The following is a 56084-nucleotide window of genomic DNA, read 5'->3' on the forward strand; positions in this document are numbered from 1 at the left end:
CCATCCGCGGTATCCGTCATCGGATCCACAGGCAGGCTGCGGATATAGCGTTTCTCCACCAAGCTCTGCAAGGACGCAGGGAGTTGCCCGGTATCCGCGCGGTATTTGTCGATGGCTTCTCGCAGCACATGCAAGTCGGTACGCAGCACTGCTTCCTTGGCCCGGTCCACCGATTCAAAATAACGCGGTGCCGCAATCGACAGCAGCAAGGCCAGGATGGCCATTACCACCAGCAGCTCCACCAGCGTGAACCCGTGGGCTCGCTTGTTGGCCACTCCTGTCCGACGGGCCTCGGGCAGGTTCGGGGTGCCGTCCGGGGTGGCTGGGGTAGCTGGGGCGCACATCCCAATGTAGGTACGCGGCAGCATCACCAGTCCTTGTAGGCCAGGCCATTCAAACCGAGTGCCGTGGATTTGGAGTGCACGTCGTACACGTCCTTGCCGGGCTGGGGATCGGTGGGCGGGCTGGCATAGCTGCGCAGGGCCCAGGTATCGGCCGCGGCTCCAATCTCTGCCGGTGCAAACGGATCGCGCGGCAGGCTGCGCAACAGGTACAGCTTGCTGGCGGATGGCGACTGCGCATCCTTGACTCCATCCACCAGAACCTCCAGCGATGGCGGATAACCCGAGCTATCGGCGGCGCGTTCAATACGTCCCACGTCGACCAGGCGCTTGTAGTTGTCCAGGGCCGTACGAATCTCCCGCAGCGAGCGACGCAGCTCTTCTTCCTTACCGCGCTGGCGCGCCAGCTCCGTCAAGGGCATCGCGATGCTGGCCAACAGCGCCATGATGGCCAGCACCACCAACAGCTCGACCAGACTGAAGCCACGATGAGACCGAGGGGCGCCGCGCAGAAGCACAGGAGACGAAGTCTTGCGCATGGGAGGTCGCCTGTTACTGCGCTGGCGAGGTAGGAATCAGAGGGGGCGCGGTGAACGCCGGTGGCGCCGTCGGTACAAAGTCGGATGCACCCGGTACCGCGCCATTCGTACGGGCAGGTGTACCTGGCACATAGATTCCGGGCGTCGGTGGAGCAGTCGGCTGCGTAGCGCTCTGTGGCTGGGGTGTCGGGTTGGGCGGTGCTGCATTCACCGGGGTATTCGTGGTATTGGCCCGCGCAGCACCTGCGGGTTGTCCCAACTGGATCGGAGCCCCACCCACGGCACTGTCTGTTCCAGAAAGGAATTCCTGCAGACCCACGCCCGGCAGTTCCAGATTGCGCACGATGCGCGGCGTGATCAGCAGCACGATCTCGGTGCGGGTGTCGCTGTCCTGCGAAGTGCCAAACAGCTTGCTGACCACCGGGATCTCGTTCAGGCCCGGGACACCGGTGTTGGAACGCCGTTCATCCCGCTGGATCAGGCCGGCCAGGATATTGGTCTCGCCATCCCGTACGCGCAGGTTGGTGGAGGTGTTACGCGTACCCAGGTGGTAGGCCTGGGTGCCGCTGGCCGTGGTGATGGTGCCCAGGACGTTGGAGACTTCCAGGGCGATTTTCATGGTCACGTCGTCGTCCAGCAAGACCGTGGGTTCGATCTCCAGTTTGAGACCCACGTCCAGGTAGCTCACGCTGTTGGAGGAGCCTACGTTCGCGGTGGTGGTGGTGGTGATGACGGGCAGGCGTTCACCAATCAGTATCTTGGCGGCCTGCTTGCTGCGCACCCGCACCCGCGGGTTGGCCAGCAGATTGGCGTCACCCTTGGTACTGCGCAGCTGCGCAGAGGCCAGCGGGTCGTTGAAGTTGAGCTTGACCATGCTGGAGTTGTAGTTGCGCAGCTCATTCAAGCGCAGCTGGCCGGCGACACCGTCGGTGCCCACCACACCGGCGGACACCGAACTCGGCCATTGGATGCCCAGCTCCAGCAAGCGGCTGACACTGACCTCCAGCACTTCCAGCTCCAGCATCACTTCCGGATCCGGTAGGTCCTGGGCCGCGATCAATTTCTCGCACAGACGGATCACCTCGGCGGAGTCGCGCACCACCAGCAGATTGAGTTTCTCGTCGACCACCACATCGCGGGCCTTGGCCACCGTCTTCAAGACATTGGCCATCTTGGTGGCGTCCGTGTTGGTGAGGTAGAAGGTGCGCACCACCATTTCCCGGTACTCGGTCACCTTGGCCGCCGTATTGGGGTAGATCAGCAAGGTGTCGTCGTCCAGCACCCGCTTATCCAGTTGGTTGGTCGCCAGCAGCAAACGCAGGATGTCTTCCACCGGCTTGTTGGTCACGGAGATAGTGACGCGCAGGTCCGGCTTGACGTCGCGCTCCAGCATGTAGTTCAAACCTGACGCCTGGCGCAAGGACTCCAACACCTGCAAGAGCGTGGCGTTGGTGAAGCTGAGCGACACCGGTACACGGTAGGCCGCCTTGAGCTTGGGGTAGATGCCCAGCTCCTTGCCCGAGGCATCGGCCTGTTGGCGCATCAATTGCCGCAACATGATGGTGGCACGGCGCATGGCCGGATTCTCTGACAGCACCTGCTGGACCTTGGCAATCGCGCTGTCGAGCTTGCCCTCGCGCCCCAGGGCGACCGCAGCCTCCAGCGCCTTCCAGTGCCGCTCCGCGCTGTCGGTGCGAGCCAGGCCATCCGCAACCCGCCGGTTGGCCGGGTCCAGTCGGGCGGCTTGCTCATACGCATGGCGGGCCGTGGTAAAGCCACCTTGGTCCGTGGCCTGCTCGGCTTCGCGCACCAGGGCATTCACCTGGTTCTCGCGCTGCGTGAAGTAGGTCCGTCGGTATTCAGTGTTAGCCGGATCCTGGAGCATGGCCTGGTTCAGTTTGGCCAAGCCTTCTTCGGTCTGCCCTTCGGCCAACTTGGACTGGCCTTCGCGGAAGGCTTGGTAGCCGGTACACCCCTCCAGGCTGAGCAAAGTTCCGACCAAGAGCAACAGCGTGCAGGCAAATGCAATGCCGCTGCGGCGCGTGCTGCGCTGCACGTCGCGCAGCCAGGCATCAGAGATTTCAGGACGGAGAGGAGTCATATAGAAAAGCGCATAAGACAAGCAGACACGGTCCGTAAAAATTATTTACCCGCCACGCGGGGAATGCTGAGCTGCAGCTCGCGTTTGGTCGCAGTGTGTTGAACGGTCATTTGCTGGGGCGTCAAAGCCGTCACGACGTACTCCGTGAGCAGCACGGTTCCTTTGCGTGCCAACTGGGTACCGTTGGGCGTGGACACAAACACGCCAGGCGCCACCCCGTCATCCCAGGTACCGATCACCTGTATGGGCGGAGGAGCAGGCGCTGGCGCGGGTGGTGGCGGTGTCGGTGCCACGAGCGCTACTTTGGGTGGTGGCGGTGGTGGGGGTGGCGCCGGCTGAACAACCGGCATGCGTACCGCAAAGGCGTTGCCGGGCATATCCACCGCAAGGGCTGCCGTAGCAAGTCCTGCGGTTATTTCTGATTTGGTGGATACGGATACCTCCTGGGGAGGTGTTGGCGCAGATCCAGCGAGCCCTGGAGCGGGTGCCACGGAAGCTACTGCTGGCGGCATATTGGGACGCACCACGGCCTCGGACGTGGCTACCTGGCTGGACGGATTCGGTACCCACCAGCGCACCAGGATCAAGACGCCCATCACCAGGAGCAGCAGGGTAAGACGCCGCTGCTTCATGGCGTACCCACTGCCAGCGTTTGAACAGCTGCTTTCTGTGCCGCCAGTGCAGCAGTTGCTGCAGGTGCCCTAGACGGTGCAGGCGGTGCATCTTGCAGCAGCACGGCGATGGTCAGTTTGGCATCCACTTCCGCGATGTCGCTGCTGGGACGGGACATGCTCAACTCCCGCACCGTGCTGGCGGGAACCTCCCGCAGAATCTGGGACAGCATCTTGCGCAGTCGGGGATAGGAGGCTTTGAAGGTGCTGCGTATCTCCAGGCCGGCTGGCTGTGTATCCGTCGCAGGAGTGATGCGGTAGTCTGCCGCGGTCCAACCGAGTCCATTGCCCAGCGCGATCTGCTTGATTTGCGTCAGCAACAGGGGGACATCGCCGACGACCGCCAATTCTGGCTCTGGTTCGGCTGCAAACAGTGGGCTGGCTTGCGACGCCACAGGCGCCCGGACAAGGTCCACGCCAGAATCTGCGGACGGCAGCGGTAGATCAGCACGGGACCGCTCGCTCCACGCGAGCCCCACCACAACCAGCGCCACCGCCATGAGGGCGACACCGCAGAGACCGGCTTTGCCAATCGCTTGCTCTGCCCGCGCGAAACGCACTTGCAGAGATCGGAAGACGGGCATCTTGGCGGGCATCACCGGATACTCCACTGCGTGGTGGCACTGAACTTGACCCAGGGCTTGTCACCTTGGGGGGCGGGTATTTCCGCATGCGACTGCAGGGTGGCCGGCTGCAATGCGCCCTCCAGGTCCAGCACCTGCACAAAGGCCAAGGCATGGTCGAAGCTCGATGCTTCGGCCTCCAACTTGACCTGGCCCGTGAGGGGATCCACGTTCAAGGACAACAGATAGACAGGTGCCACTGCGGCAGACTCCACGGCGCGCAATACCGGCAGCCAGGGCCGCCGCAGTTCGGCTTGGGCTTGGCGCACACGGCGTTCCGCCTGGGTCGGTGCAGCGGCCCTTACCGGCTTTGCCTTCGCCTGCTGTTCCGCCAAGGCTGCCAACGCTGTCTGGTGCACGCGCTGAACCTCCGTGCGCTCGGCCGTCCACTGCTGGTCCAGCCAGATGGCAGCGCCCAACGCTATCCCCCCGAACGCCAACAGGATCCACCCCACCCGTGGCGAGGTGACCGGATGCAGGAAGTCGATACGGTTCAGGCGCATGTCTGACCACCCACGGCGGAAGGCCCGCTCTGAGGCAACTGGGCCACGCAAGGCAATGCGGGAGCCGTGATCGAACACCACTCCAGGCGATCCGAAGCCGGAGCTGCAACCATCCCGGAAGACCAGGTCGCGGCACGGATAGGCGCATCGGCTACACCATTGCCGGTACGTGCCGCTTCGGCGGCCACCATCCGCACGATGCTTGCAGAGTTGTCTGTCAAGGCGAGGCCGGGATGCAGGGAAACCATGCGTTGGCCCTCCACCCTGGCAAGCAGCAGGCGGTCCTGCTCTGGCCAGACCCACCAGACGGATTTGTCGGTGCTATTGGTGCTGTTGCTCCTGTCGGTCCTACCGCTCCTATTTCTCCTATTGCTCCGGCTGCTCCTGTCCATTCTGTCGCGTGCGCGGTACGCCGAGCGGAGGCGCTGGAATCCCCAGCCAACCGCTGGCAAGAGCGCCGCCCAGCGCAGCCCCAAAACCTGGCCCACCGCGACCAGGGACTGCCGGAGCTGTGCGGGGATGCCGTAGCCCAGCGCAAACGGCTGTCCGGGGACGTAGTCCAGCCGCAGCTCCCAGTCCACAGGCATGCCTTGCGGTTCACCGTACAGGCTGCCCAGGCGATGCCTCAGCAAGGGCTCGACCTGGGCCGAGGTCCACAGCGTGGCGCCCACCTCCAGCAGGAGCACGGGAAGCCAAGCGGACTCCAGCAGCACCGTGATCTTCATCTGCGGAGGGTTGGGAAACAATAGAAGCAGCGCGGATTGCAACTCAGTGGAGGACAGGGTTGCACCTTCCGGCAATGCTTGCCGCGCCACCAGCGACAGCGCACTCGCCGGTCCTGACCATCGCTCCAAGGCATGGCGTCCGATCCGCAGGTACTCCTGCTCGCGCTTGCGCTCAAACGGCCACACGTTCGACCTCCTCCAGCGTGGTTATGCCACGCGCTGCAGCTTCAAAGGCCTGGCTCTGCAAACTGCACCAACCGGTCTTGGCGGCCGCGGCCTGGATATCCATCTGCGGCGCGCGGCTGGCCACCAGGGATTTGAGCGCGGGCGTCAGCGTGAGCAGTTCGCCCAGGGCGAATCGCCCGGAGTAGCCGGTGCCGCGGCAATGCTCACAGCCTCTGGCGACCTTGAAGGCCGGGGTTTCCGCATAGCTCGCCAGGAATTCCAGCAGTTCGGGACTGCGCTGTAGCGGCGTCGGATCTTCGGCTTCGGCACAGTGGGGACAGAGTCGGCGCAGCAGGCGCTGGGCCAGCACCCCGTTGATGGCCGAGGCAAAGGTGTAGGCATCGATGCCAAACTGGTCGAAACGCCCAACCACGTCAAACACCGTGTTGGCATGCACCGTGGTGAACACCAGATGCCCGGTCAGGGCGGACTGGATGGCGATCTGGGCCGTTTCCGCATCCCGGATTTCTCCGACGAGGATCTTGTCCGGGTCGTGGCGCAGGATGGAGCGCAAACCGCGGGCGAAGGTCAAGCCCTTGCGTTCATTCACCGGGATCTGCAGCACCCCGGGGAGTTGGTATTCCACCGGGTCTTCGATGGTGATGATCTTGTCGCGGGACTGGTGGGTCTCGGCGATGGCGGCATACAGGGTGGTGGTTTTACCGGAGCCCGTGGGGCCGGTCACCAGCATCATGCCGTGGGGCTTGCGGCACAGCTGGCGCAAGGCTGTTTGCTCCGCTTCACCATAGCCAAGCTTGGCCAAGGTGAGCCCGGACAGGCTCTGCGCCAGATGTTCACGGTCCAGGATACGCAACACCGCATCTTCTCCATGGATGCTGGGCATGATGGAGACGCGCACGTCGATGTTGCGGCGCTGGTAGCCGATTTGCAGACGCCCATCCTGGGGGACGCGGCGTTCGGCGATGTCCAGTTGGGCCATGACCTTGATACGGCTGATGGCCTGGGTGGCCAGCTCCGTGCTGTCCATGCGCCGTATCGCGGTCAGCACCCCGTCGATGCGGAACTTGACGTTCAAGCCGGTGGCATCGCTTTCCAGGTGGATGTCCGAAGCACCCACCTTGAGCGCATCGTAGAGGGTCGAATTAACGAAACGGATGGCCGGGCTGGCATCGGCGCCGATGTCGCGCAAGGTCAGGATGTCGGACAAAGCAGCATCGCCCCCTTGCTCCGCCAACGCGACGCCCGCCAGCTCGCCCAGAGAGCCCAATGCCGTCATCCCCGCCTCGGCCTGTGCCAGCAGGGCGTCCAAGGTTTCGGGGGCCACCAGCAGTACGCTGGAGACGCCCCAGCGGGTGAGGGCCCAGGCACATTGGTCGGTATTGAAGGGGTCCGTCACGAGAAGATGGAGTTGCTGGCATTGCTGCACGCTTGCGCTCTCTGCTGTACCTGCTGTACCTGCTGTACCTGCTGTACCTGCTGTGTCTGCCATGTCTGCCATGTCTGCCTTCCCGGCGGTATCTCTCAGCAGAACACAGCGGCGCTGCACCACTTCGGCGAATGGCAACAGATCAAACGCCAACAACCAGTCTCGGATGTCGTGCATGCGTACGACGGGCAAGCCCAACAAGGAGCCCAGTTCGTCCGTCAGCTGCGTCAGTTGCTGTGGGTCCTGCGTGGACAGCGACAGCGCGGCCAGCAAATCATCACAGCCCTGGGCCCGGAGAGTCGCAATCCGGGCCAACAGGGGATGGGTGGCCGAGAGTGGCGAGAGCGGCGAGGATGAAGAAGAGGATGCCGAGGATGCAAGGGACGAAGAGACCGCGACCTGCCCGGACTCCAAGCGGGGGATCTCCCGTTGCCAGGGCCAGAGCCAGGGCCGGTACCAAGTTTTTTTAGGCCGTACTGCCTGCGTCGACTTCATTGGATGGCCGCCGCCAGTTCAAAGATGGGCATGTACATGAGTACCACCACCACGCCGACCCCCAGGCCGATCAGCACCATGACGACCGGCTCCAGGGTGCGCATGGCGCGCTCCAGATTGCGGCTGACTTCCGATTCGTGGAAATGGGCGATGCGGGACAGTACGGCACCCAGGTCGCCCGTGCGTTCGCCCGCCAGCATCAGCTGCTCCGCCACCGGTGTGACCATGCCGGCGCGCACATGGGCGCTAGAGGGGGACAGCCCCTCGCGCACGCCTTGCTCTACCGCGCGGCCGCTGTCTTGCATGGCCAAAGGCAACAGGCTATTGGCCAGATGCAGCGACTGAGGCAGCGGAATACCGCCTTGCACCAGCATGCCGGTGGCCCGGTACCAGCGGGCCAGGAAGTAGGTGTGCAGGCGCTCCTGCAAGGGACGCCAAGCCAGGGCGCGTCGGAACACGCGGGCACGGATGGCCGAGGAGGACAGCAGGCCCACAACACCCAGGAGAAGCACGGCCATGCCGGACAACCACCAGGCGCCATGCGCGTGCAAGACCTGGGCCCAGGCCAGCATGGCGCGGGCCGACCAGGGGAGCTCTCCCGCCATGCCTTCAAACACGCGGGCAAACCGTGGCATGACGTAGAACAGCAGGAACAGAAGCACCATGGTCCCCACGCCCATCAGCAACAAGGGGTAGATGGAGGTGGATACGATGCGGTGGCGCACCTCGGCGACCCGCAGCTCATGCTCCAGGAATCGGCTCAGGGTTTGCGGAAGATCGGAAGTCAGTTCGGATGCGCGGACCAGCGCCACCAGCAAGGGCGGGAACAACGGGTCCGCCGCGAAGGCATCGGAGAGCGTCCGGCCTTCCTGCAGTTGGCGCTCCAGGCGCTCGATGACTGCAACCGATGCCCCCCGCGCCCCTCGGCGCAGGGCATCCAGGGCCTCGATCAGGCTCAGGCCGGCAATCAGCAGGTCGCGCAGTTGTTCGATGAAGACGGGGATGTCCATGCGTTGTCCGCTGGAGCGGCTGCCACCTTGCTCTCCTAAACCACGCTGCCCCGAACCCAAACCCCAACCCGGCCACTGCCACCCTGCCGACGTGGCGGATAGCACCGTGAAACCCTGCACCGCTGCCTGCTTGCGCGCTGCATCGATATTGGCGGCTTCGAGCTCCAGAACCCGGGGAATGCCGCGGCCCTGGACAACACTGAGTTGCACACGCATGGGAGGGACTCGCGAACCGGCACGCAGGCGCTAGCGCCCGGAATCCCAAATACTCAGATCGGCATCGATGCCGGTGCCGCCCACGCGACCGTCCTTGCCCAAGGAGCCGAGTTCGAAGTCATGGCCCTTGTCTCCGGGATTGCGGTACACATACGGGTTGCCCCAGGGATCGGTGGGCAAGGACTTGGCGAGGTAGGGGCCGGACCATTTAGGTTCGTCGGCAGGACGCTCGACAAGGCTTTTAAGGCCTTGTTCGGTACTGGGGTAGTGGCCGGCATCCAGACGGTAGGTGCCCAGGGCCTTGTCGAATGCATCGAGCTGGGCCCGCGCGGCCTTGGCTTCGCTTTTACCGATCTGGTCGAAATAGCGTGGTGCGACGTAGCTGGCCAGCAGGCCGATGATGACCATGACTACAAGCAGCTCCAGGAGGGTAAAACCCCTGCTGCGCTGGATCGGATATCGCTTCACTTCTTTGGATCTGGCCGGTGGATGTCATTTGGGAGTGCGCCGGGTGGCGCAACGCATGCCTCTTGCTGTGCTATCGGCGGCTGCCGCCAGACGGGAGCTATCCGGGTGGATCGTCCTAATCAGCAAGGCGCCTACCAAGGCATATTACAAGAAGAAACAAATGGTAACAAAAACTGACGGCTATTGACGCCTCATCCTACTGGATAGATGCCGTGTAGGCGAAAGTTGTCACCCATATGGGGGATACCACGGACTGATCGAGTGCGATCAACCGCGCAATAGAGATCTCTATTTAACACCGCCAGACGCTGGAAGCCGCCCAGCGCCACGAGAGCAGGGGGACCGAGGAGCCAATCCGATACCTTGCAGGCCAGTACGACACTGGCCAAGGCCTCCCTGGACAGAAGCCGGGCCCAGGGAGCCTATGCCAAGGCCCAGTCGGTGCTGGTGTATGTGTTGGGGATGGGAACGGTCATTGATCTATTTCTGGCCGAGCGTGACAACGGCCAGAACGCCGATATTCTGGTGTTTTTCCATACTTACGACTACCCGACACCGCGCAATGCGCCGGCTTTCGCAAGGGCAGGGCCTTGGCTCTACAAAACACTGCACGATATCTATGCAATCCCGCCAGAAGACTGGATTGATCTGACGGATGGACTGTTCCAGCGCATGGCCACCATGATGTATACCATCGCCGCAAACAGGGCTGGCATGAATCTCCACGTGGTAGATACGGCGGGAACCATCGTACGCGCCAATATAAATATCGCGGGTGTATCCAACGATTGGGAGAACGAAAGCCTCCGCGTCATGGTCGCAAGATGCACCCATTGTGGAGCCAGGACGCAAATTTCGTTTGGTTGAATTCCTAACGTCTCCACATTGTGCCGAATCAGTCTGACAATCTGGTTCACCAGTTCGACCCTCGCGGTTGCGGTGTCGTACGAAACCAAGCTGGGATAGGCTCGGTCATCGGATGCTGCAGTTATGGTCGTGTTGAAGACGTTGAAGTTGCCGAAGTACCGAGTGATCCGTTCCGACGATCGATAGTTGAGCGACAGTTCCCGCTGCTCTATCGGGATAGCCGCCAATCTATGAAGATCGGCAGCAGCGATGGGATAGCCTCCGAGCGATCCATAGATCGCTTGATTGGGGTCAACGAAAGCCAGCGACCACGCGAAGCCTCTTCAACTTCAGAAGCCACCCGCCGATGTCGCGACAAAACCCTGGTAGGACCGCTATTGGTCCGAAACCCTGCGCCAAAGAGACCGGGAGTTGTTTGCATAGTGTGCAGTGTTCGATCCCGCAAATAAATGGTATTTATCCAACTTGCTGATGGTTCTGGTGCGACTTGTGCAAGTCGTTGGGTTGACTCCAACTTCTTCACTGAGGCCCAGGCTTTAAAACTGTTTCAACCGTAGGCCTCCATTTCTGCGCAGGCTGGCGATAGCCATGTACGGTGGGTGGATTCCCTGAAGCAACCGGCGCCACCCGCGTCTCTTTTATTAAACATAGATGTCGGGATCATCCTCGTAAGAATGAGTTGCCCCACCCAACTTACCACCTAACCTCCTGAGAAAATACACGACAGGAGTCACAGTGAAGCTTCTGCACCTTCGGAGTCAAAAATATGGATCGACATGGAACAAGGATATGAGCGAATTTGAATTCCAATCCTAGGATATGGAAAGCAATTTCCACGTGTTATCATTCCACTAAATGTCCAAAGCAAAAGCACTGCCACCAACGATTCGAGCCGCCATTGCCCGCGGGCGAGAGAAGGAAGCAGCGGAACTGGAGAAATTAAACGCTCGCTTGGCTCAGCTTGAAGTCGACTTCCGACAGGTCGAAATCGAGAAAAATAAAGCCCTCAAAGCTATCCAAGAATTTGACGCCTGGCTAAGCGATATCACTGAAGTACTTCCATTGTCGACGGCTGAACAGCAGCCGCTGAACCCCAAGCGAGCAGACCGGCTAGAAACAAAGAAAATTATCAATGCTGTGCGGGCAACAATTCAACAAAAGGGTACCCCGTTACACACCAAAGAAATTCTAGAGGCGTTAAGAGAGACGCATAATTTAAAAATAGCTACTGCACATCCCGTCACTAGGATGTCCCAGATGCTCTCTCGATCACCAGAATTCAAAAACGATCGACTTCACGGCTGGTCGTTGCTTTCTCAATCGCACAATAGCGAAAGCCCGGTTGGAGCCGGGCTTTCTATTTCTAACCAAGCCAGCGTCACTGCGGCACCGAATCAGTCGGATTGATCTGATATGGAGGGCTCGGATATGGCTAAAACCCATGTGATCGGATAAGCGACCCCTAGGTATCAACCAGGTGAGGTGATGGGAGCAAACCTCACCACCTACAGTCAGTCCTACAAAAAGACTGGCTATTATCTTAGCCTAGTCTATGGCTGTAGTAAAGATAAATTTGCCCTCTAACAGAAATTTGGAGGCAAGATGTCTAACAACGACTACAAGCCAAAGGATGTGCTCGTCCGCTCATACACACGGTTGAGGTTTGATAACCTCGAACATGTCGTGCAGCACTGGCGTGCGCACCCATATCAATTAACTTTGTCTGATTGATTAGCATTGGCACTGATCTTTTCACTAGATCAGTGCCTCTTTTCCTTGAATAATCATTATGAAGATACTTTTCTGCATGAACAGATACCAAGGAAAGTGGAATGACTTCGATCTCCGCACTCAGAAAAACTTAACGTGCTTTAACAGCGTGTAAGCGGTTTACATGTAGCGTCGATCGTGATAGGGGCCTCTTGTGAGTGGCTGTCCTAAAACGTACTTTTCTGGATTTTGAGTGCGGTTTGACATTTGGCTGTCTCACGGCTTCGACAGCGCCCGCTTGATGACATCGGTTCCAAATCCAAGCACCAACAATGCGACAGTTCCGGACACCCAATCCAGCGTTTGCAGCTTCTCCTGTGCCGCAGTCAATAGCCCGATCGTCACGATAAACACGGTGATTGTGAGGCTCGCGAGTGAGAGTGCCGTGCTGCTGCGAAAGAAGATGCGCGGCGGCAGAGTTAACTTCACTTCTTGCGGTACGACTAGGTTGACGCCAGCCGGACCCGCTAACTCCGCAGTGATCTTGAACTGCGTCGGAGAGCGTCTGTTCTTGAAGGTTCCGGGAAGCTCGAAGAACGTGAATACGGACCAATCATCTCCATCGACAGGCCTGTCGTTGACTTTCCACGAGCACCGGATCGATCGACGCGCGTCGGCCTCATCGAAACCCGCCTTGGAGATTCGAAGACGCAGCGCGACGATCTGATACTCGCTGGGACTGCGCGGATCGACTTCGATCCAAACCTTCGGTGTGTTGGCCACCTTAAGAGCGTCCAAGAGCGCAGCGTCGCTCACGTTCTGCTCGATTTGACGCATCAGCGCCCGCACGGAGATTACTGACGCATCGGGGCCCGGCGACAACGCATCAATCAGCTCGCCAGCACGGGCCATACGCTGCGCCGCCACCTTCGGGTTCTCAGCGTTGCGCACCAGCGCCGCGAAAAGCAAGACCTTTTCGGCCTTCCAAAGCCCTTCCGACGCTCGGACAAACTGGGCACGCGTCATCGCCGTGTCGCCCGCATTCGGAAGGGTTACGCTCACATCGAATGCTGCTCGCAGGTCATTCAGACGGCCCCATGTAGCCTTGTTGTCCGGTGACTGAACCGGACCCAGTAGCATGGCCGGTATCTCCCCGAGACTGACCGACGTCGAAGCTTCGCGCAGCTTCAGTGCGTCCACGGCGGCCTGCGTCGGCGGTTCATCCTCCGCATCCACCTGGGTAGACGCCAAGCTGAGGGCGGCCATGGCCCTTTGGAGATCGGCGTCCGTGGGAGCGGACAACTCGGCGACTTTAACCGCCACGTTGCAGTTGGCGGTGATTTGTTCAACCTCGTGAAGACCGAGCGTCTTGATGTCCTTCAGCGCCACTAGGCAGGTGCTAGCGAGTACCGCTAGATCCACCCGCTTGCAAAACACCTTGACCCGCACCTCCAGGAGCGGCATGGCATCCTCGGCGTCCGGGAAGAATGGATTCAGATCGCTGACATTGGCCCGCAACCGTCGCCGCTCGACGCGCAGGACAGTCAACGTGTGCGCTCCGATAACCCCGACGCGCCCGCCCAGTTGTGCTTCGGTCTGGTCCAAGACCTTCTTCAAGGCGACGCGCCGCTTTTGCATGGGCAGCGCGAAATTGATGACCAACGACGTCACGACGCCGAGCATCAGGACCATCAAAGTCCAACCCATATTGACCAGGGTCTGATACGTGGGCTCGAAAGCCCGCAAGGTCGCCGTCACGGGAAACCTTTGCGAATCGCCGGGCAGATCCCGAAACCCGGGGTCGGGTTCGTGCCGCAGCACAAGCCGTCCTTGCAGCTTGGCGGGGCGCAGAAATTCACTGTCCATCACCCCATAGGCGGAGTCATCAAGCTTCACCCGCAGTTCCGATGAGCCCGTTGGAGCCACCGTTGCCCCGTCCTTCAGCACATGCTCGCCCAACTCGAGGCGCCAGCGAAACCGATACGTCATTGAATCGTCGTTTCTTAGTCGAATCACCGTGGGACAGCCGCGCCTGAACGACAGATCGAGCGCTTCCGGATTGGGCCCGTCGATCTTGAGGGCGAACGGCACCCGCTGACGCAAGGCAACGAGCTTGACCAATTCCTCATTACCGTTAAACAGTGTGGCGGTCATCGGTCCCGCTTGCCAGAGCCTCCCAAGGTCGATCCTTGCATTCACGCATTTGTTCTGCCCCAGAGTCGCACCGTCCTCGACGACAGGCTTGTCGCCGGATGTCTCGCCGCTGATCTTGCGTGTGGTGTTCAGCGGCAACGGGTTGACCTCCAGGCCGATGGCACTGAAATCGCCAACTGACAAGGCTAGCGGCACCGGTGCATCGCCTGCGTTGCAAACGCGCAGGACCTGCGTGGCGAGTCCGTCCGCACCTACCTCGAAACGCGGGTTGTCTCGCACGCAAATCGTGCAGTTGACTGGAGAGGGGGCCGTGCAATAGCTGCACGACGGCGTGGCCTGCACAGGCTGCGCGGCGGTCGCGGGGACCGGATCCACGTCGCCGCAATCGTTGTTGGACGCCGAGTGAGCGTTTGCGTCGCGCGATCGCGCCTGTCCACACCACAGTCCAACCACGACGAGCAGACCCAGGAGAAGCAATACGGCGACGACCAGGCCGCGGCGTGAGCAAATTGGATTGTCCATTCGACCCTCCGACTTAAGTTGATGGCATCAGGCCAGTGCACCTGGCATCAGGCCGCGACTAGCGCCGCAATGAGTCTCGCGGCGTCGCGACCAACCGCGCCGAACTCACTTTATCAGTGTGGGCCCGCGATGTGTTGCGAGACATCCTCAAGGCGAGTGAGGCCAGACGCGCAAAAGGCCGTACCGCCCCCGTGAAGTCCATGTCAAACTACACGGGCGTCTAGTTTCAGACCTGCCGACGGTGTGAATCAAGACTGCGATAGCGAGCGACAGCGGTAAAGCGCAACCCAAGCTGCGGCGCGTAGTTCCGCATGCACGTCAAATCTGTAGGAATATGGCATTCAACTAAGCCAATATTTCCGCTGCCTCTCGTACAAGTCCTGCAAGTCGGGCCGCATCAGAGACACCTGGCGGGATGCCAGAGCGGCGTTCACGCGGCGCCGACTCGGATACACGCCTGCAGCACAAAGGTTCTGTACGGTAGCTTTCAGAAACGCATGGTCCTCCCGATACCGGACGTCCAGCCGACGAGACTCACACATCCGGCTCTTGCGCACGATCTCCCAAGACTGCTCCCGAAACCAGTACTTCAGCGCATGGCGAGACAGTCCGACCTGATCGGCCACCGCCGCTAGCCCGCGATGGTCGGTGGGATCCGCCAGAATCACAGCCAACTGCTTCTGAATCCGCTCGCGTTGTTGGTACCCCAGCAACGGCCGAAGCTCACGTGCACCTGACGGCGTATGTATGGGCGTTGATCGACTGGCATGCATCACCGCGTCAGGCAAAAACATATGTGACGGCATCAGACCAACGCCATGGCATAGACGGAGCAAAACAGTCAGCGATGGCCGCTCCGACTTGTTGATCCATCCATTCAAAGCGTATATCTGCAGCCCAATCCCCTCGCAAAGACGCTTACGGTTGCCTTGCGCGAACCGCGCCACGATCGCATCTACATTTGCACAGAAATGCTCCAGACTTCCACTGCAGCGCAGAGCGGGCAACTTTTCCACCAGATCGACCAGCGCGGCTGAGCACCACAGTTCGAACTCGGATATTTCTGGCCCAAGAGTGCTATGACCCAGCGGCACAGGTCCGATCAATGGCCCGCCGCAGGTATCGCAATGCAGCAGGCTCGGATAGCTTGGCAAATGTGCTTGCGCCCCCCCGCACGCAGGGCAATGCTCACTCATCGCCACCTTGTGCACATGGCAAACGCGGTAGTGCTCGAACGACCATGCCAACGGAAAGTGGGGACGGACTCCGGATCGAGCCTGCTCACACAAGCAAGCGTGGCACCATCTGGGGCTCTTGGCCAACAAGCCTTCGCCATTGCGCGGAAGCAGGTGTGCCAAGGACAACAGCGTCATTTGCCCGGGCTCAGCAGGTAAGGCCGATCCGAGCACATCCAGCATCATCTGGGCATATGACCCCAGGCCGTTTACCGTGCCACTATCGCGTTCGAAGAACGTGGAGCCACGCCAGACGGCACTGTAGGCATCTGAACAGGACAGCAAATGCCGCAACAGCAGCCGCGGCCCGACACAATGCGCCTGGGCCAGCCCAACAATCCAGGAAAGCAAGCCCTCCGGCTGTCCAGAGCGCCCCTCCATCGGCAAGCGGTACAACGAAGGCGCGTATTCAGCCGGATCCCCTTCGGCAAACGGATCATGCGCTTCCTCATGCATGGAGACCGCCTACCGGATCGCGTGTGGCCTTGCGCTCGCCAATGCGGCGGGCTCCGATGCCAGTCCGTCCCGTAGCATTCCCTTGGCGCGATTTCGCTGGAGTTGCTGTTACGATTTTCTCGGGGCCTCGCGTCAAGCCGGCTTCGAGCACACGCCGCACCTCGTCATAGTCCACATCGGTGAGTCGTGCCTCGCCAAGGCGCGCATCCTTCGCAACCTCCACCGCGACCACGTTTCTAAGCGCAAAATCAAGAATGAAGGACTCCGTCAATGCCTGCCCGGTTCGCAAGGAATGCTGAAAGGCCATCGTCAGCATTTTCTTCAGGCTTCCCACACACCCGATGGAGCTGAAATAAAACTGCTCTGCACCCGCCTGGCTGATTTCTTCCAGACGCCGATCTGTCGGCATGCTCGCCAACAGTGACATCAGCACTTGGACAAACTTTTCATACTCGTGTGGGCTGTACCGGTCATACCTTCGGAAGTGAACGATATGCTGCCGGCGCAACCAGTTGTCACGCTCGTAGGAGGCATGGACGAGCCGGTATCCACCGATCAGTACAAACCGGGCTTCGGTTCTGGCGGCCAGGTCCATCAAAATCTGCTGGCTACGGGTACAGCCCACCGGATCGCTCTCCGGAAATAACCTATCCGCTTGGTTGATCAAGACCACCTTGGTCTTGCGGTGCTTCAACATGCTTGCCGTGGCGGTGACCAGTGCATCGATTCCCATTCTTCCCGTGTCACCAAATGGGAGGGAATGGGTCAAAGAAAATTCATGGGCTGGCACAAAGGATTTTTGATCAATCAAAATATCCCCTCCGCGGCACAAGATACAAGAAAGCAGGCGATTCCAATACTTCGCATCAATGCTCCCTGCTTGACAGGGAGCATCCAATCCGATGGAGTTCGCATTTCTGACACCGGGGTCATACGACGCCCCGTCCGTGCCTTTTCTTTGGTATTCCGTCCATATTCTTCTGCCAAGCACGGTTGTGCCCACACCCGTCGGCCCAACAATGGGAACAATCTCCCCTTCGGAAGAAAAATCGATGTTGTCCAACGCCAGGTTGAAAGCCTGCGTAAGGTGTTCGTGTGCGATCACCTTACGCTGGAAATATGCCACCCGATCTTCTGTCGGGAGAGCAAGCAACGCGGTATCAAATGTGGGACGTATGTGGTTCATTGCTTCAGAAATCCTCAAGTACTTGCTGTGTGATGTTTGCGAACGAGAAAGTAGCGGTATGGACAGAGCCCTCGGGCGGAGACACGCTCTCGGTGGGAGCATCCCCATCTGAGCCGTGTAGGGCTGCTGCGATCAATCCCACGTTTTGGTCTGCATTGCGCAGCTCACGGTCACGGGCCTGCTGCACCGCAATCGCCATGACGGCTTCCTGTTCTCGCATACCGACGAGGTAGTTGCCCAGGGCGGCCGCACGGTCTTTTTCACGGATGCCCGTACGGCTGTTCATGCAGTCGATTTCCTGGGAGATCGCTGCGATCTCTTTCTCTGAACGCCCTACAAGTTCTCCCGCGTACATGCTGTACGCCTCGATCCATCCGCTGCGGCCCATGGCATATGCGCGGGACAAATCGTACGGGTCGTACCGCACCGCCAGCTCCTGGCCCGCGAACCCAATCAACTTGTCAGAAAAGTAGTCGATCCGGTTCGCCTTGAAGGAGCCGTCTGGCTGGATCTTCGAGGTGCCCTTATCCGTCGTCGGCATGGTGGCGATCAGGAACTCGCGGTTGTAGCTGATCAGCATATGGCTACGCGCACCCGCCTGCAGACGACTTATTTCTTGTGCCTGGCTCGGACTGACACCTAGCGCAGGATGCTCAACCACGTGGTAGACGGTATTCAGAAAGCTCTCGAATGCCTCACGAAACGCCCGCAGATTCCAGACCGCCAATTTGCGCGGATCATGGGTAGGAGACATACGCCGCGGCGACTGCAGCGCTTTGTTGTTGCCGCGCAGTACATGGACAAATGCGGAATTGCTCAGGCCAAAGAACCGTTCCACAATGCTTCCGAAGCGCGGATGGCTGGCTGGGCGCATACGCTTGTGGATACCCAGGTAGGCGAGCAATTGTTCAAAGTAAATGCCTTTGAACTCACTGCCTTGGTCTACCACGATGGTGCGAGGAATGCGCCCGTGGCGTCGCACGCAGTCCCGGATCACCAGCATGCAGGAGCGGTAACTGGGTGCATTGAACATGATCACCCAGGCCAGAATCAACCGGGTAACGGCATCGATCATCACGGTCAGCCAGGCCTTGCCCATGTTGGTCCCTGTCGCTTCGCTCACGAATTGCAGATCCATTTCGGTATGGTCGATGTGCACCACATCAAACTCCCGCGTACCGTGTCGAGGCGTTTCCCGCTCCAGGCTGATATAGGGCAACTCCAGGTCGTAGCCAGCTTTTTCTCCTTCGCGTGCCTTTTTGCGCGCCTCTGGCGTGCTTATCTTTTTGATCTCCGCATAAAAGGACTTCTTGCAGGGCCCCGCCACTCCCGCTTCCTTGCACCGTACAGTGACGATAGAAAAGCTGCTGAACTTTCCTGGCGCCGATTTAGCCAGCACTTCGGTCTCTATCACCTCGTGCATGATCTCAACCGCCTTGGGATCGAACCTGCGACTGCGATTGCCCCGCAACCGCACGTTGGGTAGCAAGCCGATGAATTCGTTACCGTATTTGGCGTAGCCTTCATGGGCCATGGCCTTCCATTTGCGGATGGCCCGATCCGATGCCTTGTGCGCCGGTTCGTCTGGAGGGCACAGTTCCGGGTGGAGGCAGTAGTACCGGTGCATGGCGGATCGCATGTCTTCGCTACTGGCAACCCGGAGGCACTCCGCCGCCTGTTCAGCCCGAGGATCTGCAGCCTTGGCCTGGCCGAGGATCAACCCATCGCGGACCATCTGTTCGAAGCTCTCCAGCGACAGGGTTTGCACAGTGCCCTCAGCCCTGCGCAGATATACCTCCGCCTTCCCCACGTTGATGATTTCCGCGGCGCTGCCATCCCACGTAATAGCGGATCCTGGAGCCAGAGATACCAGGCTCATACGATTCTGCGGGGATTCCAATAGCGGCGGTAGCCATAGGCCGCTTGAATCCATCAACGCCTTCGTACGAAAGACCCGTACCCGGTGCGGCTCCCGCATCAAGGAGAAGGCACTGAGATCCAGGTGCAACTGCTCGTCCACCACCATCTTGTATATGGCATCAACACCGAGCCCGACCTCGTTGGCGATCAGATCGCGCAGCCAACACCAACCGGCATCGCCCATCAACTGCTGGGCCTGCAAGATCTGCTCACCACTCGCTCGGGGGCAATCCGCGCGGTAGTAGTCGGACAGGTCTGCAATGTTCTGCGTGACGATCGGGTCGGACTCCAATGAGGATCGGACAGCAAACCCTAGTCCCACACTCTTGGCATAGGTCTCTGCCGACGGGCAACGCCAGGTGCCGTTCTGGTCCCGTACATACTGCGGGTCGGGCGCTTGGGCGTGCTCTACAAGCCAGCCTTCTGCCTTGCACTCCACCCAGCCTACAAAGTCATCCGCCAAGACAAAGAAGTCCGGGGTGTAGCTGGTTGCTCGGGTCCGGCCATCTCCCCGGTCATGGATTTTCTTGATACGCGGTGGCTGGTCATAAAACTCGTGGGTTGTGCGGTCATGGTCCCACTCATAGATGGCAGCCAACTCCGTTGCCCGGGCCTCGGCTTTGATCACGCAGCCCATCTTGCGGCTGGCGTAGTGGGTCACCACGTTGTGCGTACCACTGCGGACCACGCGGGATGGCTGGCTGCGACGGACCTCCTGCACCGTGGCTCTGGCAAACTCACCCAGTTGGTGCTTTTGGCATAGATCTACTAACTCTTGTTCGGTCAGCATTTCAAACTCCTGGAAATGCCCATCCGGTCAGCGCAAGCAACTCACAAAACGACAGACAAAGCTTCTCCCCGCCCCACTTGACGCGGGGAGTTGAAACCATATACTTTGGGTACGAAAACGCGAAGCACTGGTTGCTTTGGACTCAAGCCCGGATCCTGGCAGATCCGGGCTTTTTTATTTCTTCTGTACGTCTGGGCTCGTTTGGGCTGTCCTTCCTGGCGTTGGTTTAAGCCTGCGCTCTTGTGCGCAAACACCGCGGCACATGCCTTGGTTAGTTCAAGCTACTCCGCAAGCACCGATAGTCAAGGCGACCGAAACCCCAATTGCAGTTAAATATGATTAAATTGCAATCAGGATGAACACCCCCAAGAAGCCCACACGAGGACGCCCCCAAACGCCCCTGTTAGAACGATTGCGCGTCATGACCTGGAGCCTGTATGTCATGGAGAGGTGTGGCTCCACAAGATCGGACCTCGTAGAGGAGCGCCTCAACCAATCCGGGCTGGGATTGACCAAGGGCCAGTGGTCCAGGTATGTGCGCGGCGACGTCATACCCCAGGGGGCAAAAACTGCCGCAAGCGCATCCCTGGTTCGGCGGATCGATGCCGTTGTGCCAAATTCCGCCTATGTTTTCAACCACCCGGTCTGGCTACTGCTGGACTTTGACTACCTGCTTGGGCCGTACGAATTACGGGATATCTATAGAGGACTGGGGGACGACATATGGGCTCTGATACTGCCTGATGAGCAGAAATCCAGCATTACAAAAAGTCCTGATCAACGCAACGAATTCTGGCTCCCACAATTCGATGCCCCGGGTCGATTTGACCGATTCAAAGATATCGAATGCCTGGATGGTGTTGCCATCAGTCTGATTGAAGTTCGCCTGGCATACCTAGGACAGGCCCCTCGCGAATTCGTAGCCTGGACGATGAATGCGATACGACTACTGGGAAAAATCGCCGCTGAGGAAACGCGTATTGACCGTGCAAAAGCCAGAACCTTGACATTGCTTGCAGGGGTGATATGTATCTTGCATGCCTTGGTGATGGTCCGGTATCTGCCGGATTTTCCTGAGCCGCTCAAGAATTTGCGAGAAGGCGTATGGGCGGAGTCGGAAGAGCTGATTGAGGCATACGTAGAGCACATTCAAAAGCACCCCCCGAAAGCGCAACGCATACTTCATACGTGGATCAACGAAGTCATCGAGAACTCTGGCCTTCCCTTTTCGTTTCTGATTGACGGTTGGGAGTGAGATAGACCCTAGTGCCAACACGGATGCAGTTGCCCCCGCTTAGGTCAAACACATATTGACCGTGCACGTCAGCCGTGTCGTCGAATATGTCGAATATATATAGCGGTTCTCCTGCTAGCTCCACAAGTTCCCGCCGACGGCAGCCGCCGGTTTGTAGGCGGTGGAGCTAGTTTGGGCGGATGGTCATAGGTGGGGCTTATGTTGTGGATCGGCGGGCCCGCTGGCGGATACGTCCAGTTTTAAGCATGCTCAAGGGGCTAATGGTGGCCATGGGGGCAACATTGCGCAGCCAGTCTTCTCGCCCCAGGGCCCGCACTACGACAATGACCGTGCGCAGGGTGGAGCCAGTCCCGTACTCCAAATTCTTCAGGGCACTGACGCTGCAGCCCGCACGCATGGCTAAGGTAGCCCGATCGATGTTCTGCGTCAGACGCAGCGACTTGAGCTGCTCTCTCAGGTCCGCTTCGAATTCTTCTATGGTGTTATTTGTCATTTACAAGAGCTTCAAATAAAGCCATTACTGACGAAAGCAGCACATCATGGCTTTATTTATAGCCATTATTGGGAATGGTGCACCACTATTGTCACGACCAGCATTTAGTGTGCAACTGTGCCGGGAATCGACAACCGACATGACAGTTACGTAGAACTTCAACGTCACCCGCCGAGCACGCTGCCCAGCAGTCTGCGGCGCTCCCGTGCATCCGACCTGGGCGCATGCGACGCATGCTTGGCCGCGCCGCCGTAAATATCTCCGAGGCCAAGCTACGCGCTGCCTTCTCCACCAAGGCGGTAGAGACCAGGATAGATTTACCGAGTGAATCTTTGACGCGCTTCAAGGAGTGATGCCGCGGGCAGCAACGCTACTGTGTATTCCGACCAATAATGCCAGTTACGTCACCCCAGAGAAGCCACCGACGCGGGCGTCGGACTCGCCAGTTGTTCTGGACCTCGCCCGCTTCAAAGGATTCACTCGATCTGATTTTTAACGGATGCCATGGAAGTCCGCAATGAAAGATGGAGGTTTGATATGAATGCACCAACCCCGCCGACCAATTTCCAGTCTTGGCTTGACTACGCCGTCGCCACCATGGACGCGCGAGGCGCAAGCTTGCAGCACATCTTTGATGAGGGCGACTCGCCATCACCATCCCAAGACGATATCCGGGCTGCAGTCCAGGAAGAGCTTGACCACCTCAGGAAAAAGGCCGACATGCCATGGGTCGGTATGCTGGAGAACTGGCAGATGGCACTTTCAAAGAGACTGGGCCGCTCTGTCGAAGACATTCTTGAATACAACCTGCTGGCGGCAGATTTTTCAGATGACAGTGTCCGTGTCCAATTCAAGGATGGCTCCGATCTGACATTTCAGCGGGCGTTTTACGTGGGTGCAACACCCGCTGAGGGAGGCATTTATCGCATCGCGGTATTTACCGAGCATTGCGGGTCCCACGAGTTCTGGATCGGCCCAGGGGACCGGATTTCGGTAACCTCCACATCTGACGCTGAATACACGCCCTCGGATGAAGACGTGGCATGGGATTCCATGGTGCCAGTCGGCGGTGAATTGGGAAGCCCTGACTTCGACAGGCTGATGGACGAAGACGCGAAGAAGTTTGCGTCAGACTTGGCCCGCTGGATCCAGCTCAGCAGCGCCGCCCATGGGGCGCTGCAACTGGAGGAGGACGAGATATCAGACGCACGCAATGTTCAGCAGGCATTGCATGAACTTGGGCAAGACGTCACGGTCGACGTCGCCGCTGCGGTGTGGAAGCAATACTCACAATCCTTGATGGCAAGCTGGATGTCAGGCGCGGAAACGGTTCAGTCTGCCGCCAGAACCCTGTATCTACATTGCCCCAGAGATCCGTCGGACCATGACCCCTTGGGCGGCGGCTGACCAGCCGCGTACATCGTAAGAGCAGCCCGCCTGGACGCTGGTATGGGGAGTCGTCGTATTTCCATACCCGACACATAACGGGTATTACACGCTACAGCACCCGGTTCACCGTCAGCTGCATCAGCAGCAGAAACATCCGCAGCGGCCAGGCCACGAACATCAACACCTTCTGGGCCACCACATTCGACAAGGTGTTGTACATCGGGTGGAAGTCAGAAATACGACGCATCACCCAACTGGTCATCACGAATCCCGTGGCCATATAGCCGTAGCCAAAGGCATTGGTCCAGCCAAACTTGAAGCACACCGCCAGGAAACCCACGGCACCCAGATAGACCAGCCAGGCCACACCCAGTCCCATGGACGGCCGCTCATCGGTAAGGTCCGTGCCGTCGTGCTGCCCAGGAGCCAGCGCCATTGAACTCTGCTGGCCACCGGCCTGGGAATTCTGGGAATTCCGGGCGTTGCCGACCACGTCGTAGCCGCAGCTGCCACAGAAGCGTGCAGCCTGGGCCAGGGACGTTCCACACTGTCCGCAGTAACCAAGCCCGCCCTTAGAAACCTGTTCCATGATTCCTCCCCTTTATGGCTGTCTCAAATGTATGAATTAGTGTGTGTATGAATAAGTATACAAAGTTGACAGTGCGGGGGTGTCCAGCAAACCCATCGATCCCCGCAAAGCACTCGGATTGCGCATCAAGCAGTTGCGCGCAGAGCATCAGCTGACGCAGGAGGATCTGGCGGACCGGTGCGGTTTGTTCCGAACCTATATGAGTCGGATCGAGTCCGGCTTGGCGAATCCCACGCTGACGGTGCTGCACACCCTGGCGGCGGGACTGGAAATACCCATCGTGGAGTTACTGGCCATGCCTGCGGCCAAGCCAGTCGCCAAGGTGCGTTCGGCCCAACCTATTTCCCGGGGACGGGTGGCACGCTAGCCGTAGATGCCGAGGCTGGAAACTTCCAGCCCAGCCGGTCTGCCACTTGTTGCATGATCCACTGGCACTGGGGAACCGTACACCAGTGCTTATGGATAAGACCTTGCAGCACCCGTTGCAAAGTGTCCTCGTCTGAGGTGCCAAGTTCTTCCTTCTTGCGCTGGCAGTAGGGAAGCATCTGCAGGACCAGATCCTCACACATCTCAAACACCTCTAGGACGGCCGAAGGATTGGTGCCGGACGCGTAGTACCGGCCATCCTCTTCCACCAGATTCAGCTTGGGCTGGACGCCGGCCACAGCGGAGGTGACTTCTTCTATGGGGAAGTCTTGCGGAATGCCAGGATAGTTGCTCCGATCAAGTGGCATGGTCGAGCCTCTGGTGACGCTGTTGGTGCTTCAGGATATCTGGGGTGTTCGTTTATTTCAAGGAGCGTTAGGGAGCCATGGAGGCCCGCGGCCAGATGCTGCCGCGCACAAAACCATCACGCGTGGTCACATCGCGTGCCTGATATGCGAGGACGATATGCTTGAGTCTTCCTGTTTCACCATGCCACCCAATATGGTCCACGCCCAAACCCAGTTTTACGGCAGTTGCCTTTGCCACGGTGTGAAATACGAAGTCCGCTCCGAAATTCAGGCGGTGTCCCATTGCTACTGCGGCATGTGCCAAAAAGCCCACGGTGCCGCTTTTGGTTCTTATGGCCGTGTCCCAGTCCAGGATTTCGCGGTGGTGCAAGGTCAAGACCTTGTGCGCAGCTACAGTTCTTCACCAGGGGTCACCCGGACATTTTGTGCGTCATGCGGCTCGCCGCTGACCTGGCACAACGCACAAGGTGAACTCAGTACCTGGGTAGCGGTGGCGCTGGGTACCTTGGACACACCTTTTTCTCCTACAACGCATAGATTGCTGCACGTCGAATCCGCGGCGTTGTGGAGCACAGGCCATGACGGTTTGCCCCGCGGTGAAGATTGAACGGGCAGCGCATAGCCTTGCTATCTTTTTCCTTCCTCAAACTTGGGGGCAAAAATGAATGCTTGTGCCAGATACGACCGCAGCCGTAGGCCGGTATTCTTAGCCCGAACTTCGGCTGGTTTTCCAAGAAAAATCATCGGGTCCGGGGCGTAAAGCCTCACGTTTGGAAAGATCACTCGCTTGGACAAATGCACTTAACCACGGCATTTCCAAGCACCGTGCGCGCAACACACCACGGATTGACACCTCCCCTCGGATGAACAGAATGCTGCAGTGCAACATGTTCAACCTTTGAGGGAGATCTGCTATGTACCGTACCCGCATGCAACGATGGTCCGCCGGCTTTGCGCTGGCTCTGAGCAACTTGGCAATGCCAGCGGTTCACGCCGCAGAGGCCTTACCCGCGCTCCATGCGGACCCCACGCGAACCTCGGTGTCTGGCCTGTCTTCGGGGGCCTTCATGACGGTCCAGTACGGCGTTGCGTTCTCGTCGAGCGTGGTCGGCTTGGGCGTCATTGCCGGGGGACCCTACAACTGCGCCTACGTCAACCTCGGCGGCATCGCAAGCTGTATGTCAGGAACACCCACTGGCAGCCTGTCGTGGACGGCTGCCCAAGGGTTTGCATCGCTGGGCCAAATCGATCCGGCCGCAGGTATTGGCAAATTCAAGGTCTATGTGTTTGGTGGCACCAAGGACGAGGTGGTGTATCCGCCGGTTGTGGCGGCCACCCGGGATTTCTTCCAAGCAGCAGGCGTAACACCCAAGAACCTCGCCTATGTCAGCAAGATGCCTGCAGGCCATGCCTTTATCGCACCATCGTTTGGCAACGACTGCGGCACCAACGGCGCTCCTTACATCGATCACTGTCCCAGCAAGATCAAAGGCCAAGCCTATGACCAACCCAAAGAGATCTTGCAGCACATCTATGGCCCCTTAAAACCACCGGCAGAAACCTTGTCCTCCACCGTTCAGCCATTCGACCAGAGTGCCTTCGCAGGTAGCGGAACCAGCATGGACTCAGCGGGCTTTGTCTACATCCCCAAAACCTGTACTGCGGACGCGAGCGGATGCGCTGTGCACGTCGTGTTCCACGGGTGCAAGCAAGGGGCGCAAAGCGTAGGCAGTGATGTCTACGGATCGGTCGGCTACAACCGCTGGGCCGATACCAATCGGGTGATCGTGCTGTATCCGCAGGCGGTGACCAGCCAGGTGTCTCCCAGTAATCCTGAAGGCTGCTGGGATTGGTGGGGCTACACCGGTCTGAACTTCCAGGTGCGCAGTGGGGTGCAGTTGGCGGCGGTCAAGTCGATGGTGGATCGACTGACGGGAGTGAAATGAACCAGGACCGATACCAGCTTCGTCGCCCAAGTCGGCCGCACCATGACCGAGGTGGTTTCCTCCATCCTCCGGGGCGCGGACATCATCGGCGAAGTCAGTGCCCCAGCACTGAACAATGCCAGGGCGTGGCACAAGTGGGCACAGCCATCACCCAGATGGACCAGGTCACACAGCAAAACGCCACCCTGGTCGAAGATAGTGCCGCCGCCGGTAGCCTGGGTTTTCAGGCACAGCAATTGCTGCAGTCGGTGGCCGCTTTCAAGCTGGGTACCAGCAGCTAGCGTTAGTGTGGTCTTGCGATTTTCGTTGACCGAGACTCACAGTCCTACATCAGCAGAAATGGAATGCAATGACGCAGTTCTTGAATCGACTCTCCATCATATCCAAGCTAGGTTTACTGACCGTGATCAGTATTCTGGGGCTAGTCGCGGTATCCACCTATCTGGTGCGGGACCAGTACTACCAAAGTCGCCAGGAGCGTGAAAACCTGGTGCGCCATACCGTAGAGACCGCTTCCGGCACGTTGGCATGGGCGTATCAATTGGAGACCTCCGGAAAAATGCCGCGTGACCAGGCGCAGGCCATGGCCAAGCAGGCCATAGCGCAGATGCGTTACGGCCAAAACGCGTATTTCTTTCTCTACGACATGCAGGCCAATATGGTCATGAATCCGATCAAACCGGAACTCGACGGCAAGAGCGGCAGCGAAATCCGCGACCCCAATGGAGTTTTGATACTCGTGGAATCTGTGAAAAAAGTGCGTGAGCAAGGGGCAGGATTTTTGGAGTATCAATGGCCCAAGCCTGGCAAAGATGTGCCGGTCGGAAAGATTTCTTACGTCAAAGGCTTCGAGCCCTGGGGATGGGTGATTGGCTCAGGCTTGTACGTGGACGATCTGAGGGATGAGTTCATGGCGAGGGCCATGAATCTGGGAATCGTGGTATTGCTTGCAGGGCTCATCATTGGCTGGATCGCTTGGGTGATCTCCCGCTCCATTGACCGTGGCATTGGGAATGCGGTGAAAGTGGTGAATGCCATGTCGGGAGGCGATCTGACAGTTGCGATTCAACCCCAAGGCAAAGACGAAGTGGCGGGTCTCTTGCGCGCGATGGCCACCATGCAAACCAGCCTTGCAGCTGTCGTCACGGCTGTGCGCCAAGGTTCCGAATCTGTCTCCACCGCCAGCGCCGAAATCGCGCATGGCAATGAAGACTTGTCTGCCCGTACCGAGCAGCAGGCCAGCGCCCTGGAAGAAACCGCGGCCTCGATGGAGCAACTCAGTTCCACCGTCAAACACAACGCGGACAACGCACGGCAGGCCAATCAACTGGCGCTGAATGCCAGCACGGTGGCTGTCAAAGGTGGTGATGCTGTCGCCCAGGTGGTGCACACCATGAAAGAGATCAACGACTCTTCGCGCAAGATCTCTGACATCATCAGTGTGATCGACGGTATTGCCTTCCAGACCAATATCCTGGCGCTGAATGCTGCGGTGGAAGCAGCCCGTGCGGGCGAGCAGGGACGTGGCTTCGCGGTGGTGGCATCGGAAGTGCGCAGCTTGGCCGGCCGCTCCGCCCAAGCGGCCAAAGAAATCAAGGAACTCATAGGCGCCAGTGTGGCGCGTGTTGAGCAGGGCACGGTGCTGGTGGACCAGGCGGGTGTCACCATGGCCGAGGTGGTGGGGTCTATCAAACAAGTCACGGACCTCATGGGTGAAATCAGCGCAGCCAGTTCTGAGCAGAGTACCGGTGTGTCACAGGTTGGCGAAGCGGTGGTTCAGATGGACCAGGCCACGCAGCAGAATGCGGCGCTGGTGGAGCAAATGGCGGCGGCGGCTGGCAGCCTGAAGACCCAGGCGGAGGAGCTGGTCAGCACGGTAGCGGTGTTCAAGCTGCCCGCTGGCGTCAAGAGCGGGCACAGTACCCGGGCAGGTGCACCTACTCAAGGGATGGCGCAAACAGCATCGCCTCTCAAGCGAGCGCTACCTCGCCCCGTGCAACAGGCAGTTGCCGGTGCCCGCAGCTCGGCGACGAAGTCCACGACGGCAGCTCCACCCCATGCGCCCAAAGCTTTACCACGCACCTCCGCGGGACAAAGCGAGGGCGAGTGGGGCAGCTTCTGATGCCGGCGCAAAACCCTGAAGAAGAGAGAGCGGACAATGAAAAGGCCACGCTATTGGCTCTGGCGCAGACCTTGAACGAAATGCGCCCCTTTCGAGGGCCGCTTCAGGCTAGTTGCGGCCGTTGGCAGGTGCTTGGCGAATAGGTACTATCGGCCAATTGCGGACGGTCGCCAATGTCGATTCCCGACACGTCGCTGGGAGTGCGACAGGCTATGCTTGTACTGTTGAGCTTTGCGCTCGTTTGAACTCAAAACCTTGCTTGCACTTTCAATCGTCACGCCCAGTGGGAGAAACATCGCAGACGGTCGTAAGACGCTCGAAGTGAGGTCCTGGCGTCCCGAGGGCCTGCCGCTGACGGACTTGCTGATCGTTGAAAACGGGCGCTTTCTTTCTGAACAGGGCGATTCGGATGATGACGGACGACTGGTAGCCGTCGTCGATATCGCCGAAATTCATCCCTGGCTGCCGACCGAGGTTGAAGCTGCATGCGCCAGCGCTTGGGCCCCTGGCTACTGGGCTTGGCGCATCAGCAATGTTCGACCCATTTCACGCGCGGTGAAGGTCATTGCCGCGCGCAAGCTGTACGACGTGCCCCTTGACCGCAGCGACCTGGCCCAGCTGATCGCGCAGTAGCTGCAACCGGCCAAATGCGGCCCCTCAAGGTCGGATTTCTGCGTCCAACGGACGATAGCCTTTTGCTGGGCTTATTGATCGCCTACCCCATATTCCTGCCGCACCTGCCAAGGTCCCGTACCCTCCTGCTCAATCAAAGCGATGGATCGAAAGGTGGCCGTGAGACAGGTCAGCGCAAGGGTCATCTCTGGCAGGTTGTAGGTGACGCCGGCAGCATGGCGTGGGTGCAGCAGCGTAAGGTGTGCGCCATGAACGCTGGCCGACGCCCCCAGAACCGATTGCCGCAGCTGGTGATAGGGCGCGCCCCCATGGATTGGACGCAAGAGGACACAGCCATCGGGTAGCACCTGTGGCCCACCGAATTGCAGGGTGAGGGAAAACGCACCAAGGCTTTCAAGTCGCTGGCCTATGGCGTCCCAATACGTCAATTCGTCATCTCGGCAAAGTGTGACGTGAGCGGGAATGAGGGCATACTGCCGGGGGTCCAGCTTTTGCCTGATCGGCTCAACGATGGCGCGCTGCTCAGACGGTAGGAATAATGTGAGTTGGCGTCTCATAAGCGGCGGTATTGTTACGTAAAAATGGAGCATCTCCAGTCTTGCAATTTGCGGAAAGGGCAAGCTGTCAGCAGTTGAGAGTTTCAATAGAGGTTGTCTTACCTAGGATATTGCATGCCATCCAAAGACCGTGGTCCACGAGCTGGGCCAAAGGTCCGCGTTGGGTCGGAATCGTCAGTAGAGGTGACGGGAAAGCGGTCGCTGGAGTAGCACATGTGGAATTGCGGAAGCGCTGTGACCGCAGTACCCAAGACAGCCGTCGTTGGCGGTCCCTTGGCTGCCGAACGCAACAGCCGCTTACTGGCACACAGCGTGAGTGCGCTTGGTCGTGTCCATCGTCAGCATCCGCTGCATCGCCGACTTCGTAGAAGACCGTTTCAGGCTGTCTGCGGACGATCAGCCTCGATAGTTCAATGGCTGCACTTTCCGAGACCGGTCACCAGAAGCACAAAAGAACTGACGACCGCTACACCTTCCAGACCGGTCGTACGTACGCCACAGACAGATCTTCAGTCCTGGATGATTCCTACCACCTGCGATCACCGACAGCACGGCTTATCCTTCCTTCAGGATTACCGCGATTTGGCTCTCGATGAGCTGGCTCTTCCTCATCGGCCTCTCCTTTGGGGCTCGGGCCGCATTCTCCAGTTCCGAGTTGTCTACTGCGAGGGTGAGCTCAGGGATGCAGCAACGAATGGCGCTTGACAACCGGCGTGTAGCAAGAGTTGGAATGGGCGAAGTCAGTGCATCAGCGCTCCAGCCATCGGCCTCACTTCCCGACCGCAATAGCCTTGAATCGAGAGATCTTGCCAAAGGCCAGAACGCAGGGGTTCTGCGTTGCGACGGGATAGCGGCTCACAACGAAGTGCTTGACCGCGGTCAGGCCAACTCCCCCAACAGCATTTGCTCGCGGGCGTGCTCCTTCTCCAGAGCCTTCTTGTATGTCTGACTCCTGGCGCCGCCAGTCTGCCAGTTGAAATGGTTTTTTAGACCGTTTGACTTAGTGTTATTATTACACATATACTTAAAGTATGAAATACACATACAAGTACGCCAGACCAGCCTTAACCGTCGATTGCGTCATCTTCGGCTTTGATGGAGAGCGGATGCAGTTGCTATTCATCAAACGTGCGCTCGCTCCCTTCCAGGGGACTTGGGCGTTACCGGGTGGTTTTGTCCAAGTGGATGAGTCGGTGGATAACGCGGCGCAGCGTGAACTGCAGGAAGAGACGGGAATTGCAGACGTCTTTCTGGAGCAGCTCTACACTTTCGGGCAACTAGGGAGAGATCCTCGTGAACGGGTGGTGAGCGTCGCCTACTTTGCACTGGTCAATCGTTTTTCCCACACGCTACAGGCGGCTACGGACGCGGCTGATGCCCAGTGGTTTGCGATGCAAGATTTGCCCGTGTTGGCTTTTGACCATGCGCAAATCGTAGAAGTAGCTTTGGCGCGCTTGCGCGGCAAGTTGCGCTATGAACCGATTGGATTCGAGCTGCTGCCCAAGAAATTTCGTCTGTCGCAGCTGCAGTCACTGTATGAAGCAGTGTTAGGGCAGACATTGGACAAACGGAATTTCCGCAAAAAGGTCCTGAGCTACGACTTGCTGATTCCGCTGGAGGAAACGCAGCGCGACGGCGCCCACAGGCCTGCGCAACTTTTCCGGTTTGATACGAAACGCTACCAACAACTAAAAAAGAAAGGCTTCAGCTTCGAATTATGAATAGAGAACAAAGAGTCAAAACCGCCGAAGAAACGCTGGTCGTCCTGGAGAAAGGCAGCTATCAGAATGCCGCGGCTCAAATGGTTGAGATCGGCAGCTTGGTTGAGAAGGCGAAAAGCGCCACCAAGACCTACGCGTTGAGCGATATGCAGACCGCAAACCTGCAGCGGTTCGCCGAACCCGTCACCCTGACGGTCGCGAACGAAACCTGTGGCGCCGCGCTTCACCGTTTGACGGTTGAGGGTCATCAGCGCATCGGGCTATTGAACTTTGCGTCAGCCAAGAACCCTGGCGGTGGCTTTCTGAACGGTGCACAGGCACAGGAAGAAGCCTTGGCGCGGTCGAGTGGACTCTACCCGTGCTTGCTGACTCAAATGGCGGCGTTTTATGAACTGAATAGGACCAACAGGTCATCGCTCTATCTGGATGCGGCGATTTGCTCCCCCGACGTCCCGTTCTTCAGGAATGACGCGGGTGCCTACTTACCGCGGCCCAATCTGGCCACCGTTGTAACGGCTCCTGCTCCCAATGCGGGAGCTGTGGCCAGCAACCAGCCGGAGGATTTGTCACTGGTACTGCCAACTCTGACCAGACGCGCAGCAATGGTCCTGCACATACTCGCACTGTCAGGCGTTGAAACAGTGATCTTGGGCGCCTGGGGGTGCGGGGTATTTCGGAATGATCCGCGCCAAGTGGCGCAGACGTTTGCAGAGTTGTTGCAACCGGGCGGCCCATACAGCTTTGCCTTCAAGTCCGTGACGTTTTCCATTGCAGGCTTGAAAGATGACACGAACATCAATGCATTTAGAGAAAAATTTGAAAATGGAAACGATTAATTTTTACAGAACCAAGGACACCTACGGAGATTTTTCTAACTTTGCGTCATTCCCCATTGAGATCGACGGCGTGCGCTGGCCTACTAGCGAGCACTACTTTCAAGGACAGAAGTTCGTGGGACAACCCTTTGCGGAAGAGATCCGCAGTGAGAGTTCTCCCATGAAAGCGGCTCAAATGGCGCGCCAGCAGCCTGGGCTTCGCGCCGACTGGCTCGAGGTAAGGGATGACGTGATGCGCACCGCACTGCATGCAAAGTTCACCCAGCACCGCTCGCTTCACGCCTTGCTATTGGGAACGGGCACCGCTGTACTGGTTGAACAAACCAAGAACGACAGCTACTGGGCTGATGGTGGAGACGGAACGGGCAAAAACCGTCTTGGTGTCTTGCTGATGGAGTTGCGATCGCAGCTCGCCTCGACGGAAGAGTAGATTAAAGGATATGGGATGAAAGAAGAAGAAATAACTCAGCTCAGCAAGTTTCTGAGCTACGTACTGCGACACAAGCCGGAAAGTATTGGCATAACCCTGGACCCCGAGGGTTGGGCCAGTGTCGCTTCAATCATTGCCGGCGCGGCAAAGAGCGGGCGGGCAGTGGTACGCGACATGGTCGAACGCGTGGTTGCCACTAATGACAAGAAGCGCTTCGCCTTTTCGCCTGATGGGCAGTACATCCGTGCGGTACAAGGTCATTCAACCACTGAAGTGACCATTAGCTTTGAGGAGCAAGTGCCGCCCGCGCATTTGTATCACGGTACTGCCACACGTTTCTTGCCATCGATTCGTGAGAAGGGCCTTGTAGCCGGCAACCGGCACCATGTGCATCTGTCCGCCGATGTGCAGGTTGCCGTCAGCGTCGGCATTCGCCATGGGAAGCCCGCGGTTCTTACCGTCGATGCAGCTGCCATGCATGCGCAGGGGTACAAGTTTCATCTTTCTGAGAATGGGGTTTGGTTGACGGCAGTCGTTCCGTCTGCATTTCTCACCGAGCCGCCAAACTATGGCGAGGCAATCTAAAGTCATGGACGTAGTGAACAATTCGATCACCCCTCTGGCACCACCTCTTAGGCAGATTCGCGGTCTGTATGACGAATCCACCATCCGGGTTTATCAAGCGTACTCTGAAGGCATTGCGGACAGCGCTCTTGAGGGAGAAAGATTTGTCTCTCCACCCTTCAAGATGGAGCGTATGACATGGATAAAGCCGTCCTTCCTGTGGATGATGTACCGAGCGGGCTGGGGATTCAAGGATTCTGGTCAGAGCCGCATCCTGGCAATTGACATAAGCCGGGAAGGTTTCGAGTGGGCTTTGGCACATGCCTGCGCGAGCCATCCGCCGGAATCGATGACTCCACAAGAGTGGGCGGAACTGAAGGCGAATTCACCGGTTCGTGTTCAGTGGGATCCAGAGCGGGACCTGCACCACCATCCCTTGTCGCACCGCGCCATCCAGATCGGACTCAGCGGTGAGGCCGTTAGACGGTACGTAAGTGATTGGACCCAACGGATTACGGACGTGACACCGTTGGCACATGCGATCCATACACAAGTCCAATGCGGCAACCTTACCCAAGCGCAATCCATGCTTCCGGTTGAGCGGCCATATTCATGAAAAGGTCGCTGCACAAATACGCTCACCACCCCGGTGATAGCCATTGAAGCATTGGAACGAGCACTAGTTTGTTCGATGCTGGGTACAGCCGTATCCTCGACCGCATCAGAGAAGACTCGCTTTAGGCCCGGTTCGTAGAGCGCTACGAATACACCGAGACGGTTTCGGACCCTTACGGGAAGGAACTGATGTTCGACCGGCTTGAGTTTCGGCAGACAGCCTTCCGCGCCAGGCCTGTATTGCCCGGCCTGGAACTCCTCGACCCACCCAGGTCAACACAGAGCTTGGTCAGCGGGCTTCTGGAGGCCTCCAACTTCGAACTGGCCGTCTCGCCCATCGAGGTCAACGTCTTGGCATGGGCAGACGCATTGCAGCGGGCGCTTGGAGCGGAGGCCGTGATTGACTCACTCCAAGTAGCGGCGCTCATGGTTGCCGATGGCATCAAGGCCAAGGTCATGTTCAAAGGCGAAACGGACGTTCGGATTGCCTGCAAAGAGATGGTCCAGGGGCGCAAGCACGTCCTTGAGAAGTTCCAGCTGCGCGTAACCGTTGGAGGCACCCGACCCACCGTTGTGCTTACCAACGGAGCGCGCAAAGGTTGACGGAATTGACGTCCCTGTCCAGCTAGTTGGGCACCTTAGGGCTTCGCTTCCTATGCCGCCTCTCGCATAGCACAAACAAGGCTCCGCGGTCGGCAGTGCCTTTCAAACCACTCATTGGGAGTGCGCTATCGCCGGTGGCCGTATGACTGCTTGGTGGCAGAGAGCGTGAACTCAGGGCGCCAGGACGGACGACCGCAAACGCTGCCAATCCGACATTCCCTACCGATCGCACTCGTAAATAAGGCTACTTGGGCAAGCTAGACAAAAAAGTTTCTTCGTTGCATGCTCTCCATGCGACCAACGGGTTGCATAGAAATTGGAGGACTAGATGAACGCACCTTCCACTCTCGCTCCCGTCTTCTCTGGTGGACCCCGAGCAGGCGTGCGAGCCGAACTAGATCAGCTTGAGCGCTCTCTAGCCGACCTGTTGAGCCGGCTCAAGCCCGGACGGCGCAGTTCGGCTGCGGTTCACGAGGAGATACATCGCCTGGTACTCACAAATTCCGTGTGCATGGCGCTGCCGCCGCAAGTGTCGCAACCAGCGATAGAGGAGATGGTCCAACAGGTGGGCAGGAGTCACGTCATCGACGAGGCCCTGCAGAAGAGCACGCAGGCGTATGCCAATGCCCTGGGTAAGGTCGGTTTTGCCCCGCCCGTGCTGAAACTTCTCCAATCTTGGATGGAGATGACAGTTGACGCACGCATGCTACAGCGGCAGATTGAACTCAAGCGCGCGATCGACAACATTCAGCACAACCTCGCGCCCATCGCTCCCGCCTCTTCAACGGTCGACCCGATCGAACCCTTATCGGCGTACGAACTCGGCCGGGCATTGGGCGGCCTTAGTGACGAAACCGTGCGGCAACGCGAACGGGCCGGCGAACTCTTCTCAGTCTTGCGGCCAGGACGAAAGCGCGGGCGTGAATACCCGGCATTCCAGGCCTGGCCAGGCTTGGCAGGGGAGCCACTGACCAAGGTACTGACGGCCCTGGGTCCATCCAGCGGGACCGTTGCCTACGGCTTTTTTACCTCCCCCAGCGACCTCCTGGGGGGTCTTACACCCATCGAGGCCATTCTCGGTCGACTGACTACGCCGCGAGATGTGGACGTGGAAGCAAAGGAGTTTCTTGCAACTGCAGTGGAAGAACGGTTGCAGTCGGTCGTAAAGGTCGCTGAAGCGCGCGCTGCCGTGCAAGCCGCATGATCGGAGCCGCTGTGTCATGTAGTGGTCACGATCTAGATTGGAGCTACTAACCCTAACGCCGAGACGCTAGTGAGACGGCTCCGCCACCCGGGCTGCAACTGGGATCCACTAGTGAAGACTCGTCGGAATCTTCGCGTCGCCCCTCCGGTTGACCACAGGGGCGAGTTCGCTGTGCTCTACACCGAAAGTGTGCTGCCGACCGTTGCCGTCGAATGTGATGTGCTAAGAGCTGGCGTTTTCGGTGCGAGCACCGAGTTTGGCGATCTGTAACGTGGGCGGCCGGCAGTGCGTAAATGAACATCCAATGGCGTCGTGTGCACTTGTAGAGCGAGCGCAGATACCATGGAAGCATATCCGTGCCGTGGGTCACCATAAGTGGGCCGCCTGCTCATACCCTATGCCGTCAAATATGATGGTTTTTCTCATTCCAACGCTGCGAATAGCACGTTGAATACCTAAAAACCAGTCAATTCAACCGCGGGCCGAAGGAAGGATAAGTGTTCCGCCCCAAAAAAGAAGCATATGCGTTCCGAAGCGGAACAGATATGGTTCCAGTGACACAGAACGTCAGCGAGGGGAATATTCATTGGTGCGGCTGGCGGGGATCGAACCCACGACCCTTGGCTTCGGAGGCCAATACTCTATCCACTGAGCTACAGCCGCAACGCAGGCGATTGTAGCCGCTGCGTACGAGGCCTTGCACAGATACCCGGACGCCGCGCGAGACAAGGCCGGGTGAGGGGTGACGGGTATACTCGCGCGTTGAACAAAGCCCCCGATTTTTTTGAGGACATCATGAGCGCCAATTCCCACGATCATGCGGCCGAAGAAGCCCACACCGGCCCCATCAAAAACCCCAAGCAATTGCTGGTGGCGGTCTTCTTCTCGTTCGTTGTGCCTATTTTTGCCATCATTGGCCTGGTGTACTTCGTAGTGTCCGCCGCCAAACCTGCGGGTACCAATAACGAGGAGTCCATGACCCTGGGTGGCGTGACCGAGCAATCGCAAAACATCGCGGTCGCACAGCGCATCCAGAAGGTGGGCGCGGTCGAAATTCGCGACGCCAACCGCGAACTCAAATCGGGTGAAGAAGTGTTCAAGGCACAGTGCACCACCTGCCACAGCGCAGGCGTTGCTGGGGCCCCCAAATTCGGCGATGCCACCGCCTGGGGTCCGCGCATTGCCACCGGTTTTGAATCGTTGCTGCATTCCGCGCTGACCGGCAAGGGCGCCATGGGCGCGCAGGGCGGCGGCGACTTTGAAGATACCGAAGTGGCCCGTGCCGTGGTGTATATGGCGAATGCAGGCGGCGCCAAGTTCCCAATTCCCCAGAAACCTGCGGCTGCGGCATCCGAACCAGCAGAAGCTGCGAAGTAAGCCGGTTCTGGCACATCCGATAGGCCGGTATAGCCGGCCTTTTTATTATCAAAATAGCTGCCAGCGCAGGATTACCTGCGCTGGCAGCTATTTTTTATGTAGCGCCTGAGGACTCAGAACATACCCAAAGCGGGCCGGCAGTTCTTGCGTCTCAAACGGCTGTGGCACCCACAGCCCCTGCTCCACCGCTTCAGCAGCAAACCCCATGTCCAGGCTGTGCACCAGACCGAAACCGATATCGGTCTCCAGATAAACACGCCCCTCGCCGTCGAGCACGCAACGCTGCACACGGGCCGCCTTGCCGGTGTGGGCAAACACCGAGAAGTCTGGGTGCACCCGCCATACCAGCGGCGCCACTTCCAGCTCCACATACACACGCTGCGGGCCATTCTGGAAAAACCACTGCCCGGCCGCATCAGCCTCGTAGTTGCGTTGAATGAAGTCGATCAGCTTGGTATGTTGCAAGCGGCTGCCTTTGCTGAGCGCATTGCCACCAGCAGATGCCGCAAACGGTCCCGCCGCCTGGGCCGCGTCGTCACGCATGTACCAGCTGCCGCGGGCATCCAGGCCCAGCCAGCCGTAGCAGTCGGGCACGTTCGGCCATTTAGCGATGGCCTGTCTGACAATGTCGTCCATGGCTTCAATCGCTCCCCGGCTCAGGCCTGGCTGGCCTGCAACAACCATCCACCCACGGCATCCGGCAGGCTGCGCACATGGCCCGGAATCGGCCCTTGCGGAAAACCGACATGGCCGCCGTGCGCTGGCTGCCAAAGGGTGACGTGATCGCCCACTGCGTCCTGGTGAGGCAAGCTCCATACCGGGACAAAAGGGTCGTTCATGGCATTAACCACCAGGGCAGGAATCTGGATGCGTGCCAGGTGCGGCTTGGCCGATGCGCGGGCCCAGTAATCTTCCGTGCTGCTGAAACCATGCAACGGGGCTGTGAACACGTTGTCGAACTCATAGAGGTCACGGGCCGCCAGCATCGCTTCGCGGTCAAATAGGCCCGGGTGCTGGTCCAGCTTTTGCAGGGCCTTGGGCTTCATGCTGCGCAGAAACATGCGGGTGTATACCTGCCGATTCAGCCCCCGGCCTATGGCCCAGCCTGCAGCCGCGAGATCCAGCGGCGCGCAGACCGAAGCCACCGCACGCACGATGCGGCCGGCGCGCTCGCCCATTTCCTCGGCCCAGCGTAGCAAAGCATTACCGCCAAGCGACACGCCGACCGCAATAATCTCGCCCTGGTGGCGTGCCTTGAGGCGCTTCAAGACCCAGCCGATCTCCTCGTAGTCGCCCGAGTGGTAGGCGCGAGGCGCCAGGTTCAGCTCGCCGCTACAGCCCCGAAAGTGCGGTACTGCATAGCCCATGCCGTGGGCTCGCGCGTAGTCGCCAAAAGCCTCGGAATAGTGACTGGAGGACGAACCTTCCAGACCATGGAACAGCACCAGCAAGGGGCGCACATCCTCGCTGAGCGCGGGATCGGCCACCATGGCCGGTGGGTCACAGAAATCGACATCCATGAAGTCCAGGTCGGGAGTGATCCAGCGTTCGCGCCTGAAGCGCAAAGACGGCCCAAACACCCGACGTGAATACAGCGCCGGCCAAATGGTCTGCGCGTGTCCACTGGGCAACCACCAGGGCGCTGCATAATTCATAGCACACCTCGCAGGTGAAATGTGCGGCAGAAGCCTAAAAGCTTTACGGGACGCATCAGTGCAGTACCTGGGGTGCGCCACTGCTTTCCTGCATCTCCAATCCAGTGCCGGGGCTGGCATGGTGGGCCACCATGCGCCAGCCCTGGGCCGTCTTGTGATAAACATTGGTGGCAATGGCAAAGGCTTGGCGCGGTCCGTCGGCTGTCATGACGTCAATACTCTCGACGACGTTGTGCATGGCACTGCCCAGTGATTCAACCTTGCGCACCTGTAGAGGCGTGGCGCGAATACTGCTCTGCGCAAACATGGCCTCGAAGGTCGTACGCACAGCCGCCACACCCACCACACGCAGTCCGCCTGGATGCACGCAGATCACATCGTCCTCGTCGGCCCAGCAGGCCATGAGCTTGTCGATGTCGCCGTTTTGCAAGGCCTCGTAAAAAGCAGCTTCCGTATCGTCAGCACTGCCACCTATGGTGGCGGCGTGCAGCTTGGCTTTGGACATAAAACGCACCCGCGTGGAACAAGCTGTGATTTTGCCCTGCTTTACGCGACCTGCGCGCATCGTCGCAACCAGCGCAAAACATGGATCGGTGGCCGGAGGATATTCTGGCCGACGCGCACAAAAAAGCCGCTCGAAAGCGGCTTTGTGAAGATCGTCGTCCTTTTGAGGATCAACGCTTTTGACGAAACTTGCGCAGAGCAGAAATCTGGGCCGCCATGATGGCCAGCTCGGATTGCGCCTTGGCGATATCCAGTTCACCCTTAGCATTGCGCAGCGCGTCTTCAGCTGCGGCCTTGGCCGTGTTGGCTTTTTCTTCGTCCAGATCCTTGCCGCGAATGGCGGTGTCGGAGAGCACGGTCACACAGTTGGGTTGCACTTCCAAAATGCCACCGGCCACGAAAATGAACTCTTCTGTGCCGTCAGCCTTTTCGATGCGAACCGAACCGGGCTTGATCCGGGTGATCAGCGGAGTGTGACGTGGGTAAATGCCCAGCTCGCCAGACTCACCTGGCAAAGCCACAAACTTGGCTTCGCCGGAGAAGATGGAGGCTTCGGCACTGACAACGTCCACATGAATGGTCGACATACGTTTCCTTTGGGGTCAGCGTGTTGAAGGGAAAAGGCAAGACGCTGGCAGAGCCACAACGGCACTGCCCACGCCCAAAACATTAAACCTTCTTGGCCTTTTCAATGGCTTCATCGATTGTGCCCACCATGTAGAACGCTTGTTCTGGCATGTGGTCGCATTCGCCGCTGACAATCATCTTGAAACCACGGATGGTTTCCGACAATGGTACGTACTTGCCGGGCGAACCGGTAAACACTTCGGCCACGTGGAAAGGCTGGCTCAGGAAACGCTGGATCTTGCGGGCGCGGGCCACAGCCAGCTTGTCCTCAGGAGCCAAGTCGTCCATACCCATGATGGCGATGATGTCGCGCAGTTCGCGGTAGCGCTGCAGCGTACCTTGCACAGCACGGGCCGTGTTGTAGTGGTCTTCACCGACGACCAGCGGGTCCAGCTGGCGGCTGGTCGAGTCGAGTGGATCAACCGCAGGGTAGATACCCAGCGAAGCGATGTCACGGCTCAACACCACGGTGGAGTCCAAGTGGGCGAAAGTCGTTGCAGGCGATGGATCGGTCAAGTCATCCGCCGGCACGTATACGGCCTGGATGGAGGTGATCGAACCAACCTTGGTCGAGGTAATACGCTCTTGCAGACGGCCCATTTCCTCGGCCAGGGTAGGCTGGTAGCCCACGGCGGAAGGCATACGGCCCAGCAGTGCGGACACCTCGGTACCGGCCAAGGTGTAGCGATAGATGTTGTCCACGAAGAACAGCACGTCGCGGCCTTCATCACGGAAGGATTCCGCAATGGTCAGACCGGTCAAAGCCACGCGCAGACGGTTACCTGGGGGTTCGTTCATCTGACCGTAGACCATGGCCACTTTGGACTCAGGCAGGTTTTCCAGATTCACCACGCCGGAGTCGGCCATCTCGTGGTAGAAGTCGTTCCCTTCACGGGTACGCTCACCCACACCAGCAAACACGGACAAGCCGCTGTGTGCCTTGGCGATGTTGTTGATCAGCTCCATCATGTTCACGGTTTTGCCCACACCGGCACCACCGAACAGACCGACCTTACCGCCCTTGGCGAACGGGCAGATCAAGTCAATCACCTTGATACCGGTTTCCAGCAGTTCTTGCGAGGGGCTGAGTTCGTCGTAGGCCGGGGCCTTGCGGTGGATGGTGGCGGTCAGTTCCTGGCCGACAGGACCACGTTCGTCGATGGGCGAGCCCAGCACGTCCATGATGCGGCCCAGGGTGGCCTTGCCCACGGGAACCGTAATGCCAGCGCCGGTGTTGTAGACCATCAGACCGCGGCGCAGGCCGTCGGAAGAACCCAGCGCAATGGTACGAACGATGCCGTCACCCAATTGCTGCTGCACTTCCAGGGTCAGCGCGGAGCCTTCCATTTTCAGTGCGTCGTAAATGCGGGGCATGTGGCTGCGTGGGAATTCCACGTCCACCACGGCGCCAATACACTGGACAATTTTTCCCTGAACGCGGGCGTTCACTTCTGCATTTTCTTGAGCCATGTTTGCTCCAATAAATTGAATCTTTAAATCGACCGATGACTAACCGGGACGGTTGGCTGTTTAAACAGCCGCAGCACCTGCCACAATTTCGGACAGCTCTTTGGTGATTGCAGCCTGGCGGGTCTTGTTGTAGACCAGTTTCAGCTCGCCAATCACACTACCTGCGTTATCCGTAGCAGCCTTCATGGCGACCATGCGCGCTGCATGTTCCGAAGCCATGTTTTCAGCGACCGCCTGGTAAGCCAGCGCTTCGACATAACGCACCAACAGGTCGTCAATTACCGATTGCGCATCTGGTTCGTAGATGTAGTCCCAGGCATGCGCACCTGTAGCCTTGGTTTCTGCCAGCATCTTGGAAGCCGACAAAGGCAGCAACTGCTCAATCACCGGCTCTTGCTTCATGGTGCTGACAAACTTGTTGTAGACCAGATGCACGGCACTGATTTCGCCCTTTTCGTAGGCGTCCAGCAATACCTTCAGCGGTCCGATCAGCTTGTCCAGATGCGGCTTGTCACCCAGATGTGTGACGTGGGAAACCACCTTGGCGCCGATGCGCGTCAGGAAGCCCAAACCCTTGCCACCAATGGCCACCGCCTGCGCGCTATTGCCCGCAGCCTGCGAGTCACGCAGCTTGATGGTCAGGGCGCGAAACAGATTGGTATTCAAACCACCGCACAAACCCTTATCGGTCGTGATGACCACAAAACCTTCGGCTTTGGCGCCGTTGGTTTGCATATAGGTGTGCACGTACTCCGGATTCGCCTGACCCAGGTGTGCAGCGATGTCACGGATCTTCTCGCTGTACGGACGCGCTGCGCGCATCCGCTCCTGCGCTTTACGCATCTTGGAAACGGAGATCATCTCCATCGCCTTGGTGATCTTCTTGGTGTTTTCCACCGATTTGATCTTGCTGCGTAGTTCCTTGCCTGATGCCATGGGTGGCTCCTAGTTTGGAATTAAGCGAACGTCTTTTTGAACGCTGCCACAGCGGCGAGCAATTCAGCCTCAGCTTCCTTGTCGAGCGCCTTGGAAGCTTCAACCTTGGACAACAAGGCAGCGTGTTTGTCTTTGAGGTAGCCGTGCAGGCCATGCTCAAACGCCAACACCTTCTTGACCGCGATATCGTCCATGAAGCCCTTGTTCACAGCAAACAGCGTGGCGCCCATCAAGGAGATGGACAGCGGACTGTACTGGGCTTGCTTCAGCAGCTCGGTCACGCGGGCACCGCGGTCCAGTTGCTTGCGGGTGGACTCATCCAGGTCAGAAGCGAACTGGGCGAAAGCCGCCAATTCACGGTACTGCGCCAAGTCGGTACGGATACCGCCGGACTGGCCCTTGATGATCTTGGTCTGGGCAGCGCTACCGACGCGGGACACCGAGATACCGGCGTTGATCGCGGGGCGGATACCGGCATTGAACAGCGAAGTTTCCAGGAAGATCTGGCCATCGGTGATCGAGATCACGTTGGTTGGAACGAAAGCGGACACGTCGCCAGCTTGCGTTTCAATGATAGGCAAAGCGGTCAGCGAACCGGTCTTGCCCTTGACCTCACCCTTGGTGAAGGCTTCAACGTAGTCGGCGTTCACGCGGGCGGCACGTTCCAGCAGGCGGCTGTGCAGATAAAACACGTCGCCGGGGTAGGCTTCACGGCCTGGTGGACGGCGCAACAGCAGGGACACTTGGCGATACGCCACAGCTTGCTTGGACAGATCGTCATACACGATCAGTGCGTCTTGGCCACGGTCACGGAAGTATTCACCCATGGTGCAACCGGAGTAGGCACTGACGTACTGCATAGCAGCCGATTCAGAAGCCGAAGCCGCCACCACAATGGTGTATTCCATCGCACCAGCTTGTTCCAGAGCGCGCACCACGTTCTTGATCGACGAGGCCTTTTGACCAATCGCGACGTAAACGCAGGACATGTTCTGTCCCTTTTGGTTGATGATGGCGTCGATAGCCACGGCGGTCTTACCCGTCTGGCGGTCGCCAATGATCAGTTCGCGTTGGCCACGGCCCACAGGCACCATGGAGTCGATCGACTTCAGGCCGGTCTGCATGGGCTGGTCCACCGACTTACGGGCGATCACGCCCGGTGCGACCTTTTCGATCACGTCGGTGAGCTTGGCGTTGATCGGACCCTTGCCGTCAATAGGCTGGCCCAGTGCGTTCACCACACGACCCAGCAATTCGGGGCCGACTGGCACTTCCAGAATACGACCCGTGCACTTCACGACGTCGCCTTCGGAAATGTGTTCGTATTCACCCAAGATCACGGAACCGACCGAGTCGCGTTCCAGATTCAAGGCCAGGCCGTAGGTGGGTTGACCGTCGCTGCCGGCGGGGAATTCCAGCATTTCGCCTTGCATCACGTCGGACAGACCATGAATGCGGCAAATACCGTCAGTCACGGACACCACGGTGCCCTGGTTGCGGATGTCAGCCTGAGCCGTCAAGCCTTCAATACGGCTCTTGATCAGTTCAGAAATTTCTGCGGGATTGAGTTGCATGACTCTTTCCTTCTCTTTCTTTGGTTAGCAAACAACCGGAGCCACGGGCTCTGGCCGAAAACGCTGGCTCCGACCTTAGGCGGTCAGGGCCAATTTCATATGTTCCAGGCGGGCTTTGATCGAAGTGTCCAGCACCTCGTCACCCACCACGACGCGAATTCCGCCAATCAACTCCGGCTCTAACGCTACGGTGAGATTGAGCTTCCGTCCAAAACGCTTTTCCAAGGCTGAAGCCACGCCCGCCAAGGCCGCTGCATCCATCGCAAAGGCACTGAAGACCGTTGCATCGGAAGAGCCGCCCACCGCATTTTTCAATGCGCGGAACTGGGTAGCAATCTCGGGCAGCACGCTCAGGCGGCCGTTTTCAATGACCAGCTGCAGAAAATTCTTGGCAGCTTCTGGCAAGACCGACTTGGCCACACCAGCAATCACTTCAAACACCTGACCGGCTTCCACCTTGGGGTTATCGGCAAACTGCAGCAGCTGCGAATTACCTGCAATTGCAGCCAATTCATCAAGCCATGCAGCCGTACCGGCCAAGTCGGACGCACTTGCCTTGAACAGCGCTTCTGCGTAAGGACGGGCAATGGTTGCTATTTCAGCCATGGTCGTTCTGCCGCTCAGAGTTCAGTTTGGAGTCGGTTCAACAAGTCCGCGTGGACACCGGCATTGACTTCCTTGCGGAGAATCTGCTCGGCACCCTTAACGGCCAGTGCGGCGACCTGCTCACGCAGTGCTTCACGGGCCTTCACGGTTTGCTGCTCGGCTTCGGCACGGGCTGCGGCGACGATCTTGTTGCCTTCTTCCGTCGCACGGGCTTTGGCTTCTTCGATGATGGCCTGGGCACGGCGGTCGGCATCAGCCAGACGCGATGCGGTCTCGGTGCGCGACTTGGCTAGTTCTTCTTCCACGCGCTTGTTGGCGCTGGTGAGTTCAGACTTGGCTTTATCGGCGGCGGCAAGACCGTCAGAGATTTTCTGCGCCCGCTCGTCCAGTGCCTTGGTTATGGGAGGCCACACGAATTTCATCGTGAACCACACCAGAATCGCAAAGACAACGGCCTGCAGGAACAGGGTTGAATTAATGTTCACGGCTTAATTCCTTTCGGTCGTGAAAGGTCGGCCAAAAATTAAATCGCGAAAGGCTTGGCGAAAGCGAACAGCAGGGCAATAGCCACGCCGATCAGGAAAGCCGCGTCGATCAGACCGGCCAAAATGAACATCTTGGTTTGCAATTCGTTCATCAGCTCAGGTTGGCGAGCCGAAGACTCGAGGAACTTGCCGCCCATCAAAGCGATACCGATGGAGGCACCCAGCGCGCCCAGACCAACGATCAAACCACAAGCCAAAGCGACGAGACCCAGAATGTTTTCCATGATTGCTCCTAAAAATTACAGGTAAAAGAAAAAGAAAAGCGAAAACGAACCTTAGTGCGCCTCATGGGACTGGCCCACGTAAATCAGCGTCAGCATCATAAAGATGAAGGCTTGCAAGGTGATCACCAGAATGTGGAAGATGCTCCACGCTGCTCCAGCGATAACATGCCCAACACCCAGCCAGAACCCGCCCACCAGGGGGTTGAACTGCCAGGCCCACGTGCCGCCCATCAAGGCGATCAACATGAATACCAATTCACCAGCGAACATGTTGCCGAACAACCGCATGCCGTGCGAAACCGTTTTTGCCAAGTACTCGATCACTTGCATCAGCAAGTTGATGGGGTACAGAAACCAGTGGTCACCGAATGGCGCTGCCACCAATTCGTGCGCCCAGCCGCCCAAGCCCTTGATCTTGATGTTGTAGACCAGGCAAACAAACAAAACGCTGACTGACAGACCCAGGGTGGTCGACAAGTCGGCCGTGGGCACCACCCGCATGAACGCATGGTGTGCATCATTGCCAGCGGATACATAGGCATGCTCCCACAGCTTGGGCAACAAATCGACCGGCAGCATATCCATGCCGTTCATCATGAAGATCCAGACAAAAACGGTCAGCGCCAAAGGAGCAACCAGCTTGCGACTTTTGGCGTTGTGGATCACACCCTTGGCCTGCGTATCAACCATCTCTGACAGGATTTCAACCGCCGCCTGGAAACGACCGGGTACGCCGGACGTAGCCTTACGCGAGGCGCGCCACAAAAAGAAACAACCAACGATACCGAGAATGATCGAATACAGCACGGAGTCCAGATTGAACAAGCTGAAATCCACGATATGGCTTTGCTTGACGCTCTGGAACGAAAAGTCTCTTTGCAAATGCTGCAAATGGTGAACGATATATTCGCCGGCCTTCGGGCCTTCTGTAGCAGCGTGTTCAGTCGACATATTTAGCAGTCCATCAATTATGTTGAGCCGGATGTGGGCGTTTGGAGCGGAACATAAGCGCCAACCAAACCACCTTCATCGTCACTACAAAGCCGGCCACCAGGGCCAACCAATTTAAATCCGTGACCCATTTCGGCGCCGCAAACAACATTGCGACGGTCAAAATGATCTTCACCAATTCCCACACAAAAAACCCCAGCATCGCAGCACCTGGTACAGCCCGCGCTAAACGTCCCGTGACGCCGCGCGCAAAAACCGCAGCAGGCAACACCACCGAAAGTGCGCCATAAGCGGCTGACCACCCCATGCTGGACTTGCCCGTCAGAAGCCAAGCTGCCATTGCAACCAGACATCCCGCCAGACTTTGCCCCATCAGCACCCGCCACATCGACAGTGGCGGATTGCGCCTGCGCCACTCTTGCGCCTCGGCTGTCGTCAGGGGCTTGAAACCCTCATCTTGCTCCCCATCTTCTTGGTCAAAGGTCATTGTTCACCTGTTTTATGACACCCAGGTTTACCCTGAACAATTTAGCAAAGCCTACTATTATATGTAGAAACTGCTGGCGACCAAATGACGATGACGGAGTGTGAGAAAAGGCTTGTTTTACGCAAGCTTTACACAGATCGTACCCGTCGCGGCTGGCGCCACGCTTACACGCACCTGCCGGGGGCAGATTGTGCCCTTATTCGGTGCATGCCAAACCCTGAAGCCCCTGAATCAATCCGGCCTCTCGCACAAGCACCAAGCCAACACAGCGTTTAGCGTATCCACGATTGGCGAGGCCCGTGCGTGAACTGCTCGCAGGAACAGTCCAAAATAGCCCCCTTAGCTTCTCCTTCCACTCCATGCATTCCCTGCCCGACTTTCCCTGCTACCTCAACGGCAACTACACACCGCTGTGCGACGCCAAGATCAGCGTCATGGACCGCGGCTTCATCTTCGGCGATGGCGTCTACGAGGTAGTGCCGGTCTATGCCGGTCGCCTGTTCCGCTTTGAGCAGCACATGGCGCGGCTGGACCGCAGCCTGGCCGAGCTGCGCATACCCAACCCGCACACGCACGAGGCCTGGCATGCGATTGCTTCCAAATTAATAGCAGCACGCGCAGAACATACCAGCACCGAAGGCACAAAGACCTCACACAACAACCAACTGGTGTACATCCAGGTGAGCCGTGGTGTAGCCATGCGCGACCATGCCATGCTGGCCGATATGCAGCCCACGGTCTTCGCCATGGCCAACACCATGAACCTGCCCTCAGAAGCGCAGCGCCGCCTGGGCGTGATGTGCGTCACCGCCGAAGACTTCCGCTGGGAAAAGGCCCATATCAAAAGCACCAGCCTGCTGGGCGCGGTGTTTGCCCGGCAAATTGGCGTGGATGCGGGTGCGGTGGAAACCGTGATGTTCCGCGACGGCTTTCTGAGCGAAGCCGCCTCCAGCAATGTGTGGCTGGTCAAGGACGGCGCGGTCTACGGCCCGCCCAACGACAATCTGGTACTGGAAGGCATACGCTACGGCCTGATCGCCGAACTCTGCCAGGCCCAGGACATTCCCTTCACGCTACGCCGCATCAGTCGCGATGAGGTGCGGGCCGCAGACGAGCTTCTGCTATCCAGTGCCACCAAGGAAGTCCTGGCCATCACCAGCCTGGACGGCCGACCGGTGGGCAACGGCCAACCCGGACCGGTTTACCAAAAACTGTATGCGGCCTACGTCGCCGCCAAAGAAAGCCTTTGAACCCCATGAGCACACCGACCACCGACACTCCCGCCGAGCCCACCGATCCACGCAAAGAGTCGCTGATCGAATACCCGTCCCAGTTCCCTATCAAGGTCATGGGCCTGCGCGCCGAGGGCTTTGTCCATGCCATCACCAGCATCGCCAAGCAGTTCGACCCCAGCTATGACGCCAGCACGGTTGAGTTGCGCGAAAGCAAGGGCGGCAACTACCTGGGAATCACCGTCACCGTCACGGCCACCAGCCGCGAACAGCTGGACGAGCTGTACCGCACGCTGAGCACCCACCCCATGGTGAAGATGGTCCTGTGACCGCCTCTCTGCCCTGTCAGCTGCTGGGCCGCGTGGACTACCTGCCCACTGTGCAGGCAATGCAGGATTTCACCGCCCAGCGCACACCGGATGAGCCAGACCAGCTATGGATTTGTGAGCACCCGCCGGTGTTCACCCAAGGCCTGGCCGGCAAGGCTGAACACCTGCTGCTGCCCGGCGACATCCCCGTGGTGCAAACCAACCGGGGCGGTCAGGTCACCTACCACGGGCCGGGCCAGGTGGTGGCCTATCCGCTGCTGGACCTGAAGCGGGCCGGCTACTTCGTCAAGGAATATGTGTTTCGCATCGAAGAAGCCGTGGTGCAAACCCTGGCGCACTTCGGCGTGACCGGCCTGCGCGTGCCGGGCGCGCCGGGCATCTACGTGCGCCTGCAAGACCCGTTTGGCCATGCGCGGCTGGAAGCCGGCTTTACCGCCAAAGAGCTGGAAACCCAGCCCCACTACCTGGGGAAAATCGCCGCGCTGGGCATCAAGGTCAGCCGGCACTGCACCTACCACGGCGTGGCGCTGAATGTAGCCATGGACCTGGAGCCCTTCCAACGCATCAACCCCTGCGGCTACGCCGGGCTGCAAACCGTGGACCTGGCCAGCCTGGGCGTGCAACTGCCCTGGCAGGACGCTGCCCTGGTGCTGGGCGAAAAGCTGGGCCGCTACCTGCCCGCCTAACGGCACAGGTTCTGGACTAAGCCTCGGCCGTCTTGAGCAACTGCGCCAAGGCCGTACCCGACACCAGCTGTATGCCCTGCTCCTGGGCAAATACACGGGCCTTGTCGCTCACACCGCCAGCGCTGAGATAGATGCAGGCATCGGCGCCACGGCGCTCCTTCTCAGCCGCCAGATCGCGCAGCGCCTCGACGCCGTGGTTTGCCGCCTTCCAGCGCTTGGCCGCCACCAAGGTGTTTTTACCGTCTTTCGCCAGCTGTAGATCTGCGGCCGGCACATTTAGCCGCGTCACCATATGGCCTTGGGCGCGGTAGGCCGCGTCCAGGCTGTCGGCAAAGTCGCGCCAGGGCATGGCGCCAGCGCGCTCCAGCAGCTCGGCCACACGGGCAGCGCTGGGCACATTCCATTGGCGCTGCAAGGCCATCAGGCCGATCACGAAGAAGGGCAGCGCGCCCATCACGCCGAAAGGCACATAGGCCTTGGGCAGCAGGGCCGCCGAAGCCAGGCCGAAAGCCAGCACCAGCAGCATGCTGATCCACCACGGCGAACGCAGCAAGACTGCGAAAAGAGAGTTCTTGGCCATTTTGAGTTTCATGACCAGAAGTGTACGGGTCGTGGAAGGCTAAAGCGCCTGGTACACCCGCAGCGCCGCATAGGCATCGTTGGCCGCGTACAGCATCTGCGTCGGGCTGAGCTGGGGCTGGGCCCAGTTGGAGGTGGTGGTTTTCTTGGACTTGTGGAAGCGCTGGCGCAGCACCACGCCCACCGCCGCGCGCACCCCCATGGAGGTGCCATAGCCCTGCTGGCGGAAGATGCTGTTCAGGTCCAGCACGGCCTGCATCGTCACGCCCAGCCGGGCATGGATTTGCCCACGGTCCTGTTCCAGGCCAAAGCCCACTTTGCGCACCGCGGGTGACTGCAGTATCTGCACCAGGCAGGGCAGCGACTCCGGCCGGTGCAGCTGGAACAAGAAAGCCTGGGTGGGCAGCGCGAACTGCACCACGTGCGGCCCGCTGCTGACCTCGCCCGGCGCAAACGTGGGCTTGGCCTCGGTATCAAAACCCACGGCACCGGCCGCCAGGATCTGCGCCGTGGCATCCGCGAATTCAGCCTCGGTGTGGGGCACCAGAATGCGGTCCAGCGACAGGCCCTGGAACGGCGGCAGCACACCGGTTTCGGCTTTGGTGGGTGCGTTCTTTTTCATTTTTCAGTACCAAGAGGGAAGCAGCCGGTCTGCTACGATCAAATCACAACAATACACATTGGAGACAAGTAGCCATGCAATCTGCGCGCAGACAGCTGTTAGGAGGTTTGGTGGGCGGATTGCTGCCCGGATTGCTACCTTTGGGCGCCTTTTCCCAAACTGCGGGAAAAGGAGTCATCGGCATCTCCCTGCCCACCATCACCTCGCTACGCTGGGTGATCGAAGGCCTGGCCATGACGCGCTTTATGGACAAGCTGGGCTACCGCGCCATTTTGCAGTACGCCAACGACGACCTGGCCGCCCAGACCGCCCAGATCGAGGACATGATCGCCAAAGGCGCCTCGGTGCTGGTGATTGGCGCCATCGACGGCACCAAGCTGGCCCCGGTGCTGCAGACCGCCGCCGACAAAAAGGTCAAGGTCATCGCCTACGACCGGCTAATTCGCGGCAGCAACCATGTGGACTACTACGCCACCTTCGACAACTTCCAGGTCGGCGTGCTGCAGGGCAGCGACATCGCCAACCGGCTGGGCCTGGCAACGGGCAAGGGGCCGTTCCGCATTGAGCTGTTCGCCGGCTCGCCCGACGACAACAACGCCCACTTTTTCTACAACGGCGCGATGTCGGTACTCAAACCATTCATCGACAAAGGCCAGTTGGTAGTGGGCTCGGGCCAGATGGGCATGGACAAGGTGTCCACCATGCGCTGGAGCGGCAGCGTGGCGCGCGCCCGCCTGGTCGGCATCCTGGAGCGCAACTACGCCAAGCAGCACCTGGACGCCATCCTCTCGCCCTACGACGGCATCACCATCGACCTGATAGAGGCGCTGAAAAAGGCCGGCTACGGCCAGGGCGGCCAGCCCCTGCCCGTCACCACCGGGCAGGACGCGGAGCTGCCCTCGGTACGCTCCATCATCCGGGGCGAGCAGACCTCCACCATATTCAAGGACACGCGCGAACTGGCCCAGGTCACCGCCACCATGGTGGACGCCATCCTGTCCGGCAAAAAGCCCGCCATCAACGACGAGAAAACCTATAACAACGGTGAAAAAGTCGTGCCCGCCATGCTGCTCAAGCCGCTGCTGGTGGACGTGAAAAACTGGCGTGCCGCCCTGGTGGACAGCGGCTTCTACAAACCCGAGCAGTTCCGCTAGACCAAGCTGCGGGCCACCATGCGCGACGGCCCGCAGTGTCACTGCGCCGTCACACGGTGTGCGCAATATGTGTTCCTTTTGCCCAAGGACCACCCATGCGCCACCCGCGTCTAGCCCTGCTGACAGCCGCACTGCTCCAAGCCCTGGTGGCCACTTCCGTCCACGCGGTGGACCTGGTCGCCATTGGCAAACTCTCCGCCACCGCCAGCGACCTCTCCGGCCAAGGCAGTGCCCTGGAAAACGGGGTACGCGGCGACCTGCTGGGCGGCGTGGGCTCGGGCCTCACCTGGGCCGGCGGCAGCACCTTTCTGGCCCTGCCCGACCGTGGCCCCAATGCCACCGCCTGGAACGCCAGCGTGGACAACACCGCCAGCTACATCCCCCGCTTCCACACCCTGAACCTGGCGCTGAGCCAGACGCCCGACGCCAGCACCGGCCTGCCCTTCACCCTCAGCCCCAGCCTGCTGGCTACCACGCTGCTGTACAACCGCACCGCACTGCACTACGGCGAGCCGGTCGCCGGCTTCTCGGCCGTGCCAGCGGCCAACACGACGGGCAAGTTCTACTTCTCGGGCCGCTCGGACAACTTCGCCGCCGCCAGCACCTCGGCCGATGTAGCCGATGCCCGCTTCGACCCCGAAGGCATACGCCTGTCGCGCAGCGGTACCTCGGTGTTCATCTCGGACGAGTACGGCCCCTACATCTACCAGTTTGACCGCGCCAGTGGCGGCCGCGGCCGCACCATCACCCTGCCGGCCAGCCTGGCCATTGCCAAAAAATCGTTCTCTGGCGCTACCGAGATCAGCGGCAATACCAGCGGCCGTGTAGCCAACAAGGGCATGGAAGGCCTGGCCATCTCGCCCGACGGCACCACCCTGTTCGGCTTCATGCAAAGCCCGCTGATCCAGGACGGCGGCGACGGTGGCCGCGCCAACCGCATCCTGAGCATCAACATCGCCTCCGGCGCCACCCAGCAATACGTCTACGACAACTACCTGGCCGACATGGGCAAGGCCTATAACAGCAGCGAAATCCTGGCCCTGAACAGCCATGAGATCCTGGTGCTGGAGCGCGACGGCAAGGGCCTGGGCGACGACAGCAAAGCCGTGGTCAAGCGCGTCTACAAGATTGACCTGGCCGGCGCCACCGACGTCAGCAAACTCAGCGGCGAAGCCAACCTGCTGCCCTATGCCGTGCCCAAGACCCTGTTCCTGGACATCGCCGCCAAGCTGCAAGCCGCTGGCCTGAAGAACACGCAAATCCCCACCAAGCTCGAAGGCATGGCCTTTGGCCAGGACGTGGTGGTGGACCGTGCCGTCAAGCACACGCTGTACATCGGTAACGACAACGACTTCCTGCCCGTCACTGCCGGTGGCCTGGCCAACCCCAACCAGTGGTTTGTCTTCACCTTTGACGAGTCCGACCTGGGCGGCTCCAGCTTCGTCAACCAGACCCTGCCCAACTAAGCATTTTTAGGCCCCAACCATGTATTCCAAATTCCTCGCTATCTCTGCCCTGACCCTCGGCCTGGCCGGCAGCGCCCACGCAGACTTCGTGCTGAACACAGCCCCCGCCAACTGGACCACGGCCAACAGCAATGGCGGCAACGGTACCGTGGCCGCCAACAGCAGCACGTTGACACTGAACTCGTCCAACTTCAGCGACTTCGACAGCGCGCCGCTGGACCAGACCACGCTGAGCTACAGCCTGCTGTTCAGCCAGAACACCCTGCTGAGCTTCAACTGGAACTACAGCACCGCCGACGACGGCGGCTCCAGCAACGACAGCTTTGGTTACGTCCTGGACGGCGTGCTGCACCAGCTCAGCACCGACGGCATGTTCGACCCGCAATCCGGCAGCCTGTCGCTGCTGGTGAATGCTGGCAGCACCTTCGGGTTTGAAACCACCTCCACCGACAGCCTGTTTGGCGGCGCCACCACCGTGGTGTCCAACTTCAGCGCCACCAACCAGGTGCCCGAGCCCGGCAGCATGGTGCTGGTATTCACCGGCCTGCTGGCAGCGGGTGCCATCGCAAAGCGCCGTAACAAGCAGGCTTGAGGCTGCGTCTGCCGTTCGCCCTGAGCCTGTCGAAGGGCCCTTCGACAGGCTCAGGGCGAACGGGAAATCTCATTCTGCAGTCTTGAAGGTTTTAGGCCTGCAGCACAGTTAATACCTGCGCAAGTAGCTATCAAAGCAATAGCAGACTCAATCCACCAGCTTCAGCCCCACCGGCAGCGATTCGCCGAATACGCGCCGGGTATCGGCCTCGTCCAGCACCGTCACCTCGCGCACCATGGCCACCCAGGCGGGGGCGGCGCGGGCGGCCAGCAAGCGGTCGACCACGCGCTGGCGCAGCGCATCGGGCACATCGCGGGCGCGGTCACCGGTGGCGCGGGCGATCTGGGTCGCAGCAAAGGCTGCCGGCTCCACCTTCGCCCAGTCTTGCGTCAGCACGGCCTCCAGCCACTGCACCGCCACCTCCGGCGGCACCACGTGGTGCAGGCTGGCGTACAGCGGCTGGCGCGCGCCGATGCGGCCCAGCGCCCACCAGGCCTGCGGGTTCTCGCCCGGTCTTTCCAAGCGCTGCACCAGCCACCCGCCCAGCTGCACTTTGTGGGCCACGGAGATGCGTTCGAACGATGCCGCCATGCGCAGCATCTCGTCCAGCGCCAGCATGGGCGGGCCGCCGGGCGCTTCAATGTCCTGCCCGCCCACGGGCTGCAGGTAGTAGGCGATGGCTTCATAGACCATGTCTTGTTGCTCGGCCGTCAGCCCACCGGCCACGCGGCGCCATAGCGTCCACCATTCTGACCACTGCTGCGGTTCATGGCTGTGGGCGATGCCGGGTTCGAACAAGTCCCACATCTGCTGCACGCGCCAGTCGTCCAGCGGGTGACCAAAGCCGGGCCGCAGCGCGTAGCCGGTCAGGTTGAACCACTGGCGCTCATGCTGGGCCGTGCGGCGGCGGCGCTTGGCGCGCTCCAGCAACTGGCCAAACAGGGTGCGCAGCAGTGGTGTATCCCAACTATCGCGGCTGCCCAGCAGGCGCTCCAGATGGGCGCGCAGCTGCTTCACCTCCTTGGCGTCCACGCCCTGGGCGCGGTCGCCGTAGACGCGGTCTATGGCGGTGCTGGCGTCCGCCAGGCGCGGGTGTGGTGGGGCCTCCTGGACGGCTTCCGGTGCATCGCCGCGCAATTGGAATTCCAGTTGCCACTGCTGGGCCGAGTCGTCCACAGCGATGCAATGCATCTCCAGCGTGCCCACCTCGGTCAGTGCCGTGCTCAGCTGCACCAGCACCTCGCGGGCCGTGCCCTGCACCACGGTAGCGATCGGAGGCAGGCGCACGAAGCTACCCGTAGACAGGTCGATCAGCTCGCCCGGCTGGTGCTGGGTATCAGTGACGCTGGAGGCCAGATAGAAGCGCACCGGCCGCCCCAGGCGCAGCGCAAACGTGCGGTCGGCCAGCAGGATGGGCTTGCCCTCCTCCGCGCCATGCGGTAGCACGCAGATGCCACGCTGGCTGGTCAGGCCGCCGTTGTCGCCATCGTCCAGCACCAGGAAGTAGCTACGCGCCGAGCCCCCGCCGATGCGCGGTGCCTTGCCGGCGCGGGCCAGCGCATAGGCCACGGCGCCCCGCGCCACGGCGGCATCCAGCTGCGGGTTATGCAGCAGCTGCAGCGGCTGGGCGCTCCAGCGGTTCAAGGTGTCGTGCAGACGCTGGACCAAATCTTGCGCATGGAATACGCCGCCATTCAGCAGCAGCGCATCGGGACGCACACCGGGGTGGCGCTGCAGAAAGGCCGCAATGTGCCGGGTGATGGCAGCGTCGCTCGCATACGGCAGGCCGAACGCCACCAGGCCGCCACGTCCGCTATGGGCGCGCTGGGGTTGCGCGTCGGCGGCGACCAATGGGAAGAAGCCTTCAACCAGCAGCTGCTGCAAATCCGCCCGGTGCAGCGGCGCGGAACGCGCGCCACCGATGAGGCGGGAGCCGCTACCCAGCAGAGTCACCGTGGTGCTGTCGGGCGCGCCCGGGCTCCACAGCAGCTCCTTGACGGCGCGGCAGCGCTGGGTCAGCTGCGCTAGCTGCGTGGCGCTCAGGCGCTCGCTGCCCAGGCGCGACTCGACCAGATGCGCGAGCGCCAAGTCCATGTTGTCGCCGCCCAGCACCAGGTGGTCGCCCACGCCGCTGCGGGTGAGCTTGGGTTCGCCGCCGACGATCTCCACGTCGATCAGCGTCAGGTCGGTGGTGCCGCCGCCCACGTCGCAGACCAGCACGCGGCGGGTTTTCTTTAAGTCTTCCGCCAGCGTGTCGCGGTGGCTGTAGACCCAGTCGTAGAACGCGGCCTGGGGTTCTTCGATCAGCCTGACGCCAGGCAAACCCGCCAGGCGCGCGGCCTCCAGCGTGAGTGCGCACGCACCTTCGTCGAAGGACGCTGGCACGGTCAGCACCAGTTCCTGCTGCTCCAGCGGGGCTTTGGGGTGCTGGGCGTTCCAGGCGGCGCGCACATGGGCCAGGGTGCTGGCGCTGGCGGCCAGGGGCGAAACCTTGGCAATGTCGTCAGGCGCGCCCCAGGGCAGGATGGGCGCGGTGCGGTCCACCGCGGCGTGCGACAGCCAGCTTTTGGCGCTGGCCACCAGCCGGCCAGGCTGCTGCGCACCCAGCTCCAGCGCGAAGCGGCCCAATACCG

Annotated in this window: 59 protein-coding genes, 1 tRNA gene and 1 pseudogene (1 of these 61 running past the window's edge); 26 read left to right on the forward strand and 35 right to left on the reverse strand. The window is 59.7% G+C overall.

All coding sequences use genetic code 11. The annotated features are described in order from the left end of the window. The 10 genes from AC07VY_RS02200 to gspG form a co-directional block, all read right to left on the reverse strand. The coding region (locus AC07VY_RS02200) for a type II secretion system protein (RefSeq protein WP_495096106.1) at positions 1-368 on the reverse strand (368 nt) is incomplete at its 3' end. Continuing rightward, positions 368-880 (reverse strand): type II secretion system protein, encoded by a 513-nt coding sequence (locus AC07VY_RS02205; protein WP_495096107.1) that lies wholly within the window; start codon positions 878-880, stop codon positions 368-370. The genes AC07VY_RS02200 and AC07VY_RS02205, both read right to left, overlap by 1 nt. Before the next feature lie 13 nt (positions 881-893). Beyond that, complete coding sequence (locus AC07VY_RS02210; protein WP_495096108.1) at positions 894-2981, reverse strand: secretin GspD/PilQ domain-containing protein; 2088 nt, start codon at positions 2979-2981, stop codon at positions 894-896. 41 nt (positions 2982-3022) lie between these two features. Then, positions 3023-3613: a hypothetical protein gene (locus tag AC07VY_RS02215; RefSeq protein WP_495096109.1), complete on the reverse strand. Its 591-nt coding sequence runs from the start codon at positions 3611-3613 to the stop codon at positions 3023-3025. Then, positions 3610-4248: a hypothetical protein gene (locus AC07VY_RS02220; RefSeq protein ID WP_495096110.1), complete on the reverse strand. Its 639-nt coding sequence runs from the start codon at positions 4246-4248 to the stop codon at positions 3610-3612. Before AC07VY_RS02220 ends, AC07VY_RS02215 begins: the two co-directional genes overlap by 4 nt. Continuing rightward, positions 4248-4778 carry a hypothetical protein gene (locus AC07VY_RS02225; protein ID WP_495096111.1) on the reverse strand — a complete coding sequence of 177 codons (531 nt, stop codon included), beginning with the start codon at positions 4776-4778 and terminating at the stop codon, positions 4248-4250. The genes AC07VY_RS02220 and AC07VY_RS02225 overlap by 1 nt, the downstream gene beginning before the upstream one ends. Further along, positions 4769-5689: a hypothetical protein gene (locus AC07VY_RS02230; protein WP_495096112.1), complete on the reverse strand. Its 921-nt coding sequence runs from the start codon at positions 5687-5689 to the stop codon at positions 4769-4771. The genes AC07VY_RS02225 and AC07VY_RS02230 overlap by 10 nt, the downstream gene beginning before the upstream one ends. Then, positions 5676-7430 carry a GspE/PulE family protein gene (locus tag AC07VY_RS02235; protein ID WP_495096113.1) on the reverse strand — a complete coding sequence of 585 codons (1755 nt, stop codon included), beginning with the start codon at positions 7428-7430 and terminating at the stop codon, positions 5676-5678. Before AC07VY_RS02235 ends, AC07VY_RS02230 begins: the two co-directional genes overlap by 14 nt. 176 nt (positions 7431-7606) lie before the next feature. Next, positions 7607-8836 carry a type II secretion system F family protein gene (locus AC07VY_RS02240; protein ID WP_495096114.1) on the reverse strand — a complete coding sequence of 410 codons (1230 nt, stop codon included), beginning with the start codon at positions 8834-8836 and terminating at the stop codon, positions 7607-7609. Positions 8837-8866: 30 nt separating this feature from the next. Then, positions 8867-9304, reverse strand: coding sequence for a type II secretion system major pseudopilin GspG (gspG, locus tag AC07VY_RS02245; RefSeq protein WP_495096115.1), 438 nt, complete (start codon positions 9302-9304; stop codon positions 8867-8869). Here gspG and AC07VY_RS02250 point away from each other — a divergent pair. From AC07VY_RS02250 to AC07VY_RS02260, 3 genes are all read left to right on the forward strand, one after another. Then, positions 9237-9491 carry a hypothetical protein gene (locus AC07VY_RS02250; RefSeq protein ID WP_495111337.1) on the forward strand — a complete coding sequence of 85 codons (255 nt, stop codon included), beginning with the start codon at positions 9237-9239 and terminating at the stop codon, positions 9489-9491. The genes gspG and AC07VY_RS02250 overlap by 68 nt on opposite strands. A 176-nt stretch (positions 9492-9667) precedes the next feature. Next, on the forward strand, positions 9668-10171 hold the full coding sequence (locus AC07VY_RS02255) for a hypothetical protein (RefSeq protein WP_495096116.1): 504 nt from the start codon (positions 9668-9670) through the stop codon (positions 10169-10171). Positions 10172-11026: 855 nt separating this feature from the next. After that, complete coding sequence (locus tag AC07VY_RS02260) at positions 11027-11578, forward strand: hypothetical protein (protein WP_495096117.1); 552 nt, start codon at positions 11027-11029, stop codon at positions 11576-11578. A 579-nt stretch (positions 11579-12157) separates the two neighbouring features. Here the strand turns inward: AC07VY_RS02260 and AC07VY_RS02265 are convergent. From AC07VY_RS02265 to AC07VY_RS02280, 4 genes are all read right to left on the reverse strand, one after another. Then, positions 12158-14557 (reverse strand): hypothetical protein, encoded by a 2400-nt coding sequence (locus tag AC07VY_RS02265; protein WP_495096118.1) that lies wholly within the window; start codon positions 14555-14557, stop codon positions 12158-12160. 341 nt (positions 14558-14898) lie between these two features. Then, positions 14899-16248 (reverse strand): TniQ family protein, encoded by a 1350-nt coding sequence (locus tag AC07VY_RS02270; RefSeq protein WP_495096119.1) that lies wholly within the window; start codon positions 16246-16248, stop codon positions 14899-14901. Continuing rightward, positions 16241-17434 carry a hypothetical protein gene (locus AC07VY_RS02275; protein ID WP_495096120.1) on the reverse strand — a complete coding sequence of 398 codons (1194 nt, stop codon included), beginning with the start codon at positions 17432-17434 and terminating at the stop codon, positions 16241-16243. Before AC07VY_RS02275 ends, AC07VY_RS02270 begins: the two co-directional genes overlap by 8 nt. Positions 17435-17438: 4 nt before the next feature. Then, the gene (locus tag AC07VY_RS02280) at positions 17439-20144 is read right to left on the reverse strand and encodes a TnsB C-terminal domain-containing protein (protein WP_495096121.1); all 2706 of its coding nucleotides are present in this window, start codon (positions 20142-20144) and stop codon (positions 17439-17441) included. Between the two features lie 421 nt (positions 20145-20565). Between AC07VY_RS02280 and AC07VY_RS02285 the strand changes: the two genes are divergently transcribed. Next, entirely contained in the window at positions 20566-21399 is an 834-nt protein-coding gene (locus tag AC07VY_RS02285) for a hypothetical protein (protein ID WP_495096122.1), read from the forward strand. 196 nt (positions 21400-21595) lie between these two features. Here AC07VY_RS02285 and AC07VY_RS02290 read toward each other — a convergent pair whose 3' ends face one another. Then, positions 21596-21892: a hypothetical protein gene (locus tag AC07VY_RS02290; RefSeq protein ID WP_495096123.1), complete on the reverse strand. Its 297-nt coding sequence runs from the start codon at positions 21890-21892 to the stop codon at positions 21596-21598. A 224-nt stretch (positions 21893-22116) separates the two neighbouring features. Here AC07VY_RS02290 and AC07VY_RS02295 point away from each other — a divergent pair, with 224 nt between their 5' ends. Together AC07VY_RS02295 and AC07VY_RS02300 are read left to right on the forward strand one after the other, a co-directional pair. Further along, positions 22117-22245: a hypothetical protein gene (locus tag AC07VY_RS02295; protein WP_495096124.1), complete on the forward strand. Its 129-nt coding sequence runs from the start codon at positions 22117-22119 to the stop codon at positions 22243-22245. 184 nt (positions 22246-22429) lie between these two features. Then, entirely contained in the window at positions 22430-23299 is an 870-nt protein-coding gene (locus tag AC07VY_RS02300) for a hypothetical protein (RefSeq protein WP_495096125.1), read from the forward strand. A 91-nt stretch (positions 23300-23390) separates the two neighbouring features. Here AC07VY_RS02300 and AC07VY_RS02305 read toward each other — a convergent pair whose 3' ends face one another. Next, entirely contained in the window at positions 23391-23870 is a 480-nt protein-coding gene (locus AC07VY_RS02305) for a zinc ribbon domain-containing protein (RefSeq protein ID WP_495096126.1), read from the reverse strand. A gap of 79 nt (positions 23871-23949) precedes the next feature. On the opposite strand from AC07VY_RS02305, the gene AC07VY_RS02310 reads away from it, so the two are divergent. Then, on the forward strand, positions 23950-24237 hold the full coding sequence (locus tag AC07VY_RS02310; RefSeq protein WP_495096127.1) for a helix-turn-helix domain-containing protein: 288 nt from the start codon (positions 23950-23952) through the stop codon (positions 24235-24237). On the opposite strand, the gene AC07VY_RS02315 is transcribed toward AC07VY_RS02310, so the two are convergent. Beyond that, positions 24209-24604 (reverse strand): hypothetical protein, encoded by a 396-nt coding sequence (locus tag AC07VY_RS02315; RefSeq protein WP_495096128.1) that lies wholly within the window; start codon positions 24602-24604, stop codon positions 24209-24211. The genes AC07VY_RS02310 and AC07VY_RS02315 overlap by 29 nt on opposite strands. A 67-nt stretch (positions 24605-24671) precedes the next feature. Next, a complete protein-coding gene (locus AC07VY_RS02320) occupies positions 24672-24974 on the reverse strand; it encodes a hypothetical protein (RefSeq protein WP_495096417.1) in 303 nt (100 codons plus the stop codon). Here AC07VY_RS02320 and AC07VY_RS02325 point away from each other — a divergent pair. The 5 genes and pseudogenes from AC07VY_RS02325 to AC07VY_RS02345 all read left to right on the forward strand — a co-directional run bounded on the left by AC07VY_RS02325 (position 24879) and on the right by AC07VY_RS02345 (position 29305). Further along, the gene (locus AC07VY_RS02325; RefSeq protein WP_495096404.1) at positions 24879-25211 is read left to right on the forward strand and encodes a GFA family protein; all 333 of its coding nucleotides are present in this window, start codon (positions 24879-24881) and stop codon (positions 25209-25211) included. The two genes, AC07VY_RS02320 and AC07VY_RS02325, sit on opposite strands and share 96 nt — an antisense overlap. 307 nt (positions 25212-25518) lie before the next feature. Continuing rightward, positions 25519-26550, forward strand: a complete 1032-nt coding sequence (locus AC07VY_RS02330; RefSeq protein ID WP_495096129.1) for an extracellular catalytic domain type 2 short-chain-length polyhydroxyalkanoate depolymerase — start codon at positions 25519-25521, stop codon at positions 26548-26550. A 30-nt stretch (positions 26551-26580) separates the two neighbouring features. Next, positions 26581-26819, forward strand: a pseudogene (locus AC07VY_RS02335) (methyl-accepting chemotaxis protein); the annotation flags it as partial. 134 nt (positions 26820-26953) lie between these two features. Then, the gene (locus tag AC07VY_RS02340) at positions 26954-28672 is read left to right on the forward strand and encodes a methyl-accepting chemotaxis protein (protein WP_495096130.1); all 1719 of its coding nucleotides are present in this window, start codon (positions 26954-26956) and stop codon (positions 28670-28672) included. 231 nt (positions 28673-28903) lie between these two features. Further along, positions 28904-29305, forward strand: a complete 402-nt coding sequence (locus tag AC07VY_RS02345; protein WP_495096131.1) for an ASCH domain-containing protein — start codon at positions 28904-28906, stop codon at positions 29303-29305. 71 nt (positions 29306-29376) lie between these two features. Here AC07VY_RS02345 and AC07VY_RS02350 read toward each other — a convergent pair whose 3' ends face one another. Next, positions 29377-29949: a 2'-5' RNA ligase family protein gene (locus tag AC07VY_RS02350; RefSeq protein ID WP_495096132.1), complete on the reverse strand. Its 573-nt coding sequence runs from the start codon at positions 29947-29949 to the stop codon at positions 29377-29379. A 944-nt stretch (positions 29950-30893) separates the two neighbouring features. Here AC07VY_RS02350 and AC07VY_RS02355 point away from each other — a divergent pair. From AC07VY_RS02355 to AC07VY_RS02385, 7 genes are all read left to right on the forward strand, one after another. Continuing rightward, positions 30894-31583: an NUDIX hydrolase gene (locus AC07VY_RS02355; RefSeq protein WP_495096133.1), complete on the forward strand. Its 690-nt coding sequence runs from the start codon at positions 30894-30896 to the stop codon at positions 31581-31583. Beyond that, positions 31580-32419: a TIGR02452 family protein gene (locus tag AC07VY_RS02360; protein WP_495096134.1), complete on the forward strand. Its 840-nt coding sequence runs from the start codon at positions 31580-31582 to the stop codon at positions 32417-32419. The genes AC07VY_RS02355 and AC07VY_RS02360 overlap by 4 nt, the downstream gene beginning before the upstream one ends. Further along, the gene (gene ybiA / locus AC07VY_RS02365) at positions 32406-32849 is read left to right on the forward strand and encodes a riboflavin biosynthesis intermediates N-glycosidase (protein WP_495096135.1); all 444 of its coding nucleotides are present in this window, start codon (positions 32406-32408) and stop codon (positions 32847-32849) included. Before AC07VY_RS02360 ends, ybiA begins: the two co-directional genes overlap by 14 nt. A 15-nt stretch (positions 32850-32864) precedes the next feature. After that, the gene (locus AC07VY_RS02370) at positions 32865-33434 is read left to right on the forward strand and encodes an RNA 2'-phosphotransferase (protein ID WP_495096136.1); all 570 of its coding nucleotides are present in this window, start codon (positions 32865-32867) and stop codon (positions 33432-33434) included. 4 nt (positions 33435-33438) lie between these two features. Beyond that, the gene (locus AC07VY_RS02375; protein ID WP_495096137.1) at positions 33439-34029 is read left to right on the forward strand and encodes a DUF4291 domain-containing protein; all 591 of its coding nucleotides are present in this window, start codon (positions 33439-33441) and stop codon (positions 34027-34029) included. A gap of 188 nt (positions 34030-34217) precedes the next feature. Further along, positions 34218-34631, forward strand: a complete 414-nt coding sequence (locus tag AC07VY_RS02380; RefSeq protein WP_495096138.1) for a hypothetical protein — start codon at positions 34218-34220, stop codon at positions 34629-34631. Between the two features lie 328 nt (positions 34632-34959). Next, entirely contained in the window at positions 34960-35835 is an 876-nt protein-coding gene (locus AC07VY_RS02385) for a hypothetical protein (protein WP_495096139.1), read from the forward strand. A gap of 587 nt (positions 35836-36422) precedes the next feature. On the opposite strand, the gene AC07VY_RS02390 is transcribed toward AC07VY_RS02385, so the two are convergent. Then, positions 36423-36498: transfer RNA gene (locus tag AC07VY_RS02390), tRNA-Arg, on the reverse strand. Positions 36499-36630: 132 nt separating this feature from the next. Here AC07VY_RS02390 and AC07VY_RS02395 point away from each other — a divergent pair. After that, positions 36631-37212 carry a c-type cytochrome gene (locus AC07VY_RS02395; protein WP_495096140.1) on the forward strand — a complete coding sequence of 194 codons (582 nt, stop codon included), beginning with the start codon at positions 36631-36633 and terminating at the stop codon, positions 37210-37212. Between the two features lie 87 nt (positions 37213-37299). On the opposite strand, the gene AC07VY_RS02400 is transcribed toward AC07VY_RS02395, so the two are convergent. The 12 genes from AC07VY_RS02400 to AC07VY_RS02455 all read right to left on the reverse strand — a co-directional run bounded on the left by AC07VY_RS02400 (position 37300) and on the right by AC07VY_RS02455 (position 46791). Further along, positions 37300-37848: a DUF2946 family protein gene (locus AC07VY_RS02400; protein WP_495096141.1), complete on the reverse strand. Its 549-nt coding sequence runs from the start codon at positions 37846-37848 to the stop codon at positions 37300-37302. Positions 37849-37868: 20 nt separating this feature from the next. Beyond that, complete coding sequence (locus AC07VY_RS02405; protein ID WP_495075807.1) at positions 37869-38867, reverse strand: YheT family hydrolase; 999 nt, start codon at positions 38865-38867, stop codon at positions 37869-37871. Positions 38868-38922: 55 nt separating this feature from the next. Beyond that, on the reverse strand, positions 38923-39372 hold the full coding sequence (locus AC07VY_RS02410) for a YybH family protein (RefSeq protein ID WP_495096142.1): 450 nt from the start codon (positions 39370-39372) through the stop codon (positions 38923-38925). A gap of 169 nt (positions 39373-39541) precedes the next feature. Then, the gene (locus tag AC07VY_RS02415; protein WP_495075805.1) at positions 39542-39958 is read right to left on the reverse strand and encodes a F0F1 ATP synthase subunit epsilon; all 417 of its coding nucleotides are present in this window, start codon (positions 39956-39958) and stop codon (positions 39542-39544) included. Between the two features lie 82 nt (positions 39959-40040). Continuing rightward, positions 40041-41468, reverse strand: a complete 1428-nt coding sequence (gene atpD / locus AC07VY_RS02420) for a F0F1 ATP synthase subunit beta (protein WP_495096143.1) — start codon at positions 41466-41468, stop codon at positions 40041-40043. 60 nt (positions 41469-41528) lie between these two features. Then, positions 41529-42404 carry a F0F1 ATP synthase subunit gamma gene (gene atpG / locus AC07VY_RS02425; protein WP_495096144.1) on the reverse strand — a complete coding sequence of 292 codons (876 nt, stop codon included), beginning with the start codon at positions 42402-42404 and terminating at the stop codon, positions 41529-41531. A gap of 20 nt (positions 42405-42424) precedes the next feature. Beyond that, positions 42425-43978 carry a F0F1 ATP synthase subunit alpha gene (atpA, locus tag AC07VY_RS02430; RefSeq protein WP_495075802.1) on the reverse strand — a complete coding sequence of 518 codons (1554 nt, stop codon included), beginning with the start codon at positions 43976-43978 and terminating at the stop codon, positions 42425-42427. 75 nt (positions 43979-44053) lie between these two features. Further along, positions 44054-44584, reverse strand: coding sequence for a F0F1 ATP synthase subunit delta (locus AC07VY_RS02435; protein ID WP_495075801.1), 531 nt, complete (start codon positions 44582-44584; stop codon positions 44054-44056). Between the two features lie 14 nt (positions 44585-44598). After that, positions 44599-45069, reverse strand: a complete 471-nt coding sequence (locus AC07VY_RS02440) for a F0F1 ATP synthase subunit B (protein ID WP_495075800.1) — start codon at positions 45067-45069, stop codon at positions 44599-44601. A 38-nt stretch (positions 45070-45107) separates the two neighbouring features. Continuing rightward, positions 45108-45353: a F0F1 ATP synthase subunit C gene (atpE, locus tag AC07VY_RS02445; RefSeq protein ID WP_058721792.1), complete on the reverse strand. Its 246-nt coding sequence runs from the start codon at positions 45351-45353 to the stop codon at positions 45108-45110. A gap of 51 nt (positions 45354-45404) precedes the next feature. After that, positions 45405-46304 (reverse strand): F0F1 ATP synthase subunit A, encoded by a 900-nt coding sequence (atpB, locus tag AC07VY_RS02450; RefSeq protein ID WP_495075799.1) that lies wholly within the window; start codon positions 46302-46304, stop codon positions 45405-45407. Positions 46305-46317: 13 nt separating this feature from the next. Next, the gene (locus AC07VY_RS02455; protein WP_495096145.1) at positions 46318-46791 is read right to left on the reverse strand and encodes an ATP synthase subunit I; all 474 of its coding nucleotides are present in this window, start codon (positions 46789-46791) and stop codon (positions 46318-46320) included. A 359-nt stretch (positions 46792-47150) separates the two neighbouring features. Between AC07VY_RS02455 and AC07VY_RS02460 the strand changes: the two genes are divergently transcribed. The 3 genes from AC07VY_RS02460 to lipB are packed head-to-tail and all read left to right on the forward strand — an operon-like array spanning position 47151 to position 49038. Then, positions 47151-48041 (forward strand): D-amino acid aminotransferase, encoded by an 891-nt coding sequence (locus AC07VY_RS02460; protein WP_495096146.1) that lies wholly within the window; start codon positions 47151-47153, stop codon positions 48039-48041. Between the two features lie 5 nt (positions 48042-48046). Next, the gene (locus AC07VY_RS02465) at positions 48047-48352 is read left to right on the forward strand and encodes an HP0495 family protein (protein ID WP_495096147.1); all 306 of its coding nucleotides are present in this window, start codon (positions 48047-48049) and stop codon (positions 48350-48352) included. A gap of 59 nt (positions 48353-48411) precedes the next feature. Beyond that, positions 48412-49038 carry a lipoyl(octanoyl) transferase LipB gene (gene lipB / locus AC07VY_RS02470; RefSeq protein WP_495096405.1) on the forward strand — a complete coding sequence of 209 codons (627 nt, stop codon included), beginning with the start codon at positions 48412-48414 and terminating at the stop codon, positions 49036-49038. A gap of 16 nt (positions 49039-49054) precedes the next feature. Here the strand turns inward: lipB and AC07VY_RS02475 are convergent, their stop codons facing one another. Continuing rightward, positions 49055-49630 carry a restriction endonuclease gene (locus AC07VY_RS02475; protein WP_495096148.1) on the reverse strand — a complete coding sequence of 192 codons (576 nt, stop codon included), beginning with the start codon at positions 49628-49630 and terminating at the stop codon, positions 49055-49057. Positions 49631-49657: 27 nt separating this feature from the next. Further along, on the reverse strand, positions 49658-50239 hold the full coding sequence (locus tag AC07VY_RS02480; RefSeq protein ID WP_495096149.1) for a 3'-5' exonuclease: 582 nt from the start codon (positions 50237-50239) through the stop codon (positions 49658-49660). Positions 50240-50313: 74 nt separating this feature from the next. On the opposite strand from AC07VY_RS02480, the gene chvE reads away from it, so the two are divergent. The 3 genes from chvE (at position 50314) to AC07VY_RS02495 (ending at position 53451) form a co-directional block, all read left to right on the forward strand. After that, positions 50314-51393 (forward strand): multiple monosaccharide ABC transporter substrate-binding protein, encoded by a 1080-nt coding sequence (gene chvE, locus AC07VY_RS02485; RefSeq protein ID WP_495096150.1) that lies wholly within the window; start codon positions 50314-50316, stop codon positions 51391-51393. A gap of 95 nt (positions 51394-51488) precedes the next feature. After that, the gene (locus AC07VY_RS02490; RefSeq protein WP_495096151.1) at positions 51489-52859 is read left to right on the forward strand and encodes an esterase-like activity of phytase family protein; all 1371 of its coding nucleotides are present in this window, start codon (positions 51489-51491) and stop codon (positions 52857-52859) included. 19 nt (positions 52860-52878) lie between these two features. Further along, positions 52879-53451, forward strand: a complete 573-nt coding sequence (locus AC07VY_RS02495; RefSeq protein ID WP_495096152.1) for a PEP-CTERM sorting domain-containing protein — start codon at positions 52879-52881, stop codon at positions 53449-53451. 147 nt (positions 53452-53598) lie between these two features. Here AC07VY_RS02495 and AC07VY_RS02500 read toward each other — a convergent pair whose 3' ends face one another. Further along, positions 53599-56084, reverse strand: the 3' portion of a protein-coding gene (locus AC07VY_RS02500; RefSeq protein WP_495096153.1) for an Hsp70 family protein. It continues 250 nt past the right edge of the window; only the last 2486 of its 2736 coding nucleotides appear in the window; the start codon falls outside the window, past its right edge — the gene reads right to left on this strand; the stop codon is at positions 53599-53601.

Source organism: Rhodoferax sp. GW821-FHT02C08 (assembly GCF_059421805.1).

Bases quoted from the DNA above. Each gene is read 5' to 3' on its own strand.
- AC07VY_RS02205 (WP_495096107.1), bottom strand. From the start codon at position 880: ATGCGCAAGACTTCGTCTCCTGTGCTTCTGCGCGGCGCCCCTCGGTCT.
- AC07VY_RS02210 (WP_495096108.1), bottom strand. From the start codon at position 2,981: ATGACTCCTCTCCGTCCTGAAATCTCTGATGCCTGGCTGCGCGACGTG.
- AC07VY_RS02215 (WP_495096109.1), bottom strand. From the start codon at position 3,613: ATGAAGCAGCGGCGTCTTACCCTGCTGCTCCTGGTGATGGGCGTCTTG.
- AC07VY_RS02220 (WP_495096110.1), bottom strand. From the start codon at position 4,248: ATGCCCGCCAAGATGCCCGTCTTCCGATCTCTGCAAGTGCGTTTCGCG.
- AC07VY_RS02225 (WP_495096111.1), bottom strand. From the start codon at position 4,778: ATGCGCCTGAACCGTATCGACTTCCTGCATCCGGTCACCTCGCCACGG.
- AC07VY_RS02240 (WP_495096114.1), bottom strand. From the start codon at position 8,836: ATGCGTGTGCAACTCAGTGTTGTCCAGGGCCGCGGCATTCCCCGGGTT.
- AC07VY_RS02250 (WP_495111337.1), top strand. From the start codon at position 9,237: ATGACCATGACTACAAGCAGCTCCAGGAGGGTAAAACCCCTGCTGCGC.
- AC07VY_RS02260 (WP_495096117.1), top strand. From the start codon at position 11,027: ATGTCCAAAGCAAAAGCACTGCCACCAACGATTCGAGCCGCCATTGCC.
- AC07VY_RS02265 (WP_495096118.1), bottom strand. From the start codon at position 14,557: ATGGACAATCCAATTTGCTCACGCCGCGGCCTGGTCGTCGCCGTATTG.
- AC07VY_RS02270 (WP_495096119.1), bottom strand. From the start codon at position 16,248: ATGCATGAGGAAGCGCATGATCCGTTTGCCGAAGGGGATCCGGCTGAA.
- AC07VY_RS02275 (WP_495096120.1), bottom strand. From the start codon at position 17,434: ATGAACCACATACGTCCCACATTTGATACCGCGTTGCTTGCTCTCCCG.
- AC07VY_RS02280 (WP_495096121.1), bottom strand. From the start codon at position 20,144: ATGCTGACCGAACAAGAGTTAGTAGATCTATGCCAAAAGCACCAACTG.
- AC07VY_RS02285 (WP_495096122.1), top strand. From the start codon at position 20,566: ATGACCTGGAGCCTGTATGTCATGGAGAGGTGTGGCTCCACAAGATCG.
- AC07VY_RS02290 (WP_495096123.1), bottom strand. From the start codon at position 21,892: ATGACAAATAACACCATAGAAGAATTCGAAGCGGACCTGAGAGAGCAG.
- AC07VY_RS02295 (WP_495096124.1), top strand. From the start codon at position 22,117: ATGCGACGCATGCTTGGCCGCGCCGCCGTAAATATCTCCGAGGCCAAG.
- AC07VY_RS02300 (WP_495096125.1), top strand. From the start codon at position 22,430: ATGAATGCACCAACCCCGCCGACCAATTTCCAGTCTTGGCTTGACTAC.
- AC07VY_RS02305 (WP_495096126.1), bottom strand. From the start codon at position 23,870: ATGGAACAGGTTTCTAAGGGCGGGCTTGGTTACTGCGGACAGTGTGGA.
- AC07VY_RS02315 (WP_495096128.1), bottom strand. From the start codon at position 24,604: ATGCCACTTGATCGGAGCAACTATCCTGGCATTCCGCAAGACTTCCCC.
- AC07VY_RS02330 (WP_495096129.1), top strand. From the start codon at position 25,519: ATGTACCGTACCCGCATGCAACGATGGTCCGCCGGCTTTGCGCTGGCT.
- AC07VY_RS02355 (WP_495096133.1), top strand. From the start codon at position 30,894: ATGAAATACACATACAAGTACGCCAGACCAGCCTTAACCGTCGATTGC.
- AC07VY_RS02360 (WP_495096134.1), top strand. From the start codon at position 31,580: ATGAATAGAGAACAAAGAGTCAAAACCGCCGAAGAAACGCTGGTCGTC.
- ybiA (WP_495096135.1), top strand. From the start codon at position 32,406: ATGGAAACGATTAATTTTTACAGAACCAAGGACACCTACGGAGATTTT.
- AC07VY_RS02370 (WP_495096136.1), top strand. From the start codon at position 32,865: ATGAAAGAAGAAGAAATAACTCAGCTCAGCAAGTTTCTGAGCTACGTA.
- AC07VY_RS02375 (WP_495096137.1), top strand. From the start codon at position 33,439: ATGGACGTAGTGAACAATTCGATCACCCCTCTGGCACCACCTCTTAGG.
- AC07VY_RS02380 (WP_495096138.1), top strand. From the start codon at position 34,218: ATGTTCGACCGGCTTGAGTTTCGGCAGACAGCCTTCCGCGCCAGGCCT.
- AC07VY_RS02385 (WP_495096139.1), top strand. From the start codon at position 34,960: ATGAACGCACCTTCCACTCTCGCTCCCGTCTTCTCTGGTGGACCCCGA.
- AC07VY_RS02395 (WP_495096140.1), top strand. From the start codon at position 36,631: ATGAGCGCCAATTCCCACGATCATGCGGCCGAAGAAGCCCACACCGGC.
- AC07VY_RS02400 (WP_495096141.1), bottom strand. From the start codon at position 37,848: ATGGACGACATTGTCAGACAGGCCATCGCTAAATGGCCGAACGTGCCC.
- AC07VY_RS02405 (WP_495075807.1), bottom strand. From the start codon at position 38,867: ATGAATTATGCAGCGCCCTGGTGGTTGCCCAGTGGACACGCGCAGACC.
- AC07VY_RS02410 (WP_495096142.1), bottom strand. From the start codon at position 39,372: ATGTCCAAAGCCAAGCTGCACGCCGCCACCATAGGTGGCAGTGCTGAC.
- AC07VY_RS02415 (WP_495075805.1), bottom strand. From the start codon at position 39,958: ATGTCGACCATTCATGTGGACGTTGTCAGTGCCGAAGCCTCCATCTTC.
- atpD (WP_495096143.1), bottom strand. From the start codon at position 41,468: ATGGCTCAAGAAAATGCAGAAGTGAACGCCCGCGTTCAGGGAAAAATT.
- atpG (WP_495096144.1), bottom strand. From the start codon at position 42,404: ATGGCATCAGGCAAGGAACTACGCAGCAAGATCAAATCGGTGGAAAAC.
- atpA (WP_495075802.1), bottom strand. From the start codon at position 43,978: ATGCAACTCAATCCCGCAGAAATTTCTGAACTGATCAAGAGCCGTATT.
- AC07VY_RS02435 (WP_495075801.1), bottom strand. From the start codon at position 44,584: ATGGCTGAAATAGCAACCATTGCCCGTCCTTACGCAGAAGCGCTGTTC.
- atpE (WP_058721792.1), bottom strand. From the start codon at position 45,353: ATGGAAAACATTCTGGGTCTCGTCGCTTTGGCTTGTGGTTTGATCGTT.
- atpB (WP_495075799.1), bottom strand. From the start codon at position 46,304: ATGTCGACTGAACACGCTGCTACAGAAGGCCCGAAGGCCGGCGAATAT.
- AC07VY_RS02455 (WP_495096145.1), bottom strand. From the start codon at position 46,791: ATGACCTTTGACCAAGAAGATGGGGAGCAAGATGAGGGTTTCAAGCCC.
- AC07VY_RS02460 (WP_495096146.1), top strand. From the start codon at position 47,151: ATGCATTCCCTGCCCGACTTTCCCTGCTACCTCAACGGCAACTACACA.
- AC07VY_RS02465 (WP_495096147.1), top strand. From the start codon at position 48,047: ATGAGCACACCGACCACCGACACTCCCGCCGAGCCCACCGATCCACGC.
- lipB (WP_495096405.1), top strand. From the start codon at position 48,412: ATGCAGGATTTCACCGCCCAGCGCACACCGGATGAGCCAGACCAGCTA.
- AC07VY_RS02475 (WP_495096148.1), bottom strand. From the start codon at position 49,630: ATGAAACTCAAAATGGCCAAGAACTCTCTTTTCGCAGTCTTGCTGCGT.
- AC07VY_RS02480 (WP_495096149.1), bottom strand. From the start codon at position 50,239: ATGAAAAAGAACGCACCCACCAAAGCCGAAACCGGTGTGCTGCCGCCG.
- chvE (WP_495096150.1), top strand. From the start codon at position 50,314: ATGCAATCTGCGCGCAGACAGCTGTTAGGAGGTTTGGTGGGCGGATTG.
- AC07VY_RS02490 (WP_495096151.1), top strand. From the start codon at position 51,489: ATGCGCCACCCGCGTCTAGCCCTGCTGACAGCCGCACTGCTCCAAGCC.
- AC07VY_RS02495 (WP_495096152.1), top strand. From the start codon at position 52,879: ATGTATTCCAAATTCCTCGCTATCTCTGCCCTGACCCTCGGCCTGGCC.